The organism is Rhizobium sp. No.120 (assembly GCF_054558365.1).
Genome location: NZ_BAAJNQ010000016.1, coordinates 57,672 through 103,937, shown reverse-complemented (window position 1 = coordinate 103,937; position 46,266 = coordinate 57,672). Strand labels below are relative to the sequence as shown.

The window sequence follows — 46,266 nt, the reverse complement described above, 5'->3', positions numbered from 1 at the left end:
GGCACTGTAAACTTATCGGCGTCGGGTGAAAGTAGAACCTGAGGTCCGTGATCAAGCGACCTGAAGATGAGCGATTTCACTCCACATCTGCATTGCCCCCCTCGCAGCTCGCGATGACGGTGTCCGATGGCATGCGCACGCCCGAAATCCGTCCGCTGCAAAACCGTCACCGCGTAGCCAGAGCATCAAAGACAGAAATCCGTTCTTTCAGCGACCGATGCACCAACTCTGTGCTGGATGGATTTCATCCGTAAAGCGCATACCTGTCGGAAACGTGGGTGTATGGTTCCAGCGTTCATCGTCGGGTTAGCTGCTTGACGCGAATGAGGCGGAGTCATATAAAGACATAAAGAATCCTTTATGTGATGGTTTTCATGACGATTGATGTTGCGAATTTATCCCTTTTTTGGATTGCTGCGGTGCTTCTGCTTGGGTCGCCCGGCCCAGCCATTGCAGCGCTCATTGCTGTTGGCAAGGACCAGGGATTTCTCCAGGGTTTGCGCTTCTACGGCGGTCTGCAGATCGGCCTGGCGATTGCCGCGGGTGCGAGCGCGGCCGGCCTCTTTTCCATATTCGCCGCCATTCCGGGTGCCACGAAGGCGATGATGTTCGTCGCAACCGCCTATCTGCTCTATCTCTCCTACAAGATCGCCTTCGCACCGATTGGGGCAAGTGAAACAGAGAGCAGAACGAACTTCGCCTCGACGGTGGCCGGCGGAGCATTCCTGGGCGTGACAAATCCCAAGGCCTATATCGCCTTTGCATCGCTCATGGCGTCATACTCGATCGTCCGGCTCGACACCGTTGCTGATATGTCGATCAAATGGATCGTCTGTGTTGCCGTCATGATTGTTGTCGACCTCGCCTGGCTCTGGGCGGGCGTCGTCCTTGGTCGGGCCAACCTCCAGCCAGCGACAGAGAGAGCAGTGAATGTCCTCATGGGCGGCACGATCCTTGCCACTGTATTGATGGCCATTCTGTGAGCTGCACGCTTGCCCACAAATCATAAGGGCGAGAGATAACACCTGTCGCAGGACGCAAGGTCGAAGCGGAGTTTCGTCTATGAAGCTGGAAATGCCTTCCCAGTCAATTCTCATAGGATCAGCTCCCGATCGTGTTTGGGAGGTCATCACAAACACTCGACTGAGCGGGGAATGGCGCCCCGCCAATTTCGTAACCGGCGGATGGCACTACCGATTTTAAAGCGGATCGCCGAGCAAGAATCGTAAGACCTTTTCAAGGTAATCGCTTTGCAGGAAAAGCGCTGCGGTCCGCATATGGCAAGAAGGCTCGATCGCAATTCTCTTTTCCCAGGCGGATGTGTTTGCAAGGACAATCATGCCGGTGAGACTTTACGCAGTTCTTTCAAGCCGAAGAGTGACAACAGAGCGCCGATGATGAGCAGGCCAGCCGCTATAGCGAACGACAAGCGCATTCCATGGGCAAATGCCGACGGGGCACTTTCTCGCACCAGATAGCCGAAGACCGCAACACCGAGCATACCGCCGACCTGCCGAGCCGTGTTGAGCACGCCCGATGCAATGCCGCCACGGGAGGTCTCGACGGCAGCTAGCGTCACATTTGTAATCGTCGGCACCATCACCGCCATACCCGTGGCGGCCATCAGCATCGGCACGACGAGCGCCGCATAGGATTCCGTCATCGAGGCGGGGATCAACAGCAGATAGCCCGTCGCTGAAAGGCATTGGCCGAATACCATCAAGTGCCTCGGATTGGCTCCAACCATAATGCGACTCATCACGAGGTTGACGATCAAGATCACAACAGTCATCGGCAGGAAAGCGAAACCGGTCCCACTGGCCGAGAGCTTCATTTGCCATTGGAAGTGCAGGCTGAAGACAAAAATCATCCCATAATAGGCGAAGTTGATCAGAAGGCCGTTGATGGAGGCGATAGCGAACGCCGGCGTCCCAAACAGCGACAGCGGGAGCATCGGCGCGCTGCTTCTAGTCTCGATCGCAACGAATGCAACGATGCCAATCAGAGCGAGCACGCCCGCCAAGATGATGTTTGGATGGAACCAACCAAGACGGCCAGCATCGATGAGAGCCATCGCCATGGCGCCCAATGCAACGATAGTTGCGATCTGGCCGGAAAGGTCGAGCGGCCTGCCTGGATTTTTCGGACTACGATGGGCGCTGAACAGGATGATCGCGATGCCAATCACGCCAACGGGCAAGTTCACGAAGAAGATGCTGCGCCAACCGAAATGGGCAATGAGCAAACCTCCGGCCACCGGCCCTGCCGCCAGCGACGATCCAGCGATCGCGCCCCACCATCCAATGGCCCGGCTTCGCGCCTTGTGCGCCGGAAAGGCTTGTTGAATAAGCGCGAGCGAGTTTGACACCAGTAACGCCGCGCCGACGCCTTGCACGACACGCGCCGCAATCAGTGTCTCAAGCGTGGGAGCCAAGCCACAGGCGACGGACGCGGCAGTGAACAGGGCGAAGCCATGGAGAAAGACGGTTCGGGCACCAAAACGATCGCCCAAAGCCCCGGCCATCAGCAGCAGGGCGGCGAAAACAAGCGTGTAAGCGTTGAGCACCCATTCCAGCCCAACGACATTCGTGCCGAAAGTAGTGCTGAGGGCATCGAGTGCGACATTGACCACGCTGACGTCAAGGAGAACGAGAAGGAAACCTAAGGCCGAACCGACAAGGGTAAGCAAAGGCCGAGATCGAGGATGGAGGGACATTGAGATGCTCCGAAAGTGATGGTTCGCTTTGACGGATATGCTTGTTCCATCTCCGCGAAAATTCGGTATGTTCGCCAGTGATCCTGGAGAATTCGCACAGATGATCAATTGGGAAGACGTTCGCTGTTTCCTTGCTCTAGCAGAAAGTGCTTCGCTCTCGGGAGCCGCACGGAGATTGAAGGTGGACCATGCCACGGTGAGCCGGCGGCTGGCCGCGCTTGAGGCCGCGCTCGATGTCCGATTGGTTGATCGGCTACCACGCTCCTGTCGCCTGACCGCGATAGGTGGGGCCGTGCGTGAGCGCGCGCTGGCCATGGAGGCTGGCGCAGACGGAATTGCTCGACTGGCCAAGGCAGCGCATGCTCCACTTGTTGCCCGCGTTGCGCTCAGCGCGCCACCGGTGCTGGTTGCCCCGCTCCTCGCCCGCCATCTTGCCCGCTTCCATGAAGAACATCCGGATATCCGCCTGTCCCTCGCGGCTGAGGGCAATCAAGTCTCGCTGGTACGCCGAGAGGCAGACATTGCCATCCGCCTGGTACGCCCCGAGGAAGCGGGTAGCGTGGCTCGAAAAATTGGGACCATGGGTTTCGGTCTTTATGCCAACAGCTCCTATGCCCGGTTGACCACACCGCAGCGATGGCAATTCATCGCCTTCGACCAGAGCCACGCCGAGATTCCGCAGCAGCAATGGCTGCTCGGTATCGCCGGCGACCGTCCTGTGGTCTGTGAATTGAATTACATCAGCGAGCATCTGATCGCGGCACGCGCTGGAGTTGGCGTCGCGGGCCTGCCGCTCTTCCTCGGAGAGGTAGATTCCGATCTCACACGGATCCAAGCGGATGTGCCGCCGTTTTCTCGGGATATCTGGCTTGTCGTCCATCGCGACCTCCGCCACTCAAGGCCGGTGCGCGCGGTGATGGATTTTGTTGCCGATATTATCGGCAAGGAAGCATGGTTAAAGCTCTGAAACTTGTTGCTCCGCTTCCGCCAGATTGCGCTGAATAACAATGACCGAGCCAAGTTCATTCGCCGTCTTCGACAAATTCTTTCGATGGCGGCGATCGCTCTTGTCGGTTAACACGCTAAGAACTGCCCGCCAATCACTGTTGGAAGGCGCAACCTACGTGATCTGCTTGGGTCGCCCGCGCAGTAGCTAAACCTGCCGCCCATAGGCAGGACGATTGAGGGTAGAAGCCGACGAGGCCCAATATCAGGATGCCGACCATGACCATGGTCATGTCGAACCGTTCACGACCGGCGATCACCAGACCGCCGATTCCCCCGCTGCGAAGGTGCATTTCGCTCGCACTGAAGAGGCCTCGGTGCGAGCGGCCTGTTCAAGTCACTGCAATCGCTGGCGGCAAGATCTATTCAGCTGCGACCACATGCCTGCTCCGCAGCACTGCAATCGAAAGGAGGAGCACGATGGCCGAGCATGTGGCGATAACGACCACCATCGGTCTCGCCGTACCGTCCATAAACATACTGCCGATGCCAACGACCAGCGCCGATGTCATGAACTGAACCGTCCCCATCATCGCCGAGGCCGTGCCAGCGATGCGGCCATGGTGTTCAAGCGCCAGTACCGCCGCATTCGGCACGATCATTCCAAGGAAAGCGTAGCCGGCAAACAGGAAGGCCGCCATGATGTCGAGGCGATCGACGCCACCGGCCATCAGGACAGCCAGCGCCAACATCGTCAGCGCATAACCGGAAACCGCACCGCGGATCACCTTGCGCAAACCAATCCGGCGGGCAAGCCAGCCGTTCATCTGCGACATGCCGATGAAGCCAACGGCATTTACCGAAAAGGCCACGCTGTAAAAGCTCGGAGAGAGCCCGTAATGGCCGATCAGTACGAAGGAGGAGTTGGCGACATAGATCATATAGCTCGACATGCCGAACGAGGCCATCAGCACCAGACCGAGATAATAGGGGTCCTTGAGGAGTGTTCCATAGGCTTTCAATGCTCCGCCGAGGCTGCTTTCACTGCGTGCCACAACCGGACGGGTTTCCTCGAGGAAAAAGCGGCCCGCGACGAAGCCGGCAGCGCCGGCGAAGACCATGACCCAAAAGATCAGCCGCCAGTTCCCGAACACCGTTACGATGCTGCCCGCGAGCGGGGCCAGAATAGGTGAGATACTGAAGACCAGCATAAGCCGCGACATCAGTTGCGCGGCGGCGGCCCCCGTGTGCAGGTCGCGCACGATGGCACGGGCAATCACGACGCCGGCACAGGCGCCGGTGCCCTGAATGAAACGGAAGGCGACCAGCCAGCCGATATCGCTGGAGAGCGCACAGCCAATCGCGCCGAGGATGTAGAGCACCAGACCGACATACAGAGGCCGCTTGCGGCCAAACATGTCCGACAGTGGCCCATAGACAATCTGCGACACGGCCATGGCGGCGAAGAAGGAGATCAGGCTCGCCTGAACCGCATGGCTGTCAGCGTGAAGATCGAGACTGATCGTCGGCAAGGCGGGTAGATACATGTCGAGGGCAAAGAGACCCACGGCTGAAAGAAGGCCAAGGACGATGGCATGGTGGGAGCCGCCGGCTCCGGGAGATAGAACGGAATCCTTGCTCTGCACGGAAAAACCTTTCCCGCACACCATTCCCCGGACGAAGCAAAGTCTCATACAAAAAGCATGTGACGGGGATTGAGTGGGCGATTATAGATGGGACAGCGGAAAGACGGAGATGGTTCTCATGCATGACTCGTCATTCCTGTAAAATATTTTGGACAGTATTGTCCAATTGGTCAAGTCCTATATGATGGTGTCATGAAAACTTCGCCCGCAGCGTCTTCTTCCGAGACAGAGAGTCCGCCCGCCACCAGTAAACGTCAGGCAATCCTGAACGCGGCCACGGAGGTTTTTGCCGAGGACGGGTTTGCGGCGGCGAGCATCGATGCCATCGCGGCAAGGGCCGGTGTGTCACGTCAGACGGTGTACAATCAACTCGGCGACAAGGATAATCTCTTCAAGGTGGTGGTTGCGGAGATCACCGAGAAGTCGAGCGCCGATTTCTTTCGGGTATTGGATACATTCCCCGTGGCGCCTATCGATCTCGAAAAGGAACTGACCGAATTTTCAGCACTACTCCTGCGCAAGGCGGTTTGCGATTCGAATGGCCGCTGGCTGCGCAAGCTCCTCGAAACCGAGGGGGGCAGATTTCCCGAATTATTTGAGACCTGGAAGGAATACGGTCCGGGCAAGAAATACCCTGCTATCGCGGCTCGCCTGGCACAGCTCGCACTTGCTGGCTATGTGGACATAGAGGATCCGGCACTTGCCGCGCGGCAGTATATGGCGCTGCTAGCGACAGATCTGCGGATCAACCAACAGATCGGCCGTCCAACTCCGGAGGAAGAAGTTGATCGCATGGCAAGAGAGGCAACGAAGACCTTTCTGCGCGCTTTCGGCAAACGCTAAAGCACTTCCAGGAAAAGTGCGCAGCAGCGCCGAAGGGCGGCTCGCACCTGAAAAACCCAGGGGGCGCCGATTGGCCGCGACGTTTTGTAGATAGACATCCAGATCTTGCAGATGTCTGATGCCCTCCCAAGCCTGTTCGATGTGTCGCAGCCGCATAGATAGGTGAAACCAATCGAGATATAGCTAACGGGCTGGGATGTTGCGCTACAACGATGCTTTGCAAGCCAATTTCTCCGTTGCTGAAAACACTGACGTCTCTGCCGGGCAGCCATTCCTGTGCGCGCATCGCCGCGCGAACGATATCGTGCTTGCCGGCGGCGAGATTCGGCGCATCGGTAAACTGAGGCGGTGCTCGGCCTTCCGAAACAACGCGTCCCATCGCGATCTCGAAATGCCGGCTTTGATAGCCGGGAGCCGCGCGAATGTAGGGCTATCAATGAAGACGGAAACGAGAGACTTGCCGGCACGATTGAGCCGATAGGGGCTCGCGACGTCGCGCTTTTCGATCTGATCGGCAACCTTGGTCAGCCGGTTGCTCACGGTCCGATGATTGCGGACTCTTGCCGTCGGCAAAAAGACATCCAGTAGGCGAGCTACTTCTCCAAAGAATAGACGGGACCGGAATGCGCTCCCGTCCGTCCTACTTGCCGCCTTTCCGCTTGGGATCGTGGCCGTGATGACGATCGCGTTCGCCACCGCCACCGGAGACCTTGCTGCGGTCCTGCCTATCCGGCTCTGCCGAAGGCTTCGGAATGTTCAATGGCGCCTTCGCATTTTCATGGGATGCTCCCGGACCGCCTTGGCGAATGCTGGCCGGCGTTTTGGTCGAGGTGGACATGGCTCCTCCTATCGATCCTGTTGGTGACCCTGATAGCTTGTGTTGATCCGGCTATTTCCCTGCTGCCCCTTCTTGTCGGGATTGACAGATATATCAAGCTTATGGGGATCGGATAGCAACGGTTTGGCATGGTCGCCAACACCTTTATCGCTTCGATTTTCCTCAGGGACCGGTGGTGGTCTGCTCCTCATCATCTCCTCCTGTCGTTGCTTTGCCGGAAGTTGGGGACGATCTGCTTAGCGCCCCAGAGCGTTTCCGCTTTTCTTCGCATCGCAAAAGCGCTTCATCTTCCTGTTTCACGCAGTTCCGGACGCAAAATCGCTTCGCACTTTTGCTGGAACAGCTCCAAGCAGGATCAATACAAACCGCTTCAGGCCAACAATGTTCCGGAAATGAGCGCCTTAACCGACAGGATACGCGGTTTCGATCTACGGAACACATGAAGCAGGCCTTATCACGCACCTGTCCTTGTGTGTCTTGTAGGCCGCCGATCTCTGCGGCAGGGTTTTGAGACATTGCTCTCAAATGCAGGAACAAGGACAACATTTCGCCGGCTGGAAGCCTCAGCTTGATCGAGGTTTCAACTGGAGCCAGAAATAGCCATAGGGCTGGAACATGATCGGATAGCGAAGCTTGCCAACGACCGGAAATGTCATCTTCCCAAACATCTCCCTGGGGGTTCTACCAGCATATGGGTGCAGGTCGAGCATGGCAGCCTGAGCAATGTTTGACAGGTTCGCAACGCAAAGGATGCATTCGCCGCGATATTCCCTGACATATGCGATGACGGCCGGATTGTCGGTCGTCACAAAGCGAATCGTTCCCCTTGCGAAGGCTTGATGCGCCGATCGGATTGCCAAGATCCGGCGAACCCAGTTTAGAAGAGAATGCCGATCGTTCTCCTGTCCAGCCACGTTGATCACTCGGAATCCAAACCGGGCATCGTCAATCGGCGGTAGCGCAAGCGTCGTTGGATCGCTGCTGGAAAACCCGGCATTCTCGCGATTGGACCATTGCATCGGCGTACGAACACCATCCCGGTCGCCCAAATCGATATTGTCGCCCATGCCGATCTCGTCGCCATAGTAGAGCACCGGGCTGCCGGGCAAGGAGAACAACAGCATGTGGAGAAGTTCAACCCGACGCCGATCCTGGTCCATCAGCGGCGACAAACGACGCCTGATGCCGAGATTCAGCCGGGCACGCTCATCGGAAGCATAGGTGTCCCATAGAAAATTGCGTTCGTCCTCGCTAACCATTTCCAAGGTCAGCTCGTCATGATTTCGCAGGAAAATGGCCCACTGGCAATCCTCGGGGATAGCATGTGTCTGCTGCACCATGCTGATGATCGGCTCGGAGTTTCCCATCGCGACTGCGGTGAATATTCGCGGCATCAGCGGGAAATGGAAGGCCATGTGGCATTCATCCCCTGCGCCAAAGTAATCCCGTGCCTGATCCGGCCATTGGTTTGCCTCCGCAAGAAGAATGACGCTGGGATAGCTGGCTTCGAGTGTTTCTCTGATGCGTTTGAGCAACCTGTGCGTTTCCGGAAGGTTCTCGTTGTTGGTGTTTTCCCGCTCGACAAGATAAGGGACGGCATCGAGACGGAAGCCGTCGACGCCGAGAGCGAGCCAGAAACGCATAATATTCAACACCGCGTCGATGACCGCGGGGTTGTTATAATTCAGATCCGGTTGATGGGAGTAGAAGCGATGCCAGAAATAGGCGTTCGCAACCGGGTCCCAGGTCCAATTGGATCTCTCGCTGTCGACGAAAATGATCCGCGTTTCCGCGAATTTGTCATCCGTTTCGGACCAGACATAGAAATCCCGTTGCGGTGACCCGGCCGGCGCGTGTCTAGCACGCTGAAACCAGGGATGCTGATCCGACGTGTGATTTAGGACCAGTTCGGTAATGACATGCATCTTGCGGGCGTGAGCCGCATCCACGAATCTCCTGAAATCGTCAAGGGTGCCGAATTCGGGACTGATGCTTTCATAGTCAAGTACATCATAGCCGTCGTCTCGGCGGGGAGATGGGTAAAACGGCAGGAGCCAGATGGCATTGATGCCAAGCGATGCCAGGTAATCCAGCTTCTCAGTCAATCCGGCAAAATCGCCAAATCCATCTCCATTGGCGTCGAAGAACGACTTCACATGGAGTTGATAGATGACCGCATCCTTGTGCCAGGACGCATAGCGAAGCTCGCGTTCGGTTTCGCTCAATCGTCAGCTCCCTCGGCAACCATTCTTTCGGTCAAGTGCGGCAGGTTCTGGCTGCAAAATTAATATCGCCTGTCATCTCTTCAAGAGTGCTCAAGTGAAATGTCCTGCTCGGCGGCAAACTTCGCTCGCCGCGCCTGGAACTTGAGGGCAGCTTTCTTGTTTGAATTTCAGCGCTGGCAATCTCGGCTTATCGAGACCGCTGGTAATGCGAATTTCGACAAGGACCGCAGCAATGCCCAAAAGGAAATCGAAGAAGAAATGGTCACAGCACGTCACTGAAAGCAGTGATGCCATGGATCTGAAGGAAGGCATATTCAACGAGCGCAGCGCCAAGAAGATTGCCGATTCACTCAAGGAATCCACGGAAAAGAGTAATCGCCGCAAATCCAGCCCGTTTCAATCCGCCATGTCGATGTTGAATTTCTATATCAATCGGGCAGGCAATCAGCTTTCGAAGTCCCGGCGGGCAACATTGGAAAAGGCAAAAACCGAACTCCGGAAGGATTTTGGCCGCGATCCCTGAGCCTAGCAGTCTCTTACTTTTAGGAGTGGAAGCCGGGCTGTCGTTGAAGGCGATATTTTCGCTGTGTCCAAACCGCGCTGATATCTTGCAGCGGCCTTTCCAATGGTCTCGGTCTCCATAGGGTTTTGGAAGGGGCATGATAGAACGCTTTGATCGCTAGATTGATCGTCCGCTGCTTCGCGGAGGATCGGCAGCCATGCGGCGATGGCACGGGTTGACAGACCGTTCTCCGCAGAAGCTCAGCTCTTATGGAACCTCGTCATCATTTTTGCTCTTCTGTCGGCAAGTAGCCTGTTTGGAACGTTCCGGCCCTTTGGAAGTTCGAAGACTGACGAAAGGAGAACACCATGAAATACTCAATGACTACCGCAGGAATCCTGCTTCTTGCCACCGCGGCGTTCGCGCAATCGGCCGCGGAAAAGACAGGCGTCAATTCTCTCGTAGGCGCCGCGCCGACGACGCAGGATTTCGTCAACGAGGCTGCAAGCAGTGACATGTTCGAAATCAACGCCAGCAAGCTTGCTTTACAGCGAGGCGATGATCAGACAAAGGCCTTTGCCCAGCAAATGGTCGATGATCATCAAAAGACGACGATGCAATTAAAAGATCTCGTAACGAGCGGTAGGGTAAAGGCGGCACTTCCCACTGAAATGGCATCCAATCAGAAAAAGATGCTGACCAGACTGCAAAAGCTGCAAGGAAAGGAATTCGTTCAGCGCTATGATTCTGATCAACGTTCGGCTCATGCCAACGCAGTCGATCTATTCAAACGATATGGTGCAAAGGGAGACAATGCAGCCTTGAAAACATGGGCCACCAATACGACACCAACGCTCGAACATCACCTACAGATGGCCAAGAAACTGGGAAAATAGAGACTGATCGAAACAGCTGAGCGCTTTCTTGCCGCTTGCCTTTGCCCCGAGCTACAGGACGATGCGCGCTCCCGTCGCGGCCGACCGCTTGACGGCCTCAATGACTTTCAATGTCTCCAAGCCTTCCCGACCGCTGACTAAGGGAGTTTCCTCGCCCCGAATGACGCGGCAGAACTGACGGATCTGCATGACAAGCGGGTCCTCGTTTTCGAATGCGGCTCTGTCGCGCTCAAATGCCTCGGTCCAGCTTCGCTTTTCGGCATTGCTCCATATGTCCAGCGACGGCACGGCCAGAGATCCGTGAGTACCCCCGATCATGTAGCAAATCTCCTGAGTTTTCGGATAAGCGGGATTTTCTCCCGTCGTCATCTCCCAGCTCCACGGCGCCACAACGGAATCGGACACGGAAGCAGTCCCGAGAACACCGTTTTTGAACTCGATGAGGATAACAGCGGTTTCCTCGACGGCATTACTTCGCACTGCGTTGGATTCACGGGCCTGTACTGCGTGTATATCGCCGCAAAGGAAACGCAGGTTGTCGATGTCGTGAATGAGATTAAGGAAGACCGGCCCTGCCCCGCGCTCTCGCCGCCAGGGAATGTCAAAATACTCGTCCGGCTTGAACAGCCAGAACATCGCATTCACGATCAGGATTCGACCGAGCGTCCCGCTGTCGATGATCTCCTTTGCTTTCTGTATCATCGGATTATGCCGGCGGTGATGTCCTGTCAGCAGCGCCACGCCTTTGGCCTCAGCCATTTGCACAAGCCTTTCGCCGGCAGCGATGTCGTCCCCGATCGGCTTTTCGATCAGGGCTGGTATGCCCGCCTCAACGGCTTCCAACCCATTTTGGACATGGACCTGGTTCGGCGTCGCAATGATCACTCCGTCGGGGCACTCGGAATTCATCATGTCGGCAAAACTGGGGAACCATCTGACACCCGCTTCACTGGCGATCGCTTGGCCGACTGGCGTCGGATCCACGACTGCCGTCAGCTCTGCGGCGGGCTCTTCCAGCACGTGCCTGATGTGACGCTTGCCGATTAGCCCCGCCCCAAGGACCGCGAGCTTGACCCGGTTCGCCATCGCTATCAGTCCTTTTTCTCAGCCTTGAGCATGGTCGCAACTCTGCGGATGCCGAGCTGATAGCCTTCGGTGCCGAGACCAGCGATAACGCCGTCGGCGCGGTGGGACACGAAGGAGTGATGGCGAAAACTCTCGCGCTTGTGGACGTTGGAAATATGGATCTCGATGACGGGACCTTCAAAGGTATTCAGTGCGTCGAGGATAGCGACCGAAGTGTGGGTGAACGCCGCCGGGTTGATGACAATGCCGGCGCCATCCTCGCGTGCCTGGTGGATCCAGTCGATGATCTCGTATTCGCGGTTGCTTTGATGGAAACAGATCTCGTACCCCAGCTCCGTCGCCAACTTTCGGCAGTCCGCCTCGACGTCAGCCAATGTCTCGTGCCCGTAAATATGTGGCTGGCGCTTGCCGAGAAGATTTAGGTTTGGTCCGTTGAGAACGTAGATGAGGCTCATTGCATTTGTCCTTGTTGGGCGTTGCCGGGATCAGGCGAACGCTATGTCCTGAAACGCGAAGTTTGGGTCGGATTCGTAGAGATCTGCGCGAAGCCCGAGCCGGCCGGCTTCCAAGGCGGAAGCTGCGACGTCACGCGCAGCCTCGAGCACCGATTTCAGCAGCTCTCGTTTGACTTCCGGAGGGCGGCCTGGGGCCATGCGTAGAATTATCTGCACGAAGTGGTTGTCGGGATGCTCGTCGCCGACGCAGGAGACGGTAGCTTCTCTGGCGAAGGTGCGGACAACGGTTGGCTTGACCAGCCCTCCGTCGCGTACCCGGCGATGAACCGCACGAGTCAGCTCGTCGATGGCGACACGTTCCGCTGCGCCTCGGCTGTAGTCGATGATGATATGCGGCATGACATAGTCCCCCGATTAGGCTGCCGCTCGGCACATCTCATCGAAATGGCGCGACATTCGTTCCGTGTCGGGCGACAGACCTGTGAACAGCTCGAAGGCGGCCGCCGCTTGAAACACGGTCATTCCGCCGCCCGGCAGCGTTCGGCACCCCTTCTGCTTTGCCAGCGCAAGGAGTTCGGTCACCAATGGCATGTAGACGATATCGGCCACCCAGTGACGATGCTGTATCCAATCGGGATCTATCGGAAGCCCCGGATGGCTTGGCATACCAGTCGGCGTGGCGTGGATCAGGCCATCTGCGATGGCGAGCGCGGCACCCACGTCTCTGACCGGCCTTGCGACCTCTCCTGAAAATCTCTCATTGAGCTGATCGGCAAGCGTAGAGGCGCGGCGCTCGTCCTGATCAAAGATCGAGAGTTTTTCTATGCCGAGTTTCACGGCAGCGTGCGCGACGGCTACCCCGGCACCACCAGCGCCAAGCAGAACGGCATGAGCCTTCGCGACGTCGGGCAAGCCGCGCTCGAAATTCTTGTAGAAGCCATACCAGTCGGTGTTGTGTCCGATCCGCTCGCCGTTCTGAAGCACGACCGTGTTGACGGCTCCAAGCATCTTAGCGTCCTCGGACAGGCGCGTCAGGTGAGGCAGCACGGTCTGTTTGCACGGATGGGTGATGTTGGTTCCCGCATAGCCGCGGCTTTCCAGCTCGTTCAGGAGATCCGGCAGCGCGGAAGGAGGCAATCCGCGCACTGCCAAGTCCACGAGCTCGTACTCGTAATCAAGCCCCAGGTGGCGCCCTTCCGTTTCATGGAGCGCCGGCGACTTTGACATCTGGATGTCGGCGCCGATGAGGCCGACCAGGAATTTGTTGTTGTCCATGTCTCTGCCCGATCAGTGATGCGCAAGGATTTCGCCGAGAAATGCCCTTGTCCGGTCATGCTTGGGGTTCTTGAAGAAGGTTTCGGGCTCCGCCTCCTCGATGATCTCTCCGGAAGCCATGAAGATGACCCTGTCAGCGACTTGCCGTGCGAAGCCCATTTCATGGGTCACGCAGATCATCGTCATGCCATCTCTTGCGAGGCCGATCATGGTGTCGAGAACCTCTTTGACCATTTCGGGATCCAAGGCGGACGTGGGCTCGTCGAAAAGCATCGCTTTCGGCTCCATGCATAGGGCACGCGCGATGGCGACGCGCTGCTGCTGTCCGCCGCTGAGTTGTGCCGGATACTTTTCCGCCTGATCGAGGATGCGGACGCGCTCGAGATACTTTCGCGCCAACTTCTCTGCGTCGGCACGGCTTGCGCCCCGCACTCTCATGGGTGCAAGCGCGCAGTTTTGCAGGACGGTCATGTGCGGGAACAGATTGAAGTTCTGGAAAACCATTCCGACTTCACGGCGAATGGCGTCGACCGCCTTGGCGGTGCCATCAAGCATTTGACCTTCCACCACGATCTTGCCGCCTTGAATCAGTTCAAGAGCGTTGATGCAGCGGATCAGGGTGGACTTGCCGGAACCGGACGGTCCGCAAAGGACGATCTTCTCTCCCTTGCGAACCGACAGATTGATGTTCTTCAGGGCGTGGAAGGCGCCGTACCATTTCTCCACTTTATCAAGGGATATCAAGGTCGACTGATCGTTGGGAGAATTGAGCACGGCGCCCTCCATTTATGCTTTACTTGACCGTAAACGGGATGTTGGGGATGGATTCAGGGAACTTGGGAAGATCGATTGCCATCCACTTCTTGGTGATGGCAGCGAGTTCGCCGTTGCCTTTGATCTTGTCGAGGAAGGCGTTGACGGTCTCGTTCCAGTCCTTCTCGCCGAGTCGCGTTCCCACGCCGTTGTAAGTCGTCAGGAAGTCGATCTTTCGTTCATACGTGCCGGCGCTGGCCGCATCGAGCCTCTGCCCGTAGAACTGATTGCCGCCCACTGCCTTTACCTGTCCGGAGATCAGGGCCTGGATAGTGGCCGCATCATCGTCGAAGCGGCGGACGGTGGCCTTCGATCCGACCGCGTCGGTTACGGCCTTGTCCTGCGAGCTGGACTTCGGCACGCCTATTTCCCAACCAGCCACGTCGGCCGGCGATTTCACGGCGTCGGCTTTGGCGGCATAAAGCGAAATCGTGTTGGCCGCATAAGGTTTGCTGTACTGGATCGCCTTGGCGCGCTCTTCCGTCATCGCCATCGTGGCGAAGAGAATATCGACCTTGCCGGTCGTGAGCGCCGGAATACGGTTCGCTACCGCGAGCGGTTGGAACTGGACTTTCACGCCGAGTTCCTTGGCGAACAGCGTCGCCACATCGGCGTCGAAACCGTCCTGTTTGCCGCTCGAATTCACAAAGCCCCAAGGCGCGTTGTCGCCTTGGATGCCCACGACGAGCGTTCCCTTCGACTTGATCTCCTCAACAGATGCCGCGGTGGCTGCCGTGGCGCCAACGGCGGCGAAGGTAGCGGTCGCCAGCGCTAGACCGAGAAATTTCCGACGATTGGTATTCATTGCACTTTCCTCCTCTTGTGCTGTTTACTTCTCCCGAAGCAGGTTTAGCGGGCGGCTTTTGCCATCCGTTTCTCAAGGCCGCTTCCGACGTGGGAAAGAGGCCAGCAAATCATGAAGTAGATTATTCCGACGATCCCGAAGACTAGCAGCGGGCGGTAGGTCTGGTTCGATATGATCTGGCCAGCCCGGGTCAACTCGATGAAGCCCACGATCGCGGCAAGCGACGTTCCCTTGATGAGCTGCACGAGAAAGCCGATGGTCGCAGGCATCGAAATCTTCAAAGCCTGCGGCAAAACCACGTCCTTCATTCGGGAGACGTAATGCAGGCCAAGAGCGTTCGCGGCTTCAGTCTGCCCTTTGGGAACGGCTTCAATCGAGCCGCGCCATATCTCGCCGAGGAAGGCGCTTGCGTGGAGAGTGAACGCGATCGCGACAGCGACCCAGGCGTTGACGTCGATGCCAAACAAGGCAACGCCGTAATAGACGACAAAGAGCTGCATCAGGAGCGGCGTGCCCTGAAAGAGCGCGATATAGCCGGATGATGCAAGCCGGGCGAAACGATGCTTCGACGTGCGCGCAAGCGCAATCAAAATGCCGAACACGCCTCCGCCGATGAAACCGATAACCGCTAGCAATAAGGTCCATTTCAGACCCTGAAGGATGAAGAACAGCTCGTTTTCGCCGATGGGACCCATGAGCGCCTCCTATCGAGTCGGATAGTTGAAGTAGGAACGGGAGATCAGGGCGAAGATTCCCATCATCAGGCTTGAGATGACCAGGTAGATTGCGGTCACGGTGAAGTAGACTTCGAAGCTTCGGAACGTATCCGACTCGATGCGCTGCGCCGCGGAAGTCAGCTCATATGCGGCGATCGAGGTGCACACCGACGTGGTCAAGGTCAGCATCACGAACTGGCTCGTCAAAGAGGGGTAGATCGCTCGCAGTGCCGGCTTCAGAACGATGAGCCGGAATACATCGGCCTTGTGCAGCCCGAGCGCAAAACCGGCTTCGATCTGTCCCTTGTTGATGCTCTCGACGCCCCCGCGGATGATCTCGATAGCGTAGGCGCCTCCGTTGATCCCCAGCGCGATGATTGCGGTGACCGTCGGGTTCAGGCGGATGCCCATAAGCGGGAGGGCGAAGTAGATGAAGAAGATCTGCACCAGGAACGGCGTGTTGCGGACGACTTCGACGAACGCGATAACCGGAGCGCGAACCCACGCGGTCTTCGACGTTCTCGCTGTCACGCCCAGGATCCCGATCGCGAGAGCGAGCAGCATCCCGGCGAAGGCGAGACCCAACGTTCCGAGCGAACCCCAAAACAATTCCGGGGCGCGGTCGAAGACCGCGCCAAAATCAAACCTGTAACCCATCTGCTGGCTTCCTCCCTTCGGCGCGGCTCTCGCCTCGCCGGCGCCGCGATCACTGACCCGGCTTAAATATTCGTAAGGCCCCTTCGAACAGGCGTTTCAAATGCTCCTCCGCGTCTGCCGAGCCTGAAAGAGGTACTTCGACCGAGATCGATGCGGCCCCGTCGGCTATTTCAACCAGTTCACCCAAAGGCAATTCGCCCTCGCCAGGAGCAAGACGCTTGCCTCGGGCCTCCGCGATCATGGCCTCGGCGGTGCTCGGAGCGGGTCCGCTGACGTCGCATAACTGGACGTGCTTGACCCTGTCGATGTCGGCGCGTAGCGACGTCAACGTTCCGCCGTTCCTGAAGAAATGGACTCCGTCTACGAGTGCGCCGGCATTGGACGTGCCGCTCGATTTCAGGAGATCGACGCTGTCAGCGAAGGTTCTGACCGTCCGCCATCCCATGTTCTCGATATCGACTGCCAATCCGTAGCCGCTTGCAAGGCTGCAGAATTCGGTGAAGTTCGACTGCAGCCTGCTCCGCTCCGGATCGTCGCCGCACACGCTTAGACGCTTGGCCCCGATGTTGGCGGCCGCAGCCACTATGGGCTCCAGAGACGAGGCGTTGAACGAGGGATCGATGACAAAGAACTCGATATCGAAGACCTCAAGCGCTTCGCCGCGCAATACGGCTTTCAATTCTTCCGCTGCGCGACCGCCTACAGGCAGCTCATAGTATGGCGCTCCAGGAAATGCCGGATTGAGCCTCAGTCCAATTCTGGAAAAGCCCGCCTCCGCCGCGGCCTTCGCAAAATCGCTCGGCGCCAGGGAGATGGCGGAGAAGTGCGCCACGCCAATCTTTTGCTCTGACTTTGATCCAGGCGGCATCATCACACTATCCCTTTCGTCGCGAGATGATTCCGAAGGTTCGTCCCCGTGCGGTGGATGTGCTGTCGCAGTTTCTCGCAGGCGTAGTCGATATCCCGCGCGACCGCTCCCTGCGCGATCTCGCTGTGCTCCTGCCCGACGTTCCGGTCGCCGGACGTCCTGATGAGGAAGACCCGGCGGTATCGGTCATTCAGGTTCAGCAAGAGGCCGCAGAAATGCAACAGAAGCGGCTTGCCGCAACCGGAAATGAGCGTGAGATGGAATTCCCGGTGAAGCGTTTCCCATTGCTCGAGCGTCTCAGGCCGTGAGGCATCTCGTTCCGTGCGGTTCAAGCGATGGAGCGAGCGCATTATATTGCCCTCCCACTCGACATCGCCGATGCGCATGGATTCCCGCAGCGCGAAGACTTCGAGCTCTTCGCGGAGCGTCGTGATTTCTTCCAAATTCGCCAGTGAGATCGGCGCCACGCGATAACCGCGGTTGTCCTGAAATTCCACCAAACCGTCGGAGATCAGGCGGGCAAGCCCCTCCCTCAGAGGGCTCAAGCTAACATTGAACGTGCGGCGCGCCTTGTCGAGATTGATCTTGCTGCCGGCCTCCAACTCGCCAGAGATGATCGCCTCGCGCAAACGCGACGCCAACTGGCTTCCGATCGTGTTCTTGCCATCATCGGCAAAACCCGCGGACGCCGTCTCCTCGTCTGTCAGTGGCGCAGAGGCGCTGTCGTCGCTCGAACTCATCCCTGCTCCCTGGCAATTTCGATCAACTGTCGATGATCGATATGATAAACGATTATTTGTGTCAACGGAAAACGTGAATAAACCCATTTTGCTGGCTACAACACATACGCCTCTCAACTTTAATTGGGTTTTTTCAAAGAGTTAATCTTGTACTTAGCCAGTTCCCTCCTCGCCGATGGAAAAAGTCGTCGTAACATTCATTGACAGATAATCGATTATTTTGAATAGTCAGAGCCATTGGGAGGTAGCCCTATGGCCATAAAAACCGAAGGCGAGTTGACGCCTGCCGTCCTCGCGGTGATGAACAAAACCGAGGATCCCCGCCTGCGAGAAATCCTCGTCGCAATGGTGAAGCATCTCCATGCATTCGTGCGAGAGGTAAGATTATCCGAAGTCGAGTTCCGCGAAGCCACGGCGATACTCAACGAGATCGGACAACTACAGACGGACAGCCACAACGAATTTGTTCTCATGGCCGGATCTCTCGGCGTATCCTCGCTGGTGTGCCTTTTGAACAACGGCAACAGTGGCCAGACGGAGACGTCGCAGTCTCTTCTCGGCCCGTTCTGGCGCCTGAACTCTCCCCGCGTCGAAAACGGCGGCACGATCGTCCGCTCCGACACGCCGGGCACGCCCCTCTATGTCCGCGCCAGGGTGGTAGACCGGGACGGCAGGCCGATGGCTGGTGCCGAGGTCGACGTCTGGCATGCTTCTCCCGTTGGGCTCTATGAAAATCAGGATCCCGATCAGGCTGAGATGAACCTTCGGGGCAAGTTCACCACGGATGCCGACGGTCGCTTCTGGTTCAGAACCGTGAAGATGGTCGGATATCCGATCCCGGTCGACGGCGTCGTCGGCCGACTGCTGAAGGCGCAGGGGCGTCACCCGTACCGGCCAGCGCATCTTCACGCCCTGATCTTCAAGCAGGGATACAAAACGCTGATTTCCCAGGTCTTCGATCCAAGCGATCCGCACATCGATTCCGACGTTCAGTTTGGCGTGACGGCAGCCCTCACCGGCGACTTCGTTCTCCATCAGGAACCACATCCGTCCGAGCCCGGCGTCGACGGCCCCTGGTTCTCACTCGACTACACTTACGTCATGGAACCCGGCGAAGCCGTGCTGCCGCGTCCACCCATCAAATAACCAACGACAGAGCCGAACCGATGATTACAGAACAGGAACGCCGAGAGGCGGCCAACGCCCTTCTGAAGGCGGAAACCGAGCGCAAGCCAATCGTTCAACCGAGCAAGACCTATCCCGGTCTAGAGCTTGAAGACGCCTATAAAATTCAAGCGCTCTGGGCGGAGGCTCGCATTGCGAAGGGTGCTCGGATCGCAGGCCATAAGATCGGCCTTACGTCGCGCGCAATGCAGATGGCGTCCAAGATGACCGAGCCCGACTACGGTGTCATCCTCGACGACGCCCTGTACAATGACGGAGCGCAGATCAAGGCGGACCTCTTTATCAAGCCCCGCCTCGAAGTCGAGCTTGCCTTTGTGATGGGCGAAGATCTCGAAGGCCCCGGTACGCGGATCTACGACGTGATGAGGGCGACCGAATTCGTGGTTCCGGCGCTGGAGATCATCGACTATCGCACCGAAGTTCCAAGGGCGATCACAGACACGATCGCCGACAATGCCGCTTTTGGCGCGATCGTCGTAGGAGGTCGCATCATTCGTCCAATGGATATCGACATCCGCTGGGTAGGAGCCACCCTTTCGAAGAACGGCATCATCGAGGAATCCGGTGTTTCCGCCGCCATAATGGGCCATCCGGCAGCTGGAATCGCGTGGTTGGTAAACAAGCTCCATGCGGTGGGCGGCGGTTTGAAAAAGGGGCAGATCGTGCTGGCCGGCTCCTTCACCCGCCCTGTGGATATAGCCCGAGGCGACGTGATCCAGGCCGACTACGGCCCCGTCGGCTCAATCGGCGTCTCATTCGTGTGAGGATCTAATGGAACTCCCAATCAACAGGTTCAAGCGAAAACTCCTGGCCGGTCAAAGTCAGATCGGATTGTGGTGCGGCCTTCCGGGCAGCTATACGGCGGAAATCGTCGCCCCCTCCGGTTTCGACTGGCTGCTTTTCGATACTGAGCATTCTCCTAGCGATGTCCTCACCGTGCTCCCACAGTTGCAGGCGGTCGCGCCATACGACGTTGCCGCCGTGGTGCGCCCTGCCTTCAACGACCCCGTATTGATCAAGCGTTTTCTGGATATCGGCGTCCAGACGCTTCTCATTCCCTATGTGCAGAATGAACAGGAGGCGAAGGCGGCCGTGGCCGCGGCGCGTTACGCACCGCGAGGTATCCGCGGCGTCTCCGCCCTTACCCGCGCCACGCGTTTCGGCCGCGTGCCGAACTACGCGCAGATCGCGGAACAGGAGATCTGCCTCTTGCTGCAGATCGAGACACGGGAGGCGCTCGATCAGCTCGAAACCATCGCGGGGGTCGACGGAGTCGATGGGATCTTCATCGGTCCGGCGGACCTCGCAGCCAGCCTCGGCTATCCCGGGCAGCCGGGGCATCCCGAGGTAGTTTCGGCAATCGAGAATGCGATCGAACGCTTGAAAGCCATCGGCAAGCCTTCGGGCATCTTGACGTCTGACGAGAAGTTTGCGGCTCGCTGCATAGAGCAGGGAACGCTGTTCACGGCGGTTGGCGTTGACGTTGCCCTCCTTGCCAGAGGATCGGAAGCGCTTGCGTCCAGGTTTTCGCGCTAGAGGCGGATGATTTCAGGTCTTTTCGACTTCAAACCCGAATCCGCTCTGGAATCAAAGAAGTAGAGCGTGATGTCATCCGAAAACCGCCTACACTTTTCGGCATCACGCTCTAGGGAGACGTAGCATGTTCACTTTGGAGCAGGTCTGCTCGGAGATAGCGCCGACTGGAATCATTAGGGCCGCCGTCAACATGTCGAACGCAGCATTGATTCGCTGGGACGAAAATGCAGGCGCCTTAGTGGGCCCCAGCGCGGAAATTGCGAATAGGATCGCCAATGAACTCAATCGCGGGCTTTCGCTGATACGATACGGATCGGCAGCGGATATTCTTTCTGCCGCGGACCGCGGCGAGTGGGACATCGCCTTCATCGCGTCAGACCCATCGAGAACAGATCGCTTCAGCTTCTCGCCTCCCTATATCTCGGTCGAAGCCACCTACCTGGTTCCGGTCTCTTCACCCTACCGGACGGCGGACGAGCTGGATTCCAAGGGAATTCGCATCGCCTCCGCGCGTAGCGCCGCCTATACGAAGCAGCTTGAGCGAATACTCAAGCGAGCGACGGTGCTACATGTCGATAGCCCCACGGCCGCCCTCGACTTTCTCGCGAACGGAGAATGCGATACGGCGGCCGGACTGACGGAATTCCTCTTCAATGCCTCCGAGCGGATGGAAGGTTTCCGGGTGGTAGATGGAGTGTTCTCGCAAATTCCTCAGACCATCGCGGTGCATAAACGGGCCACTAACGCCTCGCTTTTCTTCGCGGACTTCGTGCGGCGGCTCGGTGGCGCGGATGTCGAGGAAGAAAAAGGGGGCGTTCCCTGAAATTCTTCTACAAGGGATGAGGAAGTTGATTCGTCTCGCGCCCATCATCGTTCGCACGCGAGCCAAGGCGAGGTTTGGGAAAAACGCTTGGTGATCCAATCAGCGAAGGCGCGGGTTTTGTTGGGCACGTGCCGACCGGAGGGGTGGACAAGGTAGATTCCGCCCTCGTCAGGCACCGGATAATTTTCGAGAACCTGAACAAGACGCCCGTCGCTGAGATCACGACCGACCAGCCAGTCCGTCGCATAGAGCAATCCATGGCCATTGATTGCGGCAAGCACCAGGGCCTCGGCATCATCCGATATGAACGGGCCGGAAACGGGCACAGAAAGTTGCTCGCCGCCCGGCATTATGAACTCCCAGAGGAAAGGATTGGGCTTCCCCGAGAAGATCAAACAGTGTTTTTCAGAAAGATCACCGGGTGTCGTCGGTGCCGAATGTCGCTCAAGATATGAAGGCGACGCCACAATCATCCGCTTCCTATCCGCAAGCTTGCGGCTCACGAGTCTCGAGTCCGGCAAAACCCCAAGGCGGATCGCCAGATCGAACCCGTCGCCGATCAAATCCACGAATCGATTTGAAAACGCAACATCGAGCGTCACACCAGGATAGGCATCGAGAAACTCGACGAGAAGCGGCATCAGCCACATTCGGCCAAAACTACCCGGCAAAGCCAGCCGAAGTCGCCCTCGCGGCTCGCCGCTGGAATACCGTTCCGCTTCCCGACCTGCGCTCGCCAGGCCCTGAAGTAAAGGGCGGATCTGCTGAAGGTAAGCGAAGCCGGCTTCGGTAAGCGTAATGCTGCGTGTGGAACGTTCAAGAAGCCGAACTCCGAGACGCTGCTCCAAATTCTGTACGCGACGGGAAACTACCGTGGCGTCGCGTCCAAGTCGCCGGCCGGCAGCGTTGAACGATGCGCCTTCGGCAACGGCGACGAGAGCTATTAAACTTTCGATGTCAGGAAGGGCATCTGATTGCTGCATAATATGCAGATATATACTGCATATTGCCCCAATTCCAGATTCTTTTGCAGGATGGCATAGTTGTGGCTGCCAAACACTATGAAAGGGCAATACCATGCACGCTATCACGCTAAACGGACCTTCCTTGGACCAGCTGGTGAGAACGGAGCTGCCTGATCCCCCATCACCCGGGCATGCTCAGCTATTGGTCCGGATGCATGCCGCGAGCCTCAACTTCATCGATCTCGCCGTGGCGCTCGGAAAATATCCCGGCATCGATTATCCGCTCATTCCCGTCGCGGATGGCGTTGGCGAGGTGATTGCGATCGGAGATGGTGTCTCGGGCTTTGCCGTTGGTGACCGTGTTGCTTTGCACCCGAAAGCAATTTGGTCTGCCGGGCGAGGAACGACAGAGAGGGCTGGCGCTACCCGCGGCGCCACACTGCCGGGCTCGCTGATCGAGATAGCAACTGTAGAGGCTGGCTCTCTCGTCAAAATCGCCGATCATCTATCTTGGGAGGCGGCAGCAACCACTCCGATCGCGGCAACGACCGCGTGGAACGCATTGGTGTGCGCCGATATCTGCCCCGGTTCCACCGCAGTTTTTCTCGGCACAGGTGGCGTCTCGCTATTTGGCCTCCAACTGGCAAGGGCAAGGGGAGCGCGGACGATCGTTACCTCTTCCTCCGATGAGAAACTGGAATTCGCGCGCGCGCTCGGCGCAGACGCGACCATCAACTATCGCAGATCACCAGACTGGGATTCACAGGTCCTGGAACTGACCAACGGGCTGGGCGCTGATCTCGTCCTGGATACGGTCGGAACCGATACCTTTGTGCGGTCGCTTGCCGCGGCACGTTATGGCGGCGTCATCTTCACGATCGGCTTCGTCACGGGGACGAACCTACAGATCGACCTGATGCCAATCATCGTCAAGGCTCTGCGGGTCCAAGGAAACAATACAGGATCGGCGGAGGACTTCAGCAAAGCTATGAAGGCGATCGATACGGCCCAGATCGTACCGGTGGTGGCGCAAACATTCAGTGTCAACAATATTGCAGAAGCTTACCACGCACTGTCCGAGGGTCCCCTTGGGAAACTCGCCATTCGACTGGACTGGTAAATCGCTCTGTCGGCGTTGGCTCCAGTTGCATCCGCGCCGGCATATTCGATCTCCAAGGCCGCGTGCCACAATTTAATGCAGGCCTTAATCGCCCTCCTGGCCAGTCGCCGGGTGGCCTCCATACTTGCTTTATCGGTCCCGTCGATACCGACATGACGCGCGGCTTTGAGCCCCAAAACTCCTCCCGGACTGGTGGCCGCAGGCTAGCGCTATCGTCGCTATCAGGGTTCAGCACGCGACTGGAAGCCCTCGTCCCGGCACCATCCTTCCCCTTCATGGCCAGAGGGATGTCGGAACAAGCCTGCGTGCTTCGACCAATGGGGCAATATCGACCACCGAGCGCTGACGCCACAGTTCGTCAATCTGATCCCTAAGAGTCGATGCAAATGTACTCCTCCTCGGGTCCCTTGCGGTTCCCCAAGACGCGTATTGGCGTGCACCGCCTTGCAGACATGACCGATATATGTAGTGCTATATATATATATGTCGGGAAGCACTCGAGGATTGTTGCGATGAAAGTGCGGGTGGACACAGTTGTGGAGAGGGCGATCAGTGCCGGCAAGATCGTCGGCACCGTCGTAATTGTCGTTAGAGGTGGCGAAACCGTCTATAGCCGTGCGGCCGGTTATGCCGATCGCGAAATGGGAAAGCCCATTGACACCCGAACCATATTTCGGCTCGCGTCAGTGACCAAACCATTCGTAGCAGCGACCGCTCTGGCTCTTATCGATAAGGGCCGGCTAGCCCTTGGCAGCCTCGTGCGAGATTACCTTCCTTATTTCCGGCCCCGACAGCCAGATGGGAAAACAGCCGATATCACCATCAAACACCTGCTCACTCATACGGCAGGCCTCAGCTATGGGGCAGATCCCAAAACCACGCCACCGGAGCGGATGTTCAATAGCGGCCTTTCTGATACAGACCTCGATTTCCAGGAGAACTTCAGCCGGCTATCGACCTTCCCGCTGCTGGCAGCGCCGGGTACGCTTTGGTCTTACTCGATCGCCATCGATGTTCTCGGAGCAGTCATAGCGCAGATTGAAGGGTGCAGCCTCGATGAAGCGGTGCGTCGTCATGTAACCGGACCGCTCGGGATGAGCGACACTGGTTTCTCGGTCAGGGATCCCCGGCGACTTGCCACACCTTATGCCGATGGCGATTCCAAGGCCGTCAGAATGAGTGACCATCATCCAATCCCGGACAATGATGGCAACTTGCTGACCTTTGCGCCGACCCGGCTGTTCAACCCAAAGGCTTTCCAGTCCGGTGGCGCTGGTATGGTGGGGACGGCACCGGATCTGATCTCCTTTCTTGAAACCATCCGCCAGGGTGGGGCTCCCATCTTGAAGTCTGAGACGGCGAAAGCGGCGCTCCTCAATCAGATAGGCGACATTCCACGCCCAGGAGAACCAGGACAGGGATTTTCCTTTTTGGGCGCGGTCATCAAGGACCCGGTTTTGTCAGAATCCCCGATGTCGAAAGGATCGGTAACTTGGGGCGGCGTCTATGGACACAGTTGGTTCATCGATCCTGTGAAAGGTATTTCTGCCGCGATCATGTCCAACACCGCGGTAGAGGGTTGCCTGGGAGCTTATCCGCAAGATATCGCGCGCGAGATTTGCGCCGCTTGATTCTTGTCACCAGAGGCGCCGATTGAACAAGATTTCCGCTACAGAAGTCGGCCGAAAGTCGGGAAAACCATCAGCATCGGCGTGCCTGCCGATAGTGAGCTGGATCGGGGATCGGAACGGCAGCCATCAGGTTTCGCGTATAGTCGTCGCTTGGGTTTTCGAACACCTGCCGGCGCGTGCCCATTTCCACGATGCGGCCGCCGCGCATGACGGCGACGTGATGCGACATTTTCTCGATGACGGCCATGTCGTGCGAAATGAAGAGATAGGCAAGCCCCATCTGTTCCTGAAGCTCGAGCATCAGATCGAGAACGCGTGCGCGCACCGAAACGTCGAGCGCGGCTACGCTCTCATCCGCGACGATCAGCTTCGGTTCGAGCGCCAGCGCACGTGCGATGCAGATGCGCTGGCGCTGGCCACCTGAAAACTCGTGCGGATAGCGGCCTGCGGCGTCCGGCGTTAGCCCGACGCGCCTCAATAGCGCCGCGACGCGATCCTTGCGCTCGGACGCATTGCCGACATTGTGGATTACCAACGGCTCCGCGATCGCGGAGCCGACGCTCATGCGCGGATCGAGTGAAGCATAGGGATCCTGAAAGATCATCTGCACGGCGCGGCGCACCGGCTGCATTTTTGCCGCGGAAAGCCCATGGACCTCACGGCCTTCGATCTTCACACTTCCTGCAAAGCCGATGAGATTGAGGATGGCTTTGCCGGTAGTGGATTTGCCCGATCCGCTCTCCCCCACCAGCCCGAGCGTCTGGCCGGCCTTGATAGCGAAGGAGACCTCGTTGACGGTGGGTGCGGCGGTCTTGCCATTACCGAACAATCCCCTCTTGCCGCCATAGGTTACGCTCAGCTTCTCAACTTCGAGTATGGGCGTGTCCGTCGCAGCCATGACGGGAGCGTTTGAAATGCGCGGTGGCTCGTCCGTGCCGGCATGAGTGCCGAGGCGCGGCACCGCGGCCAGCAGTTCGCGTGTATAGGCCTGGCCGGGTTTGCCGAAGATATCGAGCGCATCGCCCTGCTCGACGATGCGGCCATGCTGCATGATCGCAACGCGATCGGCCATTTCGGCAACGACGCCCATGTCATGGGTAATCAGCAGGATCGATGTGTTGAATTCGTCGCGAAGCTCGCGCATCAATGTCAGGATCTGCGCCTGCACCGTAACGTCGAGTGCCGTGGTCGGCTCGTCGGCAATCAACACTTTCGGACGGCATGACAGGGCCATGGCGATCATGACGCGCTGACGCATGCCGCCGGAGAGCTCGTGGGGATATTGGGTCAAGCGCTTGGCGGCGTCGCTGATATGGACGGCATCGAGCATGGACTTGGCGATCTTCGCGGCGGCGTCGGCGGTGTCGGCTTGATGCTCGCGGATGGCCTCGATAAGCTGTGCCCCGATCGTCATGACCGGATTGAGCGAGGTCATCGGCTCCTGAAAGATCATCGCCACCTCGCCGCCACGGATCTGCCGCAGGGCGCGGTGCGGAATGCCGAGGATATTGCGTCCCTCCAGCAGGATCTCGCCCGCGGCGACCTTCAACGAAGTCTTCGGAAGCAAGCCCATGATCGAGAGGGAGGTCACCGATTTCCCCGATCCGGATTCGCCCGCAAGGCAAAGCGTCCTGCCGGGCTCAAGGTCGAAGCTCACATCATCGAGAATGCGCGTCAACCCTTCCGGCGTTCTGGCATCGACGCTCAGGTTACGGACGGAAAGAACCGCTGAACGGGCGCTTTGAATGCTCACGCGAAGACAATCCTTGGAAAATAGAAGGAAACAACCCAATTCGGCATATCGACGATCTCGCTGATCCTCAAATCTCCGCAAACCGAGCAGAGCATGTAAGCATCGACCGGATTGAGGCCATGCTCGGCCGTGAGCAGGTCGATCATGCGCATGACGGCCTCCTTCGCACCTGTCATCAGATCCGGGCCGATACCTGTCGTCACTTCGTAGCCGGCACCATCGAGGTGTCGCGTGACGGGCTCGGTAGTGGTAAAGCGCGGGGTCTGGAGGTTGGCGCCTTTGACCAGATCGAGCGTCAATTCGACATTCATCTGGCTTTCTATGGCCGTGCCGCAGACTTCGCCGTCGCCCTGCGCCGCATGCGTATCGCCGACCGAGAAAAGCGCGCCTTCCGTTTCGATCGGCAGATAGAGCGTGACGCCCGCCGTCAGATCGCGGATGTCCAAATTGCCGCCGACGCGACGGGGTGGGAGAACGGAGTGGAGACCAGGTTCTGCCGGTACCACGCCGATCGTTCCCGTAAACGGCTTCAGGGGCACGCGACCGCCCGGACCGAACGCTGAAGGCGCCATAGCGACGCTGTCATATTTCCAGACATGCAGCGCCGGGTCCTTGAACTGATCGGCCAGAAGTCCGAAGCCCGGAATATTTGCCGTCCAGCCGTAACCGATCGGGTGGAATTTGCGGATCGTCACCTTGAGGGCGTCGCCGGGCTTGGCGCCTTCCACATAGACCGGACCGGAGACGGGATTGATCTTGGCAAAGTCGAGATTGACGAGCGTTTCCAGCGTCGCATCCGCGCCCATCTGACCACCCGACGAATCCATGCATTCGAACAGGATGGTTTCGCCGGGCTTTGCTGTCAGGGCCGGCGGAAAGTCTCTGTTCCAGCCGAAATTATGCTGCGCGCGATGAATAGTGTGGGTGCAGGCGATGCACATGATGGTCTCCGAATTCAGTTCCGCTGGCTTTAGCCCGCCTCCCCCGCGTAGCGAGAGAGGCGAATTGGCCATCTTCTTGGCTTATTGTTTCACGAAGATCGCGTCATAGTTGATGACGCGGGTCGGATCGACGTAGACATTGCCAGATCCGCCCATGCGCAACGACTTGGCGACCACGCGGCGCTCGTTCATGACGGGTACCCAGGGAGCATCAGCCATGATGTCGGTGAAGATCTTGCCCCAGGCTGCCTGGCGATCTGCCGCCTTGGCGGGATCCGACATGGAGTCGGCGGCAACGGCGCGTTCGTCCAGGGCCTTGTTGCAATACCACGACCAGTTCCAGCCACCGGGAACGGCACCAGAGCAACCGAGAATGGGTCCATAGAAGTTGGACGGATCGGGGAAGTCGGCGATCCAGGCCATGCCGCCCGACCAGATCATCGGCGCCTCGCCTTCCGTTCCGCCGGCGGAGATGACATTGGCCTGCGCAAGCGCGCGAACCTCGGCCTTGATGCCGATTGCCGCCAGATCCTGCTGAATCGACTGCGCAATGCGAGGCTGCGGGTCGGTGTTGGTCGAGTAGAGCACGGTCGAGAAGCCATCGGGATAGCCGGCCTCGGCAAGCAGCGCCTTTGCCTTCTTCGCGTCATAGGCAAAGCCCTGGAATGACTTGTCATAACCCGGCATCAGCGGCGGCAGAACCTGATTTGCCGGTGTGGCCCGGCCATTGAGGATGCGCGTAATGCGATCCTTGTTGACGGCCATGTTAATTGCCTGGCGAACCTTCAGATTGTCGAAGGGCTTCACCTTCGTGTTGAGCGTAATGTAGCCGGTATGCAGCTGCTCGCCATCGACGATCATCTTCGCACCGTCCGGAGAGTTCTTAATCTCCAGGAATTTTGCCGGCGGAATACCGTCGCCGACGATATCGACCTCACCCTTCTGCAGACGCAGAAGTGCTACGAGCGGTTCCTGTCCGACTTCAACGGTGAAGCTGTCGACATGCGGAACGCCCTTGGCAAAGTAATCCTTGTTACGCTCGAAGACGAGCTTCTGGCCGATGGTCCAGTCCTTGAGGATGAATGTGCCCGAGCCGACGGGCTTCTTGCCGAAGTCGCCGTTTGCAGCCTCCACGGCCTCCTTCGGCACGACGGAAGCGAAATTGATTGCCAACACATGCAGGAATGTCGCATCCGGGCGGCCCAGATGGAAGACGACGGTGTCTGCGTCCGGTACCTCGATGCCCGGAAGATTGTCGGCTTTGCCAGCGGCCATGTCCTCATAGCCCTTGATCGCACCGAAGAAGCCGGCGCCAGGACCCTGCGTCTTTGGATTGACCGCGCGCTCGATAGAATATTTGACGTCCGGAGCGACAATCTCGCGTCCGTTCGAGAACTTCACGCCTTTGCGCAACTTGAAGGTGTAAGTCAGGCCGTCCGGGGAGACGGTGAAGCTTTCGGCCAGCGACGGAACGAGCTTTGCCGTACCTGGTTCGTAATCCATGAGACGGGAAAACAAGCTCTTGATCATCGACCAGTTCACCCAGTCGTAGCCGATGGCCGGGTCGAGCGTGGTGATATCGTCCTTATAGGTAACGGTGATGCTGCCACCGTCCGTCGGCTGATCGGTGGCATGGCCGGCCAGCGGCGTGAGGACCAGCATGGCAGCCGTCGTCGTTCTGAGTAACCAGCTTTTGAACATAGGTTAGTTCCCCTTCTTGGTGTGATTCAATGCGAACGAATGCGTGGATCGATAAGCGGTGCGATAAGGTCGGCGGCCAGATTGCCGAGAATGATGGCGAGCGCGGAAGTAAGCGTAACCCCCATGATGATCGGAATATCGACCAGCTGAATCGCTTGCCAGGCCAGCTGGCCGATGCCTGGCCAGCCGTAGACGGCCTCGACCACCACCACACCGCCCATGAACTGCCCAATGTCGATGCCGATCATGGCAATGATCGGCAGGATGGCGTTCGGCAGGGCATGGCGCAGGATGATGCGCCGTGCGGACAAACCTTTTGCGCGTGCGGTGCGGATGAAATCCTGGTTCAGCACATCGATCATGGCCGAGCGGACCATGCGGGCATACCAGCCGGCGCCAAGAAGGCCGAGCGTGGCCGCCGGCAGCACGATGTTCGAGAAGCTGCCGTAGCCGCTCATCGGGAACCAGCCCAGCGTGGCCGCAAAGAGATACAGCAGAAGCAATGCCACGACGAATTGCGGCGCGGACACACCGACGAAGGCCGACGCCATGACGAGGCGGTCGGTCGGGCCACCCCGATCGAGCGCTGCGATGATCCCGAGCGTCAGGCCAAGCAGCACTTCCACGAAAATGCCTGCCGCCATCAAGGTGATCGTAGCCGGCAGGCGGGCCAGGATGAGGGTCGTAACCTGTGTTTTCTGCGCATAGGAGCGGCCGAAGTCCCCATGCAGCAGGCCGTTCAGATAGTGCATGAATTGCGCCAGAAGCGGCTGGTCGAGACCAAGTTCGCGGCGGATATTGTCAACGGTCTGCGGGGTGGCGCTGCGGCCGGCGATCATGCGCGCCGGGTCGGCCGGCAGCGCATAGAGCAGAATGAAGGTGATGGCGGCAACACCGAGAAGAATAAGCGCCGATTGAACGAGGCGCCGCGCAAGAACGCTCAGCATCAGCCCCTGCCTCTCTGGGTCGGATCGAGAATGTCGCGCAGCGCGTCACCGACGAGGTTGAAAGCGAGAGCTGTCAGCAAAATGACCGCCCCGGGGAAGAAGACGAGCCAAGGCGCGGCCTGAAAATAGCTCTGGCTCTCGAAGATGATATTGCCCCAGGATGGTTGCGGCGGCTGCACTCCGACACCCAGGAAGGACAGCGTCGCTTCCAGAAGGACGGTTGTTGCGATGCCGAGCGTTCCCCAGACGATGGCGGTCGGCACGAGATGCGGCAGGATATGCAGGGCAAGGATACGCGTATGGCCGGCGCCGAGCGCCCGTTCGGCCATGATGAAGTCGCGTTCCACCAATGCGCGTGTTTCGGTGTAGACGATGCGGGCCACCTGCACCCAATTCACGAGCGCAATGACCATGGCGACGATCCAAAGGCTGGGTTTCAGGATTGCGGCAAGCACAATCGCCAGCAAAAGGGCGGGAAAGGCCATCATCAGATCGGTGAAGCGCATCAGCAGACTGCCGGCCCAGCCGCGCAGATAGCCAGCCATGACGCCGACGAAAAGGCCGATCGTCACGGCAACACCATTGGCGACGAGACCGATGATCAGGGACGTCCTTGCGCCAAATAACAGTCTCGAAAACAGATCGCGGCCGAGCGTATCGGTGCCAAGCAGGAATTGCCCGCCCGGCGGCATGGGCGCTCCTTCCAGGGTCAGGCCTTCGAACATCTGATTGTCGGGGTCGAAAGGCGCAAGCCATGGCGCTGCGATCGCCATGGCGACAACTGCCACGACAATGATGAGGCCGAACAGCCCTGCGGGTTGTCGGTAAAGTTCCTTGAATATCCGCATCAGCCGACCTCGTAGAGTGTCTCGGAGCCGACCAGGAAGAAGGCGGCGATTTGTTCGACCGGAAGACGCCGGCGCATGGCGCAATTTCTCAAGATCGCATAGGCACCTTCGTCATCGATCTTGCGCTCGGCCTTAAGCCGTTCGATTGCGGTGAAGACGACCGGCCGGAGTTTCAGGCGCTCTTCCAGATGGGCGATACGGCTTGCTGTCATCAGGCGCTCTTCGTGGATGGATACCGCCAGCACCAGGGCGGGAAAGACCGCCGATGCCGTCACCGGCTTTTGAATGATGGCGCCAGCGCCCTGGCGCAGGGCCCAGGCAATACGGCCGGGTGCTTCTGAACCGAGCACGGCAACGACGGGACGCAGCGGTTTATCGCCGCTCCATGGGATCAACTCGTCCCAACCACGATCGACGTCGACGACGACCAGATTCGGTAGCTCGTCGGGCGGGATGGGCTTCCATTGGCGATTTACCCGTATGCCGAGAACGATCAACTGGCGGTTCAGCCTTTCGGTATTGGCGTCGTCTTCCGCAAGGAGCGTGACATGCCAGCCGGCGAAATTGGGTGTGCCGTTCATGATTGCACCACCCGCAGATGCCGGGTTGGCTTCTGTCTGCTTGCGATCAGATAGGGATCAGCGGGAATGGCGGGTTCAGAAGCTATCAGATCGAATCCATGCTGGGCATTGATACGCCCAAGATAGAAGGGAAGTGCCGCATGGTTCGTCGTCGGATCGACCACCAGATTTCCCAGCACGGATGGCCAGGAGCGCGAGACAACCTCTTGCCGCACCATCAAGGGATCGTCGCTGCCTGATGCCTCGATTGCGGCAATGCAAAGGGCGACGGCAGTATAGGCGCTGGCAAAGATGGTCGAGATCTTGCCGATCTCCGGCCTCCATGTTTTCAGACGGGACTTAAAGGCGATGTTTTCGCTGGTATCCAAGCCGTCGAAATAGGAGAGCGCCGAAAGCTGGCCGACTGCGCCGCCGGCAATATCCATCAGCTCGCATTCAGTCAGGTCGCAGCTGGCGACCGGGCAATTTTCCGGCAGGAATGCCGGGTCCCGCTTCCCGAGTTCCGCGATTGCTGCCAGAAAAGCGTAGCTCGAAGGGCCGATCAGGTTGTTGAGAATGAAACTCGGCCGCTTCTCGGCAATATCGGCGACGATACGTTCGACGGATGTTTCCTCAAGCGGCAGGTAGCGTTCGCCGAGGATCGTTCCGCCGGCATTGACGATCAGCTCGCGGGCGAGTCGGTTCATCTCCCACCCCCAGACATAGTTGGCGCCGACGAGATAAGGGCGTGATCCGTAACGCGGAATGAGATGTTCGAACAGCGGGATGAGATGCTGATTGGGGCAGGCACCGATGTAGACGACGTTTTCGTTCGCCTCGAACCCCTCGTACGGGCACATGTACCACAGCAGGCCGTCATGCTTCTCGACAAGCGGAATGACTTCCTTGCGGGCAGCGGATGTGATCGTGCCCACGATGTGCCGGCAGCCGCTGTCACGCATCAGGCTGCGCGCGCCTTCGAGATAGGCGGCCAGATCCGCATGCGGATTGAAGAAGACGAGCTCCGCCTTCATGCCGCCATTGCGGCGATAGTCGTGAAGGGCAAATTCGGCACCGAGTTGAGCCTCACGCCCCAGCAAACCGTATGGCCCGGTGGTCGAGTAGAGAATGCCGATTTTCGCGGCGGTCTGCATCGTATCTCCCAAAACAAAAAAACCCACAACGCATGTCCGGGAAACCGGGGCGTTGTGGGGCGCTATTGCCCTTCGACAATCGAAGTCATGTCAATGAGACGAGCACATTTGCTCATATCTTGAGCGTGATTAAAATACGGTCATTTTAACTTTGTCAAGGTTGGCAGCGATAGCAGATTGACAGCCGTGAAATTTGAAGCGGCAGACATTGATCGCCGTCGTTTCCGCCATGCGGGCGTTCTGTAGAAAGCTGATGACTTCAGCGAAGATGACGAGGTAAGCAGATCTCTCTTCTGTAGCGTCCGTGATTTTGGCTGATGCAGGAGCATCACAATAATCTGCCCGGCGCCGCGCAAAACCGCAGGCGGAAGCTATCATAGATTATACTTCCAGATCGAGAAATTATCTATGTATTTCAATGTATTAGATATCCTTACATCGAGAGTATGAAACTAGCACTCCAAGGTAAGAGCAGCGGATTTGGGGCAGTGTCGCTAGATTGGCAATTGTGCCCTTCCTCATCTTTGATCATAATCTCCGGTTGTGGTTGAGCAGATGCTTAAGGTGAGTAACAAGAGGCTCTATGACGAAGCTCGATATTGACCGCAGTCGCAATGTATCGGGGCCTGATAGCCTCGCCCCGCTCACGGTGCCGAAACTGCGACGACTGCTCCCTCGCCCAGATTCCCTCCGATCTGGCCGATTGGTTGGACTTCGTGGCATTGAGTGCGCTGGTGGCATTCCAATGGCAGCTTGGACCTATAGGGGTTGCAAGTTTAACATTGGCGCTAGCGTTACCCCTATGTCGTTCTCGCCCCCGCCGTTGGCGTTCTGGTGGATCGAGCCGATCAGCGAACGTTGCTGGTAGCGAGTAACCTCATACGCGCCATTTCAACGGCGGCATTTGTTCTCGCGCCAAATCTCCTTGTGCTCCTTGTGTGTGTCGTCATCAAATCCAGCGCTGACGCTTTGTTCACGCCGGCAAAGCAGGCGGCAATCCCACTTCTGGCCACCCGCGATCGACTGTTGGCTGCAAATAGTCTCAGCCACGTCATCAATCAGCTGACCAAGATTGTCGGCCCGGCCTTGGGTGGGGTTCTGACTGTGTTTCTCGACTTGCAGCAGATTTTCTTGGTGAATGCTGGCCTGTCGTTGATCGCAGCTTTGGTTCTCCTTGGTTTACCAGGCTCGTTGCGCGCAGATCGCAGTGAAGCCGCTAAGGAAAATTTAGCCGGGAGTTTGCCGACGGCCTGAGATACATTCGCCGCAAGCCTGTCCTGGCTACCGCCATTGTGGCCATGGCTCTCGGCTATTTTCTAATCTTCCTGTACGACGGCTTGATTGCGCTCTTGGTCAAGGAAATCGGCCTTTCGAGCGCCTTGCTCGGAGCCTCCGTTGCGTCCGCGGGAGCCGGCGGAGTAATCGGCGCTTTGTTACTGGGACAGTTCTTCGCGCAGCGCGATCCTTTTCAATTGATGATCGGTTCAGGCCTCGTTGGCGGGCTGTTAGTTGCATTGATGGGACACGTCGGACGCGGCGATATCGAGATATCTCCCGTAAGTTTTTGTGCACTCCTGTTTGCCACAGGTTTGGCCAGCGCCGGCTTTTTTGTCCCTTACCGCGTAGTGCTGCAGAGGGAGATACCGCTTGAGCTTTTGGGACGCGTAGCCGCGGTCGGCGAGGGACTTAGTGCGGCAGCGATGATGACGGCCCCGCCGCTTGGAGCAGCACTGGCGGAATTTGCAGATCTGCGCCGTATTTGATCAGCGGCTATGCCACGGCCTTTCTGGCATGTTCATTGCTCATTGTAAGACGGCGGATGGGAACGAGAGACGAAGGCGTAAACGCCGGATAGAGGGGCTAGCCCCAAATCTGCCGCACGTACCATGGCAAAGCGCCTGGACCCACTATTGTCCTCCAGGCGCCAATCGTCGCTTTCTAGAAAGTGTCCCTCCCACCAGCATTTCCACTTTGCCATTTGCCGGCTGGAAGTCCGCTTGGTGCACTCTCTTTCATGTACGAGGATGGTAATGGGAGCTTATGATTAGACTCCTGTTAACCATCTTGCGTTTAAAGATTGTTAATCGAGAGGCAAGCCCGCCCTCCTCCCAGTTTTTGCGAATTATCGTTCATGTCGATCATCCACGCCCTCGGTGCAAATAGCGGTCGCCTTATCAGAATTACCTTCGGTCCTGCGGCGGGGCGGGAGCGTCCGCCGGTGCGGGCAACTGGCCACGCCAAACTTGCCAAAGCCCGCATCATGATGCTCGCAGGTGGGTTGCTCGTCTGCTACGTGGCGATCTTCGCCAGGCTCACCTATTTCGATATGGAGCCGAGGACCGACACGTCGGCAATTCCCCCTGATCATGTGAGCGCCGCGCGTCCGGATATCGTCGACAGAAACGGCGAATTGCTCGCAACGGACATCCGCACCGTCTCGATGTTTGCCGAGCCCAACCGTGTGATCGATCCGGACGAGGCCGTGGAAAAAATCGCCTCGATCTTTCCCGATATCGATCGCAAATCCCTCTATAAGAAGCTTGCCGACCGCCGCTCGCATTTTGCCTGGCTGCGCCGGCAGCTGACGCCGAAGGAACAGAGCGAAATCCTGGCGCTGGGCATTCCGGCGATCGGATTTCGACCTGAGGTCAAGCGCTTCTATCCGGGCGGGCGAACTGCCGCCCATATTCTCGGCTATGTCGATATCGACAATCACGGCGTTGCCGGCATGGAGAAATATCTCGACATGCAAGGCTTGTCGGATCTCGCTTCCACGGGCCTGACGAGCCGCGACCAGCTGGAACCGGTGCGGCTTTCGATCGACCTGCGCGTCCAGAACATCGTCCACGACGTCGTGTCGGACGCGATCGGTCGATACCAGAGTCAAGCGGCCGGCGCCGTCATTCTCGATATTCATACCGGTGAAGTCCTGGCCATGGCCTCGGCACCCGACTTCGATCCGAACGATCCGCAGGCTGATGTCAAAGGCTGGCTGAACCGTATGTCGAACGGCACCGACGAGATGGGCTCGGTGTTCAAGACCTTTTCGATCGCGATGGCCATCGATACGGGCACGGTCAAGCTGACGGACACCTTCGACGCCAGCTCTCCCCTGCACTACGGCGGCTTCACCATCCATGATGACCGCGACGTGCCGCGGCGCGTCCTGTCGATCCCGGAAATCTTCCGCTACTCGTCCAACATCGGCACAGCCAAAATGATGGACAAGGTGGGCATGACCATCCAGAAGAGCTATCTGACGCGCTTCGGACTGCTATCGAAAATGCAAACGGAATTGCCCGAAGTGAAGGCGCCGAGCCAGCCAAAGGTTTGGAAGAAGCTCAACTCCATAACCATAGCGTTCGGCCATGGCGTTGCGACGACACCGATGCAGACTGCCGTTGCCGGCGCAGCCCTCATCGACGGCGGCAAGCTGATCGAGCCGTCTTTCCTTCCGCGCACGCAGGAGGAGGCAGAAAAGACCGAGACGATGGTGGTCAAGAAAAGCACCAGCGACACGATCCGCTATCTCTTCCGGCTGAATGGCGAACAGGGCACCGGCAGAGCCGCCGACGTCCCCGGCTATCATGTCGGCGGCAAGACTGGCACCGCAAACAAGGTCATTCACGGCGTCTACTCGCACAAGCTCAGCTTCAATTCGTTCCTGGCAGCATTTCCCATGGATAACCCGAAATACGTGGTGCTGGCCTTTATCGATCAGCCGCTGACAGGCGTGCACAACCTGAACCTCGCAGCCGAAACGGCGGCCCCCATGGTTCATGATATTATCAGCCGTGCCGCGCCCCTGCTCGGTGTCGAGCCGGATTTCGGATCGAACTTGCTAGCCGCTTACTGAGGATTCGGTTCGCTCCGCGGCGTCGCGACGGCAACAACGATCAAGCGACGCTCTGCCTAGGCAAGAAGAGAATGGCTGCTCTGCGCGTATCATGGTTCGCCGATCTCAGCCTCCGCTATGATGACTTCCTTGAACAAGATCTGCTTGGCTATCGGCCCGCAGGTGCCCGTCCGACCTCCAAGCCTTCGAAGTCTCGTCTCGACCTCAATCCCAGTGGACATTAATGGGCCACGTCGCAAGGCTTGCCTTTTCAGAATGGCTCGGGTTTTGCCGGCTCTTGCAGAGTTACCGGGCAGCAGTAATAACACTAAGACTGTTGGCAGCTCTGCTGATATTCCGCATGCTACAGGGACAAGCCTGCCGACGGCCCCTCTTCTAGCAATCCCGGCAGACCTTTGCTCTGCCAAGTGCAGCCTATAGATCGACGCCGCCGTCCTTACGAGAGACCCTGACAACTGTCAGGGTTTCTGTTGAGCATTTTGATGGAGCGATATGACGAGGATTGGCTCCCGTCACCTTTTGCAGAGTAAATCTGCTCAAACGGCCGCCGATATCTGCAAGTTGGAAAATCCTGACAGCTGTCAGGGTTTTGATACGAACTCCGAAACCAGACCGGCCTGCTCTTCAGCCGGTCAGGGCGCTGACTCAACAGGAGCTGTCGAGTCCGGAGCGGTCACGATTATATCGCCGCCGCCCTCTATTTCATTGGTGCAATGTGCCGGTCGTTGAACAAGGATAGCGACTGGCGAGGAATCATATCGTTTGCCTCTCTCTCAGCGGCGGATAAAAGATGCGCATGCTCTCTGGGAGCAAGCCACTTTGGCACTTCAAACAACGAAAAGTATTCGGCGAATGATAGAGATACCGGGAGCTCGAATGGGGTCTGCATCACAGTTTTTCATTGCTGAGACGGACGAATGGCTTCTCAGTCATCGCGCAAATTCTGCCCTCCCCGGCTATCTTATCATTACTTCTAAAAGATCCGCCAATGATCTCTCGGAGCTATCTGATAGTGCCTTGCGCGAAATCGGTCCATTGCTGGCACTATCTCAAGCAGCCCTAAAACAGGAGCTCCTCGCTCCGCGCGTCTATATTGGACGCTATGGTCATAGCGCTGGGCTTGCGTTTCATTTCCATATCATTCCCATCTACGATTGGGTCGAGACGCTGTTTTGGCAAGATAGTCGATACCGTACCCTCAGCCAATTTGCGGAAGGGAATGCGGAGCCCGAAACGGACGGCGCAGAACTTACCCTGTTCGTCTGGCGGGAATTCTGCGAGCGCATTCTGTCGCCTCCAATCGAAGGACCGACAGTTTCAGAAGCGATCGACCTCCTGCGCAAGAGGATGCGTCGCCGTTTGCAGGCTATCTGAACTGTTGTTGGACAATAATTTGCTTGACTGTTCTGCGCGTCTCCCCTGCTATATATCACAGAACAAGCGGATTGCTTCGCATTCCATGCCGAAATTCGACGTTGTTTAACTACCAGATTTATCAAGGGAAATTTCTTATCGCGAAGTTATTCCGTGGTTAGCTTCCATAAGCCATACCTCTCCCATGCAAGGCCTATTGTCTATTTGAACCGGCTTTAATTTCTGACGCCCAAGGGCGTCTTCCAATGACCAATAGAATGATTTGTTGCTGCTGAAGTTCATTACAAAATCGTAAGGGTGCTATTCATTTTCGGTTAAGTCTTAATCGGTCATCAAGATCATGCGTAAACACGCAGCATCACCCCCAATGCTTATGAGGTTTAACATGAAAAGCCTGCTTCTCTCTGCCACTATCGCCCTGGTTTCCGTTGTTGCCGTCAGCGCTCCCTCCCAGGCAGCTCCGTTCCATCGTCATCACCACAATTGCTTTGTGAAGACCATAAAGCACAGGGTTCATGGCCATTGGGTCGTTCGTAAGGAACGTATCTGCCGTTAATCCAATGTGCGACTTTGGCCGCCGGCAAGATTCGACGGCCAAAATTGAAAGAAATATATAGCTTGCTATCTCCAGGTTGCGTCGCGTCAAAGGCTCATTCTGATCGAATATATGAAACGTCGGCGACGTTCCGGAACCAGCACATCTCGGCAAGACGACCTGATATGTCATGGAACCTGTAACATAACACCGCCATATCCTGCGTTTGTGCGAAGTAGGGCCATAAGTACCCGACCTAGTGAAAATTGACCGCGTTTTGCCTTGTCCGTAAGATCGCGTAGATAAGCGCCAGCTGAGTTGATGTGCCCGGATCGTTCGAGAATGCAGGCCATCGTCACCGCCGCATTCTCCGGTCCCATTGTCTCGCAAGCATGCTGATAGGTTGTCGGACTGATACCGAACATCGATCGAATGACAATGGCTGCAGACATCAGATCCCGCCAATTGCTGATTACGCCTGCCGGGCCATAGGAGCTAATTTCCGGACATGCCTTCAGCACGAGAGCTAATGGGAAAGTACGCATCGGCTCTTTTGGTCGGGCGTCTGTTTTCGCAGATTTTGCCTCCAGTGCTGTTCTAAGGCTTGGTTCAAATTCATTGAAGGATTCGGGATTTGAATTCTTTATGTGGCGCTCACTATGGGCATCATTGGTGCTACTATTTTCGACTTTCTGCTGTTTTTTCAGGAGGTTGATAATTTCACCGCGCAAACGCTCCATCTCACTGAGAGCAGAGGTAACGTTAGACATCGTCGGAGAACGGGGAACGCGAGCGAGGAGGGCGCTATAGCTTTCTTCTATCCGAGCCCAGTCGCCCTCGACACCTTCTGTGATCGCTGCTGCAATCAATTTGCGGACATCGCGCCGGCAAATCGTCAAGCTTTCTTTGGCATGCCGAAACGCCACTCGATCTGCCACGACCTGTTGAGCCATGATTGCAAGTTCTTCGGCGCGCAATAGCAGCGGCGAGATATCAAAGCCGAATGCATTTTCGATCTCGCCCGTTCGGCCTTTTCTGGCATAGCGCTTGCCATTGGCACTATCCTTGCGAAGGATCAGGCCAGCCTCGACGAGAAACGCCAAATGCCTGCGAAGCGTGGCGCCTGCAATGCCATGGGCTCGCAAGGTCAACTGGTTATTGGAAGGAAAGACAATGAGCTTGGCGTCCTGCCGCAGTTCCTTATCCGGGTAGAAACTCAGCAACGCGTCGAGCACGGCCAGGCTGCGATCCTGCAGGCCGAGCTTTTCGCGTGCTTCGGATATGTCTCGAAATACCTTCCATTTATCGGCCGTTTTGCTTGGTTCAAGCGCGGCTGTCGCAATCTGCCGCCTAATCAAGGCAAGCGTCATCGGCCGTCGCCCAAAGGGCGTCGTTACACTTCCATCCTGCATTTTCTTCACCTTCAAGAGGCAAAAGAAATACGATCACCAAAAACGGTGCCAAAGACTCTTGACTGTGATTCGAGGAAATGCGATTCTTCAGTTGCTACATTGAAGAGAAGGCTTCCGCGACGGCAACGTTTAGGGGGCCTTTTTTCTTTTGCTAGGTTTCCTTTCCAATCAGAAAACCCTGACAGCTGTCAGGGGTTACGTTTGTCTCTGGAACGAGTGAAGCGCTCAATAAGATCGGGCAGCTCTTCCTCGATAAATCTTACGAATTCCGTACCCAGTTTGCCCTCGGCAGAGATCCGAACCTCCCGAGGGGAGGTCATGAACACACCCAATTTGGTTCCGGATGTATCCGAAATCGCAATTTGCGTGTTGCGCGGCTCAGATGGAGGCTTGATCGCCTTCAATACCATCTGAAAGCGTTGGTCCGAGGTTTCGTTGACCGCATTTTCATCCAACAGAGCAGCACGCGCTGCGTTAAGGGCATTCGGGGCTGCTGATATCGCCTTAGCCAGATCTAGCCAGCGCGGGCGACCAATCTTTGGAGCCCTGCCGATTGCCTCAATGATATCCGCTGGGACTGTGCGATAGACGCTCCGCATTCGCGCAAGCTCCGCATCTTCGATCGAGAGGGCCGCATAGATATGGCGCGCTTTAATGCCCGCATCATCCATGCGCGAAGCAAACAAGGCGCGTTCGATCCATGTCAGGTCCTGCCGGCTGGCATTCTCGATGCCCTGCGCCAGCACCAGATCGAGATCGGAAATCTCGACTTCTATGGCACGAACGGCTCGGCCGAGCTCTAGGGCGGCCCGCCACCTGCGATGACCATAGACGACCTGATACCGATCGCTTGAAGAAGGATGCCGTCGAACCTGGATCGGAACCTTTTGGCCTTCCTCCTCGATGGAGCGCTTGAATCTCTCGAAATCCTGAGGATCGTCATCAGGCAGGCGGTCCGGATAAGGAGAAGCATCAATCAGCTGAGGATCGAGATCCTGTATCCAGCCTTCGCCGGATTCGACAATGGCACGCAGTCGGTCGCGTTCGGCACGTATATCGCCGATCGCCCGATGCGCGGCTCCGATGACGCCGGCGCCGACACGGCCAGTTTGCGCGGGCACAGGGGCTGGTGGCAACGGATCTGGTTTGTTTTCGCTGCTTTCCAATTCCGCTGAGAGCAGGCCGAAACTGGCGACTATGGATTTTCTCGGGTTTTTGCTCATCCACGCCCCCAACTTGCGTTGATGAGTTGCACGATCGCTTCGTTGACAGCGTCGACGGCCTCGCGGGCGCGCTTATGCGTATCCCGGCCGATCTGCCCCATTTCCAGCTCGTACAGGGAGCGCTTGGCGAGCCCGGCAGCCTCAACCGCCGTGCTCTCTATCGCCGTCGGTAATAATACGTCAGTGCCGAAGAGATGGCGCAGCATTGCAACGACCTGCGACTGCGGCGCATCGTTCGGATCGTGACGGGTCACAAGATAGCGGATGAAATCCTGATCGAGCTGCGCGCCGCTTTCGTTGAGCACGCTGATAAGGTCGCCCATCATGAGCAGGAACTGGCTCATCGATGCCACGTCCAACATAGCCGGATGCACCGTGATGATCATGCTTGTTGCGGCATAAATGGCGCTGAGTGTCAGAAATCCGAGCGAAGGCGGCGTATCGAGGATGACGATATCATAATCGTCTTCAACTTCCGCCAGCGCTAGCTTGAGACGCTCGAAAAATATCGCACCGGAGCCGGATTTCTGAGCCAGGACGCGAGGCGTCTCGTGCTCATACTCCATGACCTCCAGGTTGCCTGGTATAAGATCAATGCCGTCGAAATAAGTTTTGCGGATGATCTCGCGAATGGGGCGCCTTTCGGCCGCCTCATATCGAAGCGCCGCATAGATGGTTTCATTGGCGCCGACATCAATTTCTGGCTGCGCGCCGAACATTGCCGAAAGCGATGCCTGCGGATCGAGATCGAGGGCAAGCACGCGATAGCCATGCAGCGCGAGATAATGCGCGAGATGGACGCAGGTCGTCGTCTTGGCGCTGCCACCCTTGAAGTTGGCGATCGCCATCACCTGCAGATGTTCCCCGGGGCGACGTCGAGGCAGGAAGCGAAGCGCTTCTGCCGGCTTCTGCTTGGCAAACAGCTCCCGCAATTCATTGATTTGGGCAAGCGTATAGACCCGATGATTGTTCTCCAACCGGCTGGGAACGGGACCGCGGCCTTCACTCGACATCAGCTTCAATGTCGAATCCGGGATAGATGTGAGCTTTGACACTTCATTGGTCAGGAACTGGCGGAGCATCTTCTCGGATTTCGGCGGATACATACGCGTTCTGAGCTGCTGGAGCTGACCAGACAGCACAGTTGCATGCCGCGCAATTTTGCTGGCTGCATTTTCCTTTGAAGGAGCTATTGTCTCCGTGCGGTTCGCTATCGCCATTTATCCCTCTTGGCGGCCTGTCGCCGGTTTGCCGACATTTGCCCGCCAGAAGATAGAACACGATTCTGTCAGGCCGTCCAGAGATTAACGGATAATGAGCGATTAGCGTGTGACAGTTAAGACTCTAGCCGGGACGCTTAATGCACTGCTTTTCCTGGATTTTCTGCGTAACCTTCGAAAAATAGCTGAGGTGATAAGCTACACTTTTGATTGTAGAATCCCGCTGTCATCGAACGCTCGACCTCTACCCGGCTAAGGTTGATAAGGATTACGGCAGCGAGAATCGGTGAATCAGTCCCTCTGAGTCGGTGCTGGCGTGGATAGTCTCATTTGGGATATTGGCGGCGCCTGCCACAAGGTTACAGTACATTGCTTGGTAATGCAGCCCTTGGTCGTGCGGCATGTCTGAAAATATCCGCTGTGGGCGAATCATTGTATTCCCTTGTCGAAAATTGGATCGGCCCTAGTTTGCGAATCATTAATGATTTGTGAGGGTTAGTAACTTTGAGCTATGATTGGAGCGGCGTCAGGACACGACGCATCAAAGCGATCAAGATGGCAGTTTCGGCAATGATTGCAGTGGCAGTTCTTGGTACACCGACAATGCTTTGGCTACATGGTTCGTTTTGACCATCAAGGCGCCTGAACGTCCACCGGTGACGTCGGGCAAGTTTAGTGCCTTTCGGACAATGGGGTTGGAATGCATAACCCCGTTGTCAGCAACGAGAGTGATTGTTCGCTTTCGTCGCAGAATGCCGATGCACAAGCCTCCGTTATCTCGAGAGCATCCCGGCCTGTAAGTGGCCGAATTCCAGATTCTTCGATACATGATCGATAAAGCGGGCCAACAGGGGGCTCGTATGTTTGGGATGCCAGCAGATTCCCACCGGCCATCTTGCTTCCGGTTCTACGAGAGGGTGCTTATGGCTGGACCCTGCCAATGTCTGCACGCCACGCCAGGGCAGGAATGCTGCGCCCAGGCCGGCTGAAACGATGGCATGCACGGTCAGTATGTCATCGGCATATTGGGCAATGCGAGGCTCGAAACCGGCAAGCGAACACCAGCGCCTGATCTCATCATCCAGCCCTGGTCCGCGCGATGGCGAAAGTGCCACGAAGCCAAGCTCATTCAGCTCTGCCAGCCGATCCAGGGCCGGCATGGTTATCTCCCTTGGAAGCACCAGAGCAAGATGCTCTTCAATGACCGGCATGAAATCCAGCCCGCTATCGTCCTCCGGCACTCGGCAGAAACCGACATCAAGCCGGCTGTCGAGCAGGCGCTGATGCTGTTCTCGCGATGGCAGGTCGTTGAGCGTGATGCCGCAATCCGGCGTCGCCGCACGAAAGCCGGCGATCAGCTGTGGCGCGACAGCAAGGGTTGATATTCCAAATCCGATGTCGAGATATCCGGTGAGGCCGGCCATGGCGCGATGCATCTTCCGGTCGACATCGTCGTTCAATTGAAGAAGCGGGCGCGCTTCGCGCTGCAGAAGTTCTCCGAGAGGTGTCAGTTTGGCGCCATGGCGGCCGCGTTCGAACAATGCTCCGCCCATTGCAGCTTCCAAGGCTTGAATCTGCTTGGTGAGGGTTGATTGGGTGACGAACAATTTTGCCGAAGCCTTGCCATAGTGGCCGGTGTCAATCAGTTGAACGAAGGATCGGAGGAGCTTTATTTCCATTCTATTCAGGAATAATTTCAATCGATAAAGTCATTTTACGAAAGGGAGGCCGCGTGGTCAAATTGTTTCATGGCGAAAGGAGCAATCGACATGACGCTCAAAATTTCATCCGTGCAGTTTCAGCATCGGGCCAATGACAAGGCCTACAATCTCTCCCGCATAGAGCATTTCACGGAAGAAGCCGCTCAGGCTGATAATCAGCTCGTCGTCTTTCCCGAGATGTGTATCTGCGGATATTGGCATGTTCCTAAGCTCGATGGTCCCGCTTTGCAGGCGCTGGCGGAGCCGCTCTCCGGTCCCGCGATCAGTCGGATTGCCGTCCTGGCGCGGGAGAAGGGCATAGCGATCGGCGCCGGCTTTCTGGAGTTGGGCGAAAACGGAAAGCTCTACAACAGTTATGCGGTCTGTATGCCGGATGGCCACATCCACTGCCATCGTAAACTGCATGCGTGGGAGCATCGCCTCATTTCCAGCGGCGAAGCTTTCACGGTCTTCGACACACCGTGGGGAATTCGTGCCGGCATCCTGATCTGCTGGGACAATAACTTGATCGAGAACGCGCGGGCCACGGCCCTGCTTGGCGCGGAATTGCTGATCGCGCCGCATCAGGCCGGCGGCGGCCATTCGGTTAGTCCGCACGGGCTGAAGCGAATACCGATCGAAAAATGGATCAATCGACACAAAGATCCGGAGGCGATCGAGGCCGAATTTCGAGGTCAAAATGGCCGGGAGTGGTTCATGCGCTGGCTGCCGTCGCGTGCCCACGACAATGGAATGTTCCTCGTCTTCAGCAATGGGGTCGGCCAGGATGAAGACGAGGTACGCACCGGCAATGCCATGATTCTCGATCCCTATGGGCGCATACTGGCCGAAACGTGGGCTGCCGCCGATGCGAGGGTGAGCGCTGAAATCGATCTGGCCTTGCTCGACAAGTGTACGGGCCAGCGCTGGATAAGAGGCCGCCGTCCGGAGCTTTATAGTATCCTGACACAACCCAATGCCAAGGGCCTCGCCCCAATGGACGCGCGTTACTCGGAAGCGTCTACCCGCAACGGCGGGTAGGCTAGATTTCCATATGGCTGGCCGTGGTCTATTTCGCCGTGGTTCCTTCGAGATCGCCATAGACCAGATAGCGCAGCGGCCCCGAGGTCACGGCGTCGAAGGGAAAGCAGGTCGTCAGCACGAGATGGGTGCCGCGCGCATAGGGATCGATCTCGGCCTCGTCCCAACGGGCGACGGCCATATGGGTTACGCGGAAAGTGAAGGTCCGGCCATCGCTGCGCGTGACGCGGATACGGTCGTTCTCCCTGATATTTCTCAGGAAGGTAAAGTGAGTATCGCGGTGCGCCGCATAGACGGCCGTACCCTCTTCGCCGGCCTGCGGGGTATTGTCGAGGTGGCCGGGGCCGAAGGCAAGCGCCTGGCCGCTTGCACCCTTGAGCGCGATGGCGGAAACGCCAAGGCGCGGAACTTCGATACGCGCCACCGGCCAGGTGTCGGCCCAACTCCAGGGCTTGACCGGTGCGCCTGATATCACGCTTTCGACAAAGGCACGCTCCAGCAGGATTTGGGCCAAAGCCGCCTTGGCATAGATCCATCCTCCCTGTGCGGCGAGGAAGAGACCAACGGCGATGAAAATACCGGCCGCAAAAGTCAGAAGGGAGCGCGCTGGCGCGCTCCCGATGCTTTGGAGGCGAGTGGCGGCGATCATGCCCGGCTCCTTCGCGATGCGAGGATCAGCAGCGAAGCTCCACATAGAAGGGCAACCAATCCCTGG

Annotated in this window: 44 protein-coding genes and 3 pseudogenes (1 of these 47 cut by a window edge); 16 read left to right on the top strand and 31 right to left on the bottom strand. The window is 57.5% G+C overall.

All coding sequences use genetic code 11. The features are described from left to right. Positions 1–374 precede the first annotated feature (374 nt). A complete protein-coding gene (locus ACYJRZ_RS28305; RefSeq protein ID WP_459464320.1) occupies positions 375–983 on the top strand; it encodes a LysE family translocator in 609 nt (202 codons plus the stop codon). Positions 984–1,336: 353 nt separating this feature from the next. Here the strand turns inward: ACYJRZ_RS28305 and ACYJRZ_RS28300 are convergent, their stop codons facing one another. Further along, positions 1,337–2,716 (bottom strand): MFS transporter, encoded by a 1,380-nt coding sequence (locus tag ACYJRZ_RS28300; protein WP_459464318.1) that lies wholly within the window; start codon positions 2,714–2,716, stop codon positions 1,337–1,339. A gap of 67 nt (positions 2,717–2,783) precedes the next feature. Here ACYJRZ_RS28300 and ACYJRZ_RS28295 point away from each other — a divergent pair, with 67 nt between their 5' ends. After that, positions 2,784–3,683 carry a LysR family transcriptional regulator gene (locus tag ACYJRZ_RS28295; RefSeq protein WP_459464316.1) on the top strand — a complete coding sequence of 300 codons (900 nt, stop codon included), beginning with the start codon at positions 2,784–2,786 and terminating at the stop codon, positions 3,681–3,683. A 400-nt stretch (positions 3,684–4,083) separates the two neighbouring features. Here the strand turns inward: ACYJRZ_RS28295 and ACYJRZ_RS28290 are convergent, their stop codons facing one another. Then, positions 4,084–5,307 carry a multidrug effflux MFS transporter gene (locus ACYJRZ_RS28290; protein ID WP_459464314.1) on the bottom strand — a complete coding sequence of 408 codons (1,224 nt, stop codon included), beginning with the start codon at positions 5,305–5,307 and terminating at the stop codon, positions 4,084–4,086. Positions 5,308–5,499: 192 nt separating this feature from the next. Here ACYJRZ_RS28290 and ACYJRZ_RS28285 point away from each other — a divergent pair, with 192 nt between their 5' ends. After that, on the top strand, positions 5,500–6,150 hold the full coding sequence (locus ACYJRZ_RS28285) for a TetR/AcrR family transcriptional regulator (RefSeq protein ID WP_459464312.1): 651 nt from the start codon (positions 5,500–5,502) through the stop codon (positions 6,148–6,150). Positions 6,151–6,219: 69 nt separating this feature from the next. Here ACYJRZ_RS28285 and ACYJRZ_RS28280 read toward each other — a convergent pair. The 4 genes and pseudogenes from ACYJRZ_RS28280 to treS form a co-directional block, all read right to left on the bottom strand. Further along, positions 6,220–6,768, bottom strand: a pseudogene (locus ACYJRZ_RS28280) (hypothetical protein); the annotation flags it as partial. Between the two features lie 22 nt (positions 6,769–6,790). Then, on the bottom strand, positions 6,791–6,988 hold the full coding sequence (locus tag ACYJRZ_RS28275; protein ID WP_459464310.1) for a hypothetical protein: 198 nt from the start codon (positions 6,986–6,988) through the stop codon (positions 6,791–6,793). Between the two features lie 8 nt (positions 6,989–6,996). Beyond that, on the bottom strand, positions 6,997–7,179 hold the full coding sequence (locus ACYJRZ_RS28270) for a hypothetical protein (RefSeq protein WP_459464326.1): 183 nt from the start codon (positions 7,177–7,179) through the stop codon (positions 6,997–6,999). A gap of 387 nt (positions 7,180–7,566) precedes the next feature. After that, positions 7,567–9,213, bottom strand: a pseudogene (treS, locus tag ACYJRZ_RS28265) (maltose alpha-D-glucosyltransferase); the annotation flags it as partial. 232 nt (positions 9,214–9,445) lie between these two features. Here treS and ACYJRZ_RS28260 point away from each other — a divergent pair. Both ACYJRZ_RS28260 and ACYJRZ_RS28255 read left to right on the top strand, forming a co-directional pair. After that, a complete protein-coding gene (locus ACYJRZ_RS28260) occupies positions 9,446–9,736 on the top strand; it encodes a DUF3175 domain-containing protein (RefSeq protein WP_459464309.1) in 291 nt (96 codons plus the stop codon). Positions 9,737–10,083: 347 nt separating this feature from the next. Then, positions 10,084–10,611 carry a DUF4142 domain-containing protein gene (locus ACYJRZ_RS28255; protein WP_459464307.1) on the top strand — a complete coding sequence of 176 codons (528 nt, stop codon included), beginning with the start codon at positions 10,084–10,086 and terminating at the stop codon, positions 10,609–10,611. 51 nt (positions 10,612–10,662) lie between these two features. Here ACYJRZ_RS28255 and ACYJRZ_RS28250 read toward each other — a convergent pair whose 3' ends face one another. From ACYJRZ_RS28250 to ACYJRZ_RS28205, 10 genes are read right to left on the bottom strand one after another with little or no spacing between them, the layout of a single operon-like run. Then, positions 10,663–11,697, bottom strand: a complete 1,035-nt coding sequence (locus tag ACYJRZ_RS28250) for a Gfo/Idh/MocA family protein (protein WP_459464305.1) — start codon at positions 11,695–11,697, stop codon at positions 10,663–10,665. Between the two features lie 5 nt (positions 11,698–11,702). Further along, complete coding sequence (gene aroQ, locus ACYJRZ_RS28245) at positions 11,703–12,152, bottom strand: type II 3-dehydroquinate dehydratase (RefSeq protein WP_459464303.1); 450 nt, start codon at positions 12,150–12,152, stop codon at positions 11,703–11,705. A 30-nt stretch (positions 12,153–12,182) separates the two neighbouring features. After that, on the bottom strand, positions 12,183–12,551 hold the full coding sequence (locus ACYJRZ_RS28240; protein WP_459464301.1) for a 5-carboxymethyl-2-hydroxymuconate Delta-isomerase: 369 nt from the start codon (positions 12,549–12,551) through the stop codon (positions 12,183–12,185). Positions 12,552–12,566: 15 nt separating this feature from the next. Next, positions 12,567–13,427: a shikimate dehydrogenase gene (locus tag ACYJRZ_RS28235; protein WP_459464299.1), complete on the bottom strand. Its 861-nt coding sequence runs from the start codon at positions 13,425–13,427 to the stop codon at positions 12,567–12,569. A gap of 12 nt (positions 13,428–13,439) precedes the next feature. Then, on the bottom strand, positions 13,440–14,213 hold the full coding sequence (locus ACYJRZ_RS28230; protein ID WP_459464297.1) for an amino acid ABC transporter ATP-binding protein: 774 nt from the start codon (positions 14,211–14,213) through the stop codon (positions 13,440–13,442). A gap of 7 nt (positions 14,214–14,220) precedes the next feature. Then, entirely contained in the window at positions 14,221–15,045 is an 825-nt protein-coding gene (locus ACYJRZ_RS28225; RefSeq protein ID WP_459464295.1) for a transporter substrate-binding domain-containing protein, read from the bottom strand. 44 nt (positions 15,046–15,089) lie between these two features. Beyond that, the gene (locus ACYJRZ_RS28220) at positions 15,090–15,740 is read right to left on the bottom strand and encodes an amino acid ABC transporter permease (protein WP_459464293.1); all 651 of its coding nucleotides are present in this window, start codon (positions 15,738–15,740) and stop codon (positions 15,090–15,092) included. A 9-nt stretch (positions 15,741–15,749) separates the two neighbouring features. Continuing rightward, positions 15,750–16,418 carry an amino acid ABC transporter permease gene (locus ACYJRZ_RS28215; RefSeq protein WP_459464291.1) on the bottom strand — a complete coding sequence of 223 codons (669 nt, stop codon included), beginning with the start codon at positions 16,416–16,418 and terminating at the stop codon, positions 15,750–15,752. A gap of 49 nt (positions 16,419–16,467) precedes the next feature. Continuing rightward, positions 16,468–17,289 carry a sugar phosphate isomerase/epimerase family protein gene (locus tag ACYJRZ_RS28210; protein ID WP_459464289.1) on the bottom strand — a complete coding sequence of 274 codons (822 nt, stop codon included), beginning with the start codon at positions 17,287–17,289 and terminating at the stop codon, positions 16,468–16,470. Further along, positions 17,289–18,026, bottom strand: coding sequence for a GntR family transcriptional regulator (locus tag ACYJRZ_RS28205; RefSeq protein ID WP_459464287.1), 738 nt, complete (start codon positions 18,024–18,026; stop codon positions 17,289–17,291). Before ACYJRZ_RS28205 ends, ACYJRZ_RS28210 begins: the two co-directional genes overlap by 1 nt. A gap of 252 nt (positions 18,027–18,278) precedes the next feature. Here ACYJRZ_RS28205 and ACYJRZ_RS28200 point away from each other — a divergent pair, with 252 nt between their 5' ends. The 4 genes from ACYJRZ_RS28200 to ACYJRZ_RS28185 all read left to right on the top strand — a co-directional run bounded on the left by ACYJRZ_RS28200 (position 18,279) and on the right by ACYJRZ_RS28185 (position 21,570). Next, on the top strand, positions 18,279–19,172 hold the full coding sequence (locus ACYJRZ_RS28200) for a dioxygenase family protein (RefSeq protein WP_459464285.1): 894 nt from the start codon (positions 18,279–18,281) through the stop codon (positions 19,170–19,172). A 20-nt stretch (positions 19,173–19,192) separates the two neighbouring features. After that, the gene (hpaH, locus tag ACYJRZ_RS28195) at positions 19,193–19,975 is read left to right on the top strand and encodes a 2-oxo-hept-4-ene-1,7-dioate hydratase (RefSeq protein ID WP_459464283.1); all 783 of its coding nucleotides are present in this window, start codon (positions 19,193–19,195) and stop codon (positions 19,973–19,975) included. A gap of 7 nt (positions 19,976–19,982) precedes the next feature. Next, positions 19,983–20,747, top strand: coding sequence for a 4-hydroxy-2-oxoheptanedioate aldolase (gene hpaI / locus ACYJRZ_RS28190; protein WP_459464281.1), 765 nt, complete (start codon positions 19,983–19,985; stop codon positions 20,745–20,747). A gap of 124 nt (positions 20,748–20,871) precedes the next feature. Next, positions 20,872–21,570 (top strand): transporter substrate-binding domain-containing protein, encoded by a 699-nt coding sequence (locus tag ACYJRZ_RS28185; RefSeq protein WP_459464279.1) that lies wholly within the window; start codon positions 20,872–20,874, stop codon positions 21,568–21,570. 44 nt (positions 21,571–21,614) lie between these two features. Here ACYJRZ_RS28185 and ACYJRZ_RS28180 read toward each other — a convergent pair whose 3' ends face one another. Continuing rightward, complete coding sequence (locus ACYJRZ_RS28180; protein ID WP_459464277.1) at positions 21,615–22,649, bottom strand: LysR family transcriptional regulator; 1,035 nt, start codon at positions 22,647–22,649, stop codon at positions 21,615–21,617. Between the two features lie 40 nt (positions 22,650–22,689). On the opposite strand from ACYJRZ_RS28180, the gene ACYJRZ_RS28175 reads away from it, so the two are divergent. Both ACYJRZ_RS28175 and ACYJRZ_RS28170 read left to right on the top strand, forming a co-directional pair. Beyond that, complete coding sequence (locus tag ACYJRZ_RS28175; RefSeq protein WP_459464275.1) at positions 22,690–23,655, top strand: zinc-dependent alcohol dehydrogenase family protein; 966 nt, start codon at positions 22,690–22,692, stop codon at positions 23,653–23,655. A gap of 512 nt (positions 23,656–24,167) precedes the next feature. Beyond that, positions 24,168–25,286 carry a serine hydrolase domain-containing protein gene (locus ACYJRZ_RS28170; RefSeq protein WP_459464273.1) on the top strand — a complete coding sequence of 373 codons (1,119 nt, stop codon included), beginning with the start codon at positions 24,168–24,170 and terminating at the stop codon, positions 25,284–25,286. Between the two features lie 70 nt (positions 25,287–25,356). Here ACYJRZ_RS28170 and ACYJRZ_RS28165 read toward each other — a convergent pair whose 3' ends face one another. The 8 genes from ACYJRZ_RS28165 to ACYJRZ_RS28130 form a co-directional block, all read right to left on the bottom strand. Beyond that, complete coding sequence (locus ACYJRZ_RS28165) at positions 25,357–27,039, bottom strand: ABC transporter ATP-binding protein (protein ID WP_459464271.1); 1,683 nt, start codon at positions 27,037–27,039, stop codon at positions 25,357–25,359. Next, positions 27,036–27,980, bottom strand: a complete 945-nt coding sequence (locus ACYJRZ_RS28160) for an acetamidase/formamidase family protein (protein ID WP_459464269.1) — start codon at positions 27,978–27,980, stop codon at positions 27,036–27,038. Before ACYJRZ_RS28160 ends, ACYJRZ_RS28165 begins: the two co-directional genes overlap by 4 nt. Before the next feature lie 81 nt (positions 27,981–28,061). Then, positions 28,062–29,681 carry an ABC transporter substrate-binding protein gene (locus tag ACYJRZ_RS28155; protein WP_459464267.1) on the bottom strand — a complete coding sequence of 540 codons (1,620 nt, stop codon included), beginning with the start codon at positions 29,679–29,681 and terminating at the stop codon, positions 28,062–28,064. A gap of 26 nt (positions 29,682–29,707) precedes the next feature. After that, positions 29,708–30,628 carry an ABC transporter permease gene (locus ACYJRZ_RS28150; RefSeq protein ID WP_459464265.1) on the bottom strand — a complete coding sequence of 307 codons (921 nt, stop codon included), beginning with the start codon at positions 30,626–30,628 and terminating at the stop codon, positions 29,708–29,710. Continuing rightward, on the bottom strand, positions 30,628–31,476 hold the full coding sequence (locus ACYJRZ_RS28145) for an ABC transporter permease (RefSeq protein ID WP_459464263.1): 849 nt from the start codon (positions 31,474–31,476) through the stop codon (positions 30,628–30,630). Before ACYJRZ_RS28145 ends, ACYJRZ_RS28150 begins: the two co-directional genes overlap by 1 nt. Then, positions 31,476–32,057 (bottom strand): ANTAR domain-containing response regulator, encoded by a 582-nt coding sequence (locus tag ACYJRZ_RS28140; RefSeq protein WP_459464261.1) that lies wholly within the window; start codon positions 32,055–32,057, stop codon positions 31,476–31,478. The genes ACYJRZ_RS28145 and ACYJRZ_RS28140 overlap by 1 nt, the downstream gene beginning before the upstream one ends. Next, the gene (locus ACYJRZ_RS28135; protein WP_459464259.1) at positions 32,054–33,190 is read right to left on the bottom strand and encodes a transporter substrate-binding protein; all 1,137 of its coding nucleotides are present in this window, start codon (positions 33,188–33,190) and stop codon (positions 32,054–32,056) included. The genes ACYJRZ_RS28140 and ACYJRZ_RS28135 overlap by 4 nt, the downstream gene beginning before the upstream one ends. 129 nt (positions 33,191–33,319) lie before the next feature. Further along, entirely contained in the window at positions 33,320–33,568 is a 249-nt protein-coding gene (locus ACYJRZ_RS28130) for a hypothetical protein (RefSeq protein WP_459464257.1), read from the bottom strand. Between the two features lie 432 nt (positions 33,569–34,000). On the opposite strand from ACYJRZ_RS28130, the pseudogene ACYJRZ_RS28125 reads away from it, so the two are divergent. From ACYJRZ_RS28125 to ACYJRZ_RS28110, 4 genes and pseudogenes are all read left to right on the top strand, one after another. Then, a pseudogene (locus ACYJRZ_RS28125) lies at positions 34,001–34,444 on the top strand (MFS transporter); the annotation flags it as partial. Positions 34,445–34,482: 38 nt separating this feature from the next. Beyond that, the gene (locus tag ACYJRZ_RS28120; protein WP_459464255.1) at positions 34,483–34,953 is read left to right on the top strand and encodes an MFS transporter; all 471 of its coding nucleotides are present in this window, start codon (positions 34,483–34,485) and stop codon (positions 34,951–34,953) included. A gap of 368 nt (positions 34,954–35,321) precedes the next feature. After that, a complete protein-coding gene (locus ACYJRZ_RS28115) occupies positions 35,322–37,046 on the top strand; it encodes a peptidoglycan D,D-transpeptidase FtsI family protein (protein WP_459464253.1) in 1,725 nt (574 codons plus the stop codon). 876 nt (positions 37,047–37,922) lie between these two features. Continuing rightward, positions 37,923–38,420, top strand: a complete 498-nt coding sequence (locus ACYJRZ_RS28110; protein ID WP_459464251.1) for an HIT family protein — start codon at positions 37,923–37,925, stop codon at positions 38,418–38,420. A 723-nt stretch (positions 38,421–39,143) separates the two neighbouring features. Here the strand turns inward: ACYJRZ_RS28110 and repC are convergent. The 4 genes from repC to ACYJRZ_RS28090 form a co-directional block, all read right to left on the bottom strand. After that, entirely contained in the window at positions 39,144–40,367 is a 1,224-nt protein-coding gene (gene repC / locus ACYJRZ_RS28105; RefSeq protein ID WP_459464249.1) for a plasmid replication protein RepC, read from the bottom strand. Positions 40,368–40,555: 188 nt separating this feature from the next. Further along, entirely contained in the window at positions 40,556–41,590 is a 1,035-nt protein-coding gene (gene repB, locus ACYJRZ_RS28100; protein WP_459464247.1) for a plasmid partitioning protein RepB, read from the bottom strand. Then, on the bottom strand, positions 41,587–42,810 hold the full coding sequence (gene repA, locus ACYJRZ_RS28095) for a plasmid partitioning protein RepA (protein WP_459464245.1): 1,224 nt from the start codon (positions 42,808–42,810) through the stop codon (positions 41,587–41,589). Before repA ends, repB begins: the two co-directional genes overlap by 4 nt. 773 nt (positions 42,811–43,583) lie before the next feature. Next, complete coding sequence (locus ACYJRZ_RS28090; RefSeq protein WP_459464243.1) at positions 43,584–44,489, bottom strand: LysR family transcriptional regulator; 906 nt, start codon at positions 44,487–44,489, stop codon at positions 43,584–43,586. Between the two features lie 90 nt (positions 44,490–44,579). Between ACYJRZ_RS28090 and ACYJRZ_RS28085 the strand changes: the two genes are divergently transcribed. Then, positions 44,580–45,551, top strand: coding sequence for a nitrilase family protein (locus ACYJRZ_RS28085; RefSeq protein ID WP_459464241.1), 972 nt, complete (start codon positions 44,580–44,582; stop codon positions 45,549–45,551). A 28-nt stretch (positions 45,552–45,579) separates the two neighbouring features. Here the strand turns inward: ACYJRZ_RS28085 and ACYJRZ_RS28080 are convergent, their stop codons facing one another. Together ACYJRZ_RS28080 and ACYJRZ_RS28075 are read right to left on the bottom strand one after the other, a co-directional pair. Beyond that, positions 45,580–46,200, bottom strand: coding sequence for a class GN sortase (locus ACYJRZ_RS28080; RefSeq protein WP_459464239.1), 621 nt, complete (start codon positions 46,198–46,200; stop codon positions 45,580–45,582). After that, positions 46,197–46,266 carry the end of a marine proteobacterial sortase target protein gene (locus tag ACYJRZ_RS28075; protein ID WP_459464237.1) on the bottom strand. 2,189 nt of this gene lie beyond the right edge of the window, so only the last 70 of its 2,259 coding nucleotides appear in the window; the start codon falls outside the window, past its right edge; it ends in the stop codon at positions 46,197–46,199. Before ACYJRZ_RS28075 ends, ACYJRZ_RS28080 begins: the two co-directional genes overlap by 4 nt.

What these genes read in the sequence shown, in the direction of transcription:
- ACYJRZ_RS28305 (WP_459464320.1), top strand. Translation starts at nt 375, where the DNA reads ATGACGATTGATGTTGCGAATTTATCCCTTTTTTGGATTGCTGCGGTG.
- ACYJRZ_RS28300 (WP_459464318.1), bottom strand. Translation starts at nt 2,716, where the DNA reads ATGTCCCTCCATCCTCGATCTCGGCCTTTGCTTACCCTTGTCGGTTCG.
- ACYJRZ_RS28295 (WP_459464316.1), top strand. Translation starts at nt 2,784, where the DNA reads ATGTTCGCCAGTGATCCTGGAGAATTCGCACAGATGATCAATTGGGAA.
- ACYJRZ_RS28285 (WP_459464312.1), top strand. Translation starts at nt 5,500, where the DNA reads ATGAAAACTTCGCCCGCAGCGTCTTCTTCCGAGACAGAGAGTCCGCCC.
- ACYJRZ_RS28275 (WP_459464310.1), bottom strand. Translation starts at nt 6,988, where the DNA reads ATGTCCACCTCGACCAAAACGCCGGCCAGCATTCGCCAAGGCGGTCCG.
- ACYJRZ_RS28270 (WP_459464326.1), bottom strand. Translation starts at nt 7,179, where the DNA reads ATGAGGAGCAGACCACCACCGGTCCCTGAGGAAAATCGAAGCGATAAA.
- ACYJRZ_RS28260 (WP_459464309.1), top strand. Translation starts at nt 9,446, where the DNA reads ATGCCCAAAAGGAAATCGAAGAAGAAATGGTCACAGCACGTCACTGAA.
- ACYJRZ_RS28255 (WP_459464307.1), top strand. Translation starts at nt 10,084, where the DNA reads ATGAAATACTCAATGACTACCGCAGGAATCCTGCTTCTTGCCACCGCG.
- ACYJRZ_RS28250 (WP_459464305.1), bottom strand. Translation starts at nt 11,697, where the DNA reads ATGGCGAACCGGGTCAAGCTCGCGGTCCTTGGGGCGGGGCTAATCGGC.
- aroQ (WP_459464303.1), bottom strand. Translation starts at nt 12,152, where the DNA reads ATGAGCCTCATCTACGTTCTCAACGGACCAAACCTAAATCTTCTCGGC.
- ACYJRZ_RS28240 (WP_459464301.1), bottom strand. Translation starts at nt 12,551, where the DNA reads ATGCCGCATATCATCATCGACTACAGCCGAGGCGCAGCGGAACGTGTC.
- ACYJRZ_RS28235 (WP_459464299.1), bottom strand. Translation starts at nt 13,427, where the DNA reads ATGGACAACAACAAATTCCTGGTCGGCCTCATCGGCGCCGACATCCAG.
- ACYJRZ_RS28230 (WP_459464297.1), bottom strand. Translation starts at nt 14,213, where the DNA reads ATGGAGGGCGCCGTGCTCAATTCTCCCAACGATCAGTCGACCTTGATA.
- ACYJRZ_RS28225 (WP_459464295.1), bottom strand. Translation starts at nt 15,045, where the DNA reads ATGAATACCAATCGTCGGAAATTTCTCGGTCTAGCGCTGGCGACCGCT.
- ACYJRZ_RS28220 (WP_459464293.1), bottom strand. Translation starts at nt 15,740, where the DNA reads ATGGGTCCCATCGGCGAAAACGAGCTGTTCTTCATCCTTCAGGGTCTG.
- ACYJRZ_RS28215 (WP_459464291.1), bottom strand. Translation starts at nt 16,418, where the DNA reads ATGGGTTACAGGTTTGATTTTGGCGCGGTCTTCGACCGCGCCCCGGAA.
- ACYJRZ_RS28210 (WP_459464289.1), bottom strand. Translation starts at nt 17,289, where the DNA reads ATGATGCCGCCTGGATCAAAGTCAGAGCAAAAGATTGGCGTGGCGCAC.
- ACYJRZ_RS28205 (WP_459464287.1), bottom strand. Translation starts at nt 18,026, where the DNA reads ATGAGTTCGAGCGACGACAGCGCCTCTGCGCCACTGACAGACGAGGAG.
- ACYJRZ_RS28200 (WP_459464285.1), top strand. Translation starts at nt 18,279, where the DNA reads ATGGCCATAAAAACCGAAGGCGAGTTGACGCCTGCCGTCCTCGCGGTG.
- hpaH (WP_459464283.1), top strand. Translation starts at nt 19,193, where the DNA reads ATGATTACAGAACAGGAACGCCGAGAGGCGGCCAACGCCCTTCTGAAG.
- hpaI (WP_459464281.1), top strand. Translation starts at nt 19,983, where the DNA reads ATGGAACTCCCAATCAACAGGTTCAAGCGAAAACTCCTGGCCGGTCAA.
- ACYJRZ_RS28185 (WP_459464279.1), top strand. Translation starts at nt 20,872, where the DNA reads ATGTTCACTTTGGAGCAGGTCTGCTCGGAGATAGCGCCGACTGGAATC.
- ACYJRZ_RS28180 (WP_459464277.1), bottom strand. Translation starts at nt 22,649, where the DNA reads ATGGTATTGCCCTTTCATAGTGTTTGGCAGCCACAACTATGCCATCCT.
- ACYJRZ_RS28170 (WP_459464273.1), top strand. Translation starts at nt 24,168, where the DNA reads ATGAAAGTGCGGGTGGACACAGTTGTGGAGAGGGCGATCAGTGCCGGC.
- ACYJRZ_RS28160 (WP_459464269.1), bottom strand. Translation starts at nt 27,980, where the DNA reads ATGTGCATCGCCTGCACCCACACTATTCATCGCGCGCAGCATAATTTC.
- ACYJRZ_RS28155 (WP_459464267.1), bottom strand. Translation starts at nt 29,681, where the DNA reads ATGTTCAAAAGCTGGTTACTCAGAACGACGACGGCTGCCATGCTGGTC.
- ACYJRZ_RS28150 (WP_459464265.1), bottom strand. Translation starts at nt 30,628, where the DNA reads ATGCTGAGCGTTCTTGCGCGGCGCCTCGTTCAATCGGCGCTTATTCTT.
- ACYJRZ_RS28145 (WP_459464263.1), bottom strand. Translation starts at nt 31,476, where the DNA reads ATGCGGATATTCAAGGAACTTTACCGACAACCCGCAGGGCTGTTCGGC.
- ACYJRZ_RS28140 (WP_459464261.1), bottom strand. Translation starts at nt 32,057, where the DNA reads ATGAACGGCACACCCAATTTCGCCGGCTGGCATGTCACGCTCCTTGCG.
- ACYJRZ_RS28135 (WP_459464259.1), bottom strand. Translation starts at nt 33,190, where the DNA reads ATGCAGACCGCCGCGAAAATCGGCATTCTCTACTCGACCACCGGGCCA.
- ACYJRZ_RS28130 (WP_459464257.1), bottom strand. Translation starts at nt 33,568, where the DNA reads ATGATAGCTTCCGCCTGCGGTTTTGCGCGGCGCCGGGCAGATTATTGT.
- ACYJRZ_RS28115 (WP_459464253.1), top strand. Translation starts at nt 35,322, where the DNA reads ATGTCGATCATCCACGCCCTCGGTGCAAATAGCGGTCGCCTTATCAGA.
- ACYJRZ_RS28110 (WP_459464251.1), top strand. Translation starts at nt 37,923, where the DNA reads ATGGGGTCTGCATCACAGTTTTTCATTGCTGAGACGGACGAATGGCTT.
- repC (WP_459464249.1), bottom strand. Translation starts at nt 40,367, where the DNA reads ATGCAGGATGGAAGTGTAACGACGCCCTTTGGGCGACGGCCGATGACG.
- repB (WP_459464247.1), bottom strand. Translation starts at nt 41,590, where the DNA reads ATGAGCAAAAACCCGAGAAAATCCATAGTCGCCAGTTTCGGCCTGCTC.
- repA (WP_459464245.1), bottom strand. Translation starts at nt 42,810, where the DNA reads ATGGCGATAGCGAACCGCACGGAGACAATAGCTCCTTCAAAGGAAAAT.
- ACYJRZ_RS28090 (WP_459464243.1), bottom strand. Translation starts at nt 44,489, where the DNA reads ATGGAAATAAAGCTCCTCCGATCCTTCGTTCAACTGATTGACACCGGC.
- ACYJRZ_RS28085 (WP_459464241.1), top strand. Translation starts at nt 44,580, where the DNA reads ATGACGCTCAAAATTTCATCCGTGCAGTTTCAGCATCGGGCCAATGAC.
- ACYJRZ_RS28080 (WP_459464239.1), bottom strand. Translation starts at nt 46,200, where the DNA reads ATGATCGCCGCCACTCGCCTCCAAAGCATCGGGAGCGCGCCAGCGCGC.